This is a genomic window from Hungatella sp. SL.1.14, assembly GCF_024460495.1.
In the GTDB taxonomy this organism is placed as follows: Bacteria; Bacillota; Clostridia; order Lachnospirales; family Lachnospiraceae; genus Hungatella; species Hungatella hathewayi.
The window spans coordinates 115,344-173,014 of sequence record NZ_JANFYJ010000013.1 but is presented as its reverse complement, the minus strand read 5'-3'; the positions used below and the strand labels follow the sequence as shown (position 1 = coordinate 173,014).

The 57,671-nt window shown below is 49.2% G+C and carries 59 protein-coding genes and 2 pseudogenes (2 of these 61 cut by a window edge); 55 read left to right on the top strand and 6 right to left on the bottom strand.

What is annotated here, in order from left to right; all coding sequences use genetic code 11:
* The 22 genes and pseudogenes from NE473_RS15635 to NE473_RS15530 form a co-directional block, all read left to right on the top strand.
* Positions 1 to 799, top strand: the 3' portion of a protein-coding gene (locus NE473_RS15635; RefSeq protein ID WP_021738885.1) for a hypothetical protein. It extends 635 nt beyond the left edge of the window; 799 of the gene's 1,434 nt are visible here — the last part of the coding sequence; the start codon falls outside the window, past its left edge; the stop codon is at positions 797 to 799.
* A gap of 106 nt (positions 800 to 905) precedes the next feature.
* On the top strand, positions 906 to 1,559 hold the full coding sequence (locus NE473_RS15630; RefSeq protein ID WP_021738884.1) for a CHC2 zinc finger domain-containing protein: 654 nt from the start codon (positions 906 to 908) through the stop codon (positions 1,557 to 1,559).
* On the top strand, positions 1,474 to 2,913 hold the full coding sequence (locus tag NE473_RS15625; protein ID WP_227097757.1) for a virulence-associated E family protein: 1,440 nt from the start codon (positions 1,474 to 1,476) through the stop codon (positions 2,911 to 2,913). Before NE473_RS15630 ends, NE473_RS15625 begins: the two co-directional genes overlap by 86 nt.
* A gap of 288 nt (positions 2,914 to 3,201) precedes the next feature.
* The gene (locus NE473_RS15620; RefSeq protein WP_081695227.1) at positions 3,202 to 3,369 is read left to right on the top strand and encodes a transposon-encoded TnpW family protein; all 168 of its coding nucleotides are present in this window, start codon (positions 3,202 to 3,204) and stop codon (positions 3,367 to 3,369) included.
* A gap of 88 nt (positions 3,370 to 3,457) precedes the next feature.
* Positions 3,458 to 3,835 carry a hypothetical protein gene (locus NE473_RS15615; RefSeq protein WP_055169795.1) on the top strand — a complete coding sequence of 126 codons (378 nt, stop codon included), beginning with the start codon at positions 3,458 to 3,460 and terminating at the stop codon, positions 3,833 to 3,835.
* A gap of 54 nt (positions 3,836 to 3,889) precedes the next feature.
* The gene (locus NE473_RS15610) at positions 3,890 to 4,417 is read left to right on the top strand and encodes a DUF3592 domain-containing protein (RefSeq protein WP_021738880.1); all 528 of its coding nucleotides are present in this window, start codon (positions 3,890 to 3,892) and stop codon (positions 4,415 to 4,417) included.
* Between the two features lie 264 nt (positions 4,418 to 4,681).
* A complete protein-coding gene (locus NE473_RS15605; protein ID WP_021738879.1) occupies positions 4,682 to 5,797 on the top strand; it encodes a hypothetical protein in 1,116 nt (371 codons plus the stop codon).
* Between the two features lie 258 nt (positions 5,798 to 6,055).
* Entirely contained in the window at positions 6,056 to 8,764 is a 2,709-nt protein-coding gene (locus NE473_RS15600; RefSeq protein ID WP_256265332.1) for a DEAD/DEAH box helicase family protein, read from the top strand.
* Positions 8,765 to 8,909: 145 nt separating this feature from the next.
* Positions 8,910 to 9,797 (top strand): annotated as a pseudogene (locus NE473_RS15595) (VirD4-like conjugal transfer protein, CD1115 family); the annotation flags it as partial.
* Between the two features lie 99 nt (positions 9,798 to 9,896).
* The gene (locus NE473_RS15590; RefSeq protein ID WP_195463645.1) at positions 9,897 to 10,037 is read left to right on the top strand and encodes a Maff2 family mobile element protein; all 141 of its coding nucleotides are present in this window, start codon (positions 9,897 to 9,899) and stop codon (positions 10,035 to 10,037) included.
* Between the two features lie 163 nt (positions 10,038 to 10,200).
* The gene (locus tag NE473_RS15585; RefSeq protein WP_002569240.1) at positions 10,201 to 10,506 is read left to right on the top strand and encodes a hypothetical protein; all 306 of its coding nucleotides are present in this window, start codon (positions 10,201 to 10,203) and stop codon (positions 10,504 to 10,506) included.
* A gap of 114 nt (positions 10,507 to 10,620) precedes the next feature.
* Positions 10,621 to 11,109 carry a hypothetical protein gene (locus tag NE473_RS15580; protein WP_002569239.1) on the top strand — a complete coding sequence of 163 codons (489 nt, stop codon included), beginning with the start codon at positions 10,621 to 10,623 and terminating at the stop codon, positions 11,107 to 11,109.
* A 627-nt stretch (positions 11,110 to 11,736) separates the two neighbouring features.
* A complete protein-coding gene (locus NE473_RS15575) occupies positions 11,737 to 12,132 on the top strand; it encodes a plasmid mobilization protein (protein ID WP_002594236.1) in 396 nt (131 codons plus the stop codon).
* Positions 12,104 to 13,729 carry a relaxase/mobilization nuclease domain-containing protein gene (locus tag NE473_RS15570; RefSeq protein ID WP_002594235.1) on the top strand — a complete coding sequence of 542 codons (1,626 nt, stop codon included), beginning with the start codon at positions 12,104 to 12,106 and terminating at the stop codon, positions 13,727 to 13,729. Before NE473_RS15575 ends, NE473_RS15570 begins: the two co-directional genes overlap by 29 nt.
* Positions 13,719 to 14,105 (top strand): cysteine-rich VLP domain-containing protein, encoded by a 387-nt coding sequence (locus NE473_RS15565; RefSeq protein ID WP_002594234.1) that lies wholly within the window; start codon positions 13,719 to 13,721, stop codon positions 14,103 to 14,105. Before NE473_RS15570 ends, NE473_RS15565 begins: the two co-directional genes overlap by 11 nt.
* A 130-nt stretch (positions 14,106 to 14,235) precedes the next feature.
* Positions 14,236 to 14,976 (top strand): replication initiator protein A, encoded by a 741-nt coding sequence (locus NE473_RS15560; protein WP_002594233.1) that lies wholly within the window; start codon positions 14,236 to 14,238, stop codon positions 14,974 to 14,976.
* Complete coding sequence (locus NE473_RS15555; protein ID WP_002594232.1) at positions 14,973 to 15,827, top strand: ATP-binding protein; 855 nt, start codon at positions 14,973 to 14,975, stop codon at positions 15,825 to 15,827. Before NE473_RS15560 ends, NE473_RS15555 begins: the two co-directional genes overlap by 4 nt.
* Positions 15,824 to 16,018, top strand: coding sequence for a transposon-encoded TnpW family protein (locus tag NE473_RS15550; RefSeq protein ID WP_002594231.1), 195 nt, complete (start codon positions 15,824 to 15,826; stop codon positions 16,016 to 16,018). Before NE473_RS15555 ends, NE473_RS15550 begins: the two co-directional genes overlap by 4 nt.
* Before the next feature lie 127 nt (positions 16,019 to 16,145).
* Positions 16,146 to 17,771 (top strand): recombinase family protein, encoded by a 1,626-nt coding sequence (locus NE473_RS15545; RefSeq protein ID WP_002594230.1) that lies wholly within the window; start codon positions 16,146 to 16,148, stop codon positions 17,769 to 17,771.
* A 278-nt stretch (positions 17,772 to 18,049) separates the two neighbouring features.
* On the top strand, positions 18,050 to 18,322 hold the full coding sequence (locus tag NE473_RS15540; protein ID WP_256265337.1) for a helix-turn-helix domain-containing protein: 273 nt from the start codon (positions 18,050 to 18,052) through the stop codon (positions 18,320 to 18,322).
* Positions 18,282 to 18,659: a TnpV protein gene (locus NE473_RS15535; RefSeq protein ID WP_256265331.1), complete on the top strand. Its 378-nt coding sequence runs from the start codon at positions 18,282 to 18,284 to the stop codon at positions 18,657 to 18,659. Before NE473_RS15540 ends, NE473_RS15535 begins: the two co-directional genes overlap by 41 nt.
* 54 nt (positions 18,660 to 18,713) lie before the next feature.
* Entirely contained in the window at positions 18,714 to 19,238 is a 525-nt protein-coding gene (locus NE473_RS15530) for a hypothetical protein (protein WP_040647981.1), read from the top strand.
* 97 nt (positions 19,239 to 19,335) lie between these two features.
* Here NE473_RS15530 and NE473_RS15525 read toward each other — a convergent pair whose 3' ends face one another.
* Entirely contained in the window at positions 19,336 to 20,142 is an 807-nt protein-coding gene (locus NE473_RS15525; protein ID WP_006573790.1) for a helix-turn-helix transcriptional regulator, read from the bottom strand.
* Between the two features lie 484 nt (positions 20,143 to 20,626).
* On the opposite strand from NE473_RS15525, the gene NE473_RS15520 reads away from it, so the two are divergent.
* The 33 genes and pseudogenes from NE473_RS15520 to NE473_RS15360 all read left to right on the top strand — a co-directional run bounded on the left by NE473_RS15520 (position 20,627) and on the right by NE473_RS15360 (position 50,726).
* Complete coding sequence (locus NE473_RS15520) at positions 20,627 to 20,815, top strand: hypothetical protein (protein WP_002304353.1); 189 nt, start codon at positions 20,627 to 20,629, stop codon at positions 20,813 to 20,815.
* Positions 20,812 to 21,153, top strand: a complete 342-nt coding sequence (locus NE473_RS15515; protein ID WP_005930726.1) for a replication initiator protein A — start codon at positions 20,812 to 20,814, stop codon at positions 21,151 to 21,153. Before NE473_RS15520 ends, NE473_RS15515 begins: the two co-directional genes overlap by 4 nt.
* Positions 21,146 to 21,442, top strand: coding sequence for a DUF3847 domain-containing protein (locus NE473_RS15510; RefSeq protein ID WP_002594808.1), 297 nt, complete (start codon positions 21,146 to 21,148; stop codon positions 21,440 to 21,442). The genes NE473_RS15515 and NE473_RS15510 overlap by 8 nt, the downstream gene beginning before the upstream one ends.
* Positions 21,443 to 21,745: 303 nt before the next feature.
* Complete coding sequence (locus NE473_RS15505; protein ID WP_007886470.1) at positions 21,746 to 22,195, top strand: hypothetical protein; 450 nt, start codon at positions 21,746 to 21,748, stop codon at positions 22,193 to 22,195.
* Between the two features lie 185 nt (positions 22,196 to 22,380).
* Positions 22,381 to 23,961 carry a MobQ family relaxase gene (mobQ, locus tag NE473_RS15500; protein ID WP_097776735.1) on the top strand — a complete coding sequence of 527 codons (1,581 nt, stop codon included), beginning with the start codon at positions 22,381 to 22,383 and terminating at the stop codon, positions 23,959 to 23,961.
* A 65-nt stretch (positions 23,962 to 24,026) separates the two neighbouring features.
* On the top strand, positions 24,027 to 24,671 hold the full coding sequence (locus NE473_RS15495) for a CHC2 zinc finger domain-containing protein (RefSeq protein WP_002594804.1): 645 nt from the start codon (positions 24,027 to 24,029) through the stop codon (positions 24,669 to 24,671).
* Complete coding sequence (locus tag NE473_RS15490; protein WP_097776737.1) at positions 24,640 to 25,977, top strand: virulence-associated E family protein; 1,338 nt, start codon at positions 24,640 to 24,642, stop codon at positions 25,975 to 25,977. The genes NE473_RS15495 and NE473_RS15490 overlap by 32 nt, the downstream gene beginning before the upstream one ends.
* A gap of 241 nt (positions 25,978 to 26,218) precedes the next feature.
* Positions 26,219 to 26,416, top strand: a complete 198-nt coding sequence (locus NE473_RS15485) for a hypothetical protein (protein WP_004612761.1) — start codon at positions 26,219 to 26,221, stop codon at positions 26,414 to 26,416.
* Entirely contained in the window at positions 26,417 to 28,087 is a 1,671-nt protein-coding gene (locus NE473_RS15480) for a recombinase family protein (RefSeq protein WP_117539800.1), read from the top strand.
* Between the two features lie 90 nt (positions 28,088 to 28,177).
* A pseudogene (locus NE473_RS15475) lies at positions 28,178 to 28,258 on the top strand (Maff2 family mobile element protein); the annotation flags it as partial.
* Between the two features lie 11 nt (positions 28,259 to 28,269).
* Positions 28,270 to 29,136, top strand: coding sequence for a VirB6/TrbL-like conjugal transfer protein, CD1112 family (locus tag NE473_RS15470; protein ID WP_117536713.1), 867 nt, complete (start codon positions 28,270 to 28,272; stop codon positions 29,134 to 29,136).
* Positions 29,137 to 29,149: 13 nt separating this feature from the next.
* The gene (locus tag NE473_RS15465) at positions 29,150 to 29,944 is read left to right on the top strand and encodes a DNA-methyltransferase (RefSeq protein ID WP_117570334.1); all 795 of its coding nucleotides are present in this window, start codon (positions 29,150 to 29,152) and stop codon (positions 29,942 to 29,944) included.
* 2 nt (positions 29,945 to 29,946) lie between these two features.
* Complete coding sequence (locus tag NE473_RS15460) at positions 29,947 to 30,537, top strand: MT-A70 family methyltransferase (RefSeq protein WP_199484337.1); 591 nt, start codon at positions 29,947 to 29,949, stop codon at positions 30,535 to 30,537.
* Positions 30,525 to 30,926, top strand: coding sequence for a PrgI family protein (locus tag NE473_RS15455; protein ID WP_117536716.1), 402 nt, complete (start codon positions 30,525 to 30,527; stop codon positions 30,924 to 30,926). Before NE473_RS15460 ends, NE473_RS15455 begins: the two co-directional genes overlap by 13 nt.
* A complete protein-coding gene (locus NE473_RS15450; protein ID WP_199484335.1) occupies positions 30,868 to 33,240 on the top strand; it encodes a VirB4-like conjugal transfer ATPase, CD1110 family in 2,373 nt (790 codons plus the stop codon). The genes NE473_RS15455 and NE473_RS15450 overlap by 59 nt, the downstream gene beginning before the upstream one ends.
* Complete coding sequence (locus NE473_RS15445; RefSeq protein WP_118478833.1) at positions 33,224 to 34,915, top strand: C40 family peptidase; 1,692 nt, start codon at positions 33,224 to 33,226, stop codon at positions 34,913 to 34,915. Before NE473_RS15450 ends, NE473_RS15445 begins: the two co-directional genes overlap by 17 nt.
* Before the next feature lie 13 nt (positions 34,916 to 34,928).
* Entirely contained in the window at positions 34,929 to 35,195 is a 267-nt protein-coding gene (locus NE473_RS15440; RefSeq protein WP_117536714.1) for a DUF4315 family protein, read from the top strand.
* Between the two features lie 2 nt (positions 35,196 to 35,197).
* Entirely contained in the window at positions 35,198 to 35,953 is a 756-nt protein-coding gene (locus tag NE473_RS15435; protein WP_117570332.1) for a DUF4366 domain-containing protein, read from the top strand.
* Between the two features lie 177 nt (positions 35,954 to 36,130).
* On the top strand, positions 36,131 to 36,484 hold the full coding sequence (locus NE473_RS15430; RefSeq protein WP_117570331.1) for a cysteine-rich VLP domain-containing protein: 354 nt from the start codon (positions 36,131 to 36,133) through the stop codon (positions 36,482 to 36,484).
* Between the two features lie 182 nt (positions 36,485 to 36,666).
* Positions 36,667 to 36,822 carry a hypothetical protein gene (locus tag NE473_RS15425; protein WP_022180498.1) on the top strand — a complete coding sequence of 52 codons (156 nt, stop codon included), beginning with the start codon at positions 36,667 to 36,669 and terminating at the stop codon, positions 36,820 to 36,822.
* Complete coding sequence (locus tag NE473_RS15420; protein ID WP_022180499.1) at positions 36,819 to 37,166, top strand: plasmid mobilization protein; 348 nt, start codon at positions 36,819 to 36,821, stop codon at positions 37,164 to 37,166. Before NE473_RS15425 ends, NE473_RS15420 begins: the two co-directional genes overlap by 4 nt.
* 159 nt (positions 37,167 to 37,325) lie before the next feature.
* A complete protein-coding gene (locus tag NE473_RS15415) occupies positions 37,326 to 38,672 on the top strand; it encodes a relaxase/mobilization nuclease domain-containing protein (RefSeq protein WP_117579872.1) in 1,347 nt (448 codons plus the stop codon).
* Positions 38,673 to 38,962: 290 nt separating this feature from the next.
* On the top strand, positions 38,963 to 39,583 hold the full coding sequence (locus tag NE473_RS15410; protein WP_118478835.1) for a TetR/AcrR family transcriptional regulator: 621 nt from the start codon (positions 38,963 to 38,965) through the stop codon (positions 39,581 to 39,583).
* Positions 39,584 to 39,732: 149 nt separating this feature from the next.
* On the top strand, positions 39,733 to 40,650 hold the full coding sequence (locus NE473_RS15405) for a DUF4299 family protein (RefSeq protein ID WP_117536691.1): 918 nt from the start codon (positions 39,733 to 39,735) through the stop codon (positions 40,648 to 40,650).
* Positions 40,651 to 40,787: 137 nt separating this feature from the next.
* Positions 40,788 to 41,273, top strand: coding sequence for a hypothetical protein (locus NE473_RS15400; RefSeq protein WP_117536690.1), 486 nt, complete (start codon positions 40,788 to 40,790; stop codon positions 41,271 to 41,273).
* A gap of 181 nt (positions 41,274 to 41,454) precedes the next feature.
* Complete coding sequence (locus tag NE473_RS15395) at positions 41,455 to 42,615, top strand: DUF1266 domain-containing protein (RefSeq protein WP_158552719.1); 1,161 nt, start codon at positions 41,455 to 41,457, stop codon at positions 42,613 to 42,615.
* 457 nt (positions 42,616 to 43,072) lie between these two features.
* A complete protein-coding gene (locus NE473_RS15390; RefSeq protein ID WP_117536688.1) occupies positions 43,073 to 43,495 on the top strand; it encodes a sigma factor-like helix-turn-helix DNA-binding protein in 423 nt (140 codons plus the stop codon).
* 450 nt (positions 43,496 to 43,945) lie between these two features.
* Positions 43,946 to 44,122: a hypothetical protein gene (locus NE473_RS15385; RefSeq protein ID WP_022180503.1), complete on the top strand. Its 177-nt coding sequence runs from the start codon at positions 43,946 to 43,948 to the stop codon at positions 44,120 to 44,122.
* Positions 44,123 to 44,206: 84 nt separating this feature from the next.
* The gene (locus NE473_RS15380; protein ID WP_118478839.1) at positions 44,207 to 45,688 is read left to right on the top strand and encodes a recombinase family protein; all 1,482 of its coding nucleotides are present in this window, start codon (positions 44,207 to 44,209) and stop codon (positions 45,686 to 45,688) included.
* 298 nt (positions 45,689 to 45,986) lie between these two features.
* On the top strand, positions 45,987 to 47,618 hold the full coding sequence (locus tag NE473_RS15375) for a DEAD/DEAH box helicase (RefSeq protein WP_256265330.1): 1,632 nt from the start codon (positions 45,987 to 45,989) through the stop codon (positions 47,616 to 47,618).
* Positions 47,581 to 49,275, top strand: coding sequence for a PDDEXK-like endonuclease domain-containing protein (locus NE473_RS15370; RefSeq protein ID WP_256265336.1), 1,695 nt, complete (start codon positions 47,581 to 47,583; stop codon positions 49,273 to 49,275). Before NE473_RS15375 ends, NE473_RS15370 begins: the two co-directional genes overlap by 38 nt.
* Positions 49,276 to 50,123: 848 nt before the next feature.
* Positions 50,124 to 50,366 carry a hypothetical protein gene (locus NE473_RS32855; protein ID WP_196411683.1) on the top strand — a complete coding sequence of 81 codons (243 nt, stop codon included), beginning with the start codon at positions 50,124 to 50,126 and terminating at the stop codon, positions 50,364 to 50,366.
* Positions 50,367 to 50,411: 45 nt separating this feature from the next.
* Positions 50,412 to 50,726: a hypothetical protein gene (locus tag NE473_RS15360; RefSeq protein WP_256265329.1), complete on the top strand. Its 315-nt coding sequence runs from the start codon at positions 50,412 to 50,414 to the stop codon at positions 50,724 to 50,726.
* Here the strand turns inward: NE473_RS15360 and NE473_RS15355 are convergent.
* From NE473_RS15355 to NE473_RS15335, 5 genes are all read right to left on the bottom strand, one after another.
* Positions 50,684 to 51,265 carry a hypothetical protein gene (locus NE473_RS15355; RefSeq protein ID WP_242866233.1) on the bottom strand — a complete coding sequence of 194 codons (582 nt, stop codon included), beginning with the start codon at positions 51,263 to 51,265 and terminating at the stop codon, positions 50,684 to 50,686. The two genes, NE473_RS15360 and NE473_RS15355, sit on opposite strands and share 43 nt — an antisense overlap.
* Positions 51,262 to 53,646, bottom strand: coding sequence for a glycoside hydrolase family 2 TIM barrel-domain containing protein (locus NE473_RS15350; protein WP_055651737.1), 2,385 nt, complete (start codon positions 53,644 to 53,646; stop codon positions 51,262 to 51,264). Before NE473_RS15350 ends, NE473_RS15355 begins: the two co-directional genes overlap by 4 nt.
* 10 nt (positions 53,647 to 53,656) lie before the next feature.
* Positions 53,657 to 54,079, bottom strand: coding sequence for a hypothetical protein (locus tag NE473_RS15345; RefSeq protein ID WP_055651736.1), 423 nt, complete (start codon positions 54,077 to 54,079; stop codon positions 53,657 to 53,659).
* Position 54,080: 1 nt separating this feature from the next.
* The gene (locus tag NE473_RS15340; RefSeq protein ID WP_055651735.1) at positions 54,081 to 57,107 is read right to left on the bottom strand and encodes a glycoside hydrolase family 3 protein; all 3,027 of its coding nucleotides are present in this window, start codon (positions 57,105 to 57,107) and stop codon (positions 54,081 to 54,083) included.
* A gap of 231 nt (positions 57,108 to 57,338) precedes the next feature.
* Positions 57,339 to 57,671 carry the 3' end of an ATP-binding protein gene (locus tag NE473_RS15335; RefSeq protein WP_155560980.1) on the bottom strand. It continues 957 nt past the right edge of the window, so the window shows 333 of its 1,290 coding nt (coding positions 958-1,290); its start codon lies beyond the right edge, outside the window; the stop codon is at positions 57,339 to 57,341.

Genomic DNA, 57,671 nt, shown 5'->3' with positions numbered 1-57,671 from the left:
TTCTGCCTGCCGGACAATGTTCCTGGATATCTGTAAACGTCATGGACTGGAAATTGACGAAGAACCGTCCTATGGAGGAAGGCAGTATCTGGAGAAACAGGACTATATCCGAATGAAGCAGAAAGAAGAGATTGCGGTTCAGCAGGAAATGCTCAATCAGCAGAGGGATAAGGTCAATGCGAATCATCTGGAACTTGCAAGGCAGTCAAACCATGTCAGGGCAAATGAAAAGGTTATCCAGTCACAGAAAGAAAAAATAGAACAGCAGGAAAAAGAATTTAAAGAAAATTTCATTTCCAATTCTGACCGGATTCTAAGTCAGGGCGAGCTGATTGAAGAACAGAGAGAGGAACTGCAACAGCTTACCCTCCGTATTGAAGATGTGGAAACCTTGCTTGACGAAGTATCCAGTGAAGCCTATGACAAGGCTGTGGATAAAGTCGCAGAGGAAACAATGCGGGCTACCAGAAAAGATGACATTCGTCTTGCGGAAGATTCTAAGAGATGGATTCAGAGTCCGGAACGTAAGGCATCACGAAAAGAAAAGGAATATGCGATAAACAGGCTGGACGGTCTGATTAAAAAAATCGAATATGCGATGGAAAAAGCTGTTGTGAGGGTTGTCCGTCAGTTAAAACAGCCAGAGAAGAAAAAAGCCGTTGTAGAAGAAATCAAAAAAGAAGTGAAGCCGTCAATCAGAGAAAAACTTGCATTGAACGTAGCAAAGATTCAAAGAGAAGAGGCAGAGAGAAAACAACTGAATAAAGGAAGATCACATTCCAGTGATCTGGAACTATAAGGGCATTTTGTTGATTCCGTAAGGACAGGACAAAGTGCTTTTTTGTTTTTTGTGAAAACTTGCTTCCCAGATTTGGGAAGCAGATTTAAGAAAGAGAGGAAACGAATTGGGATTATTTGATGAAGTAAAACAGAATGTGACCGTCCGGCAGGCTGCGGAGAGGTATGGGTTAAAGCCCAACAGGAGCGGACTGATCCGCTGCATTTTCCATAATGACAAATCACCCAGCATGAAAGTTGACCGGAGATATTATTGTTTCGGGTGTGGCTGTACAGGAGATGCCATTGATTTTACGGCACAACTGTTTGACATTGGATTGAAAGATGCAGCCATGAAGCTGGCAGATGATTTTGGGATTCCTTATTCCGGCAGGGACAGGGGATCACCGCAGAACAGGAGAAGCGTTTCAGCAAAAAAGCCAGAGCCGACACCAGAAGAACTTTGGCAGAAAAAACATCTGAGATGCCTGAGAGCCTATCTGGATTATCTGAGCCTGCTTCTGGAATGGAAAGAACAGTATGCACCAAAAACACGGACAGAAGAATGGCATGAAAAGTTTATGACTGCTCTCAGGGAGTTGTCAGTTGTTGAGTATTATCTGGATATCCTGCTCTTTGGGGACAGGGCAGATAAGGAAGCACTTGTAAAAGAAAAATGGAAGGAGGTGGAGCGGATTGAGCAATGCGAAAGAGAAGATAAAGGAGATCGCCACAAAAGAACAGAAAGATGCCATGAAAGAAATGTTCCGGATGGTAGATAAAAGCAAAGTCGATGAAGTGAAACAGATGCTGGAATATACACAGAAAGGAACTGCGAAAGCAACGGTTGGAAATTATATGGTTGTGCTGAGAAATGATCCGCTTGTGCGTGAGAGTATGAAATACAACAAGCTGACAGGCAGGATTGATATTGTAAAAAAACTCTGGTGGAATGAGGAAGTCTGCAAGCTGGATGATGATGGCAGGACTTATTTCTACTATTTCTTTGAACGCTATTACAAACTCACAAGTGAAAAATGTATGGATAAGGCACTTCGCATAGAAGCCAACAGCCGGGCATACCACCCGATCTGTGAGTATCTGGAACAACTGGAGTGGGACGGGCAGGAGAGAATCCGTTATGTTCTGCAACGGTATATGGGGGCAGATGCTTCGGATTTTGTCTATGAGGTTGTGAAGCACTTCCTGATGGAAGCATTAAGCAGAATCTACCGCCCCGGTTGTAAAGCAGATGAAATGCTTTGTCTGGTAGGTCAGCAGGGAGCCGGAAAATCCACATTTTTCCGTTTTCTTGCATTGAACGATGACTGGTTTTCTGATGATCTGAAGCAGTTGAATGACAGTAAGATATACGAGCATCTCCGGGGACACTGGATTATGGAAATGTCGGAGATGATTGCTGCAATCAGTGCAAAGAGCAATGAGGAAATCAAGTCATTCCTGACCAGACAGAAAGACACTTACCGGAACCCTTATGATAAATATGAGGAAGACCGGAAGCGTCAGTGTATCTTTGCAGGTTCAACGAACACAAGGCAGTTCATTCCTTTTGACCGTACCGGGGCAAGACGGTTCCTGCCGATTGCTATAGACAGCAGTAAGGCAGAGAAGCATATCCTCGATGATGAAAAAGAAGCCAGATCCTATTTTGACCAGTTGTGGGCAGAAGTAATGGAAATCTACTGGTCAACGGAGAATAAGAGCAGCCTGTTGAAGTTCTCAAAGGAAATGGAGCAGGAGATCAGTGAATACCGAAAACAGTTCACACAGGAAGATACGATGGCAGGAATGATACAAGGCTGGCTGGACGCTTATAAAGGTAGTCATGTATGTTCCGTCCAGATCTGGAAAGAAGCCTTTGACCATTTTGACCGGGAGCCGAAAAAATTCGAGACAAATGAGATCTGTTCCATTATGGATACGCAGATCACTGGCTGGAAGAGAGCCGGAGTCCACAGATTTTCAAAGGAAGGATATGGCAGACAGAGAAGCTGGATCAGGGAAGGAGCAGAAGAAGAGGGTGGCAACGAACCGGATAAAGATGGATTTACAAAGCTGACGAAAGCAGAACAGTTGGAGCTGCCATTTGATCTGCCCGACAGAGAGAAAGGCTGATTTTGATGCCGAAAGGCTACTGATTACCCGGAAATTTACTGCTTGTTGACATTTTTGTTGACACCAAAATCCTTTGTATTTACCGGTGTTTCAGCTACTTTTTAACAGGTGTCAACAAGAACATTCAAAAAACTTTTCAATAGTATTTTGGAAAACAGAAATAACTACCCGAAAAAAGTTTCAAACCCTATGTTGACACTTGCGTTGTCAGCGTGCCGATAAACTCCCGGCAGGGACAGAAGCAAACCTCTCTCTGTCGGGCACAGGAAAGAAAGGAAATAGATGATTATGGAAAAAATGATGAATAAAAAAACAGAGGGAAACACATTTACAAAGAAAATCGGGCAGACAGTATATGTTGTCCGCTATCATTTCAATGAAGATGCAAAGGAAACCATGCAAGAAAAGATTAACCGGATGCTGGTTACAGAAGCAAGCCGAAAGGCAATGCAATAGATGGGGGCAGAGACAATTGGAATTGAGATATGTTTGAAAATGTGATATGATTTGAGCAACAAATTAGAAGTTATAAAGGAGAAACACTATGGGATTATTTGGTAAAAGCAAAAAAGAGCGAGAAAAAGAGTATATGAACAGATTAGATGTTCCATTATGTTTAAAAGAAGACTTTGAATTGATTATTGATGATGTATTTACAATTATGGGGGTTGGAACAGTTGTCACAGGAAACATATCAACAGGAATGTGTAGAGAAGGAGAAAATGCGTGTGTTTATAAAACAAATGGAGGTGTATTAGAGACTATAATTACTAACATCGATATACATACAAAAGAACGAAAATCAAATGGTTGTGGATATAAAACAGAACATGTTGGACTTGGGTTAAGAGGAGTTTCTAAGGAACAATTAGAAAAAGGAGATAGAGTGATTGTAAAGAATGCCAATATGTATGGAATGTAATTACAAATTCAAGTTTGCAGAATCAAGAAAACTGGAATTTGAGGTGATGAAACTATGACAGAAATACAAATTGCATGGTTAGAATTGATGACAGTTGGAGGTCTTGGTGTAATATTGGTTTTACTAGGAGTTACTTTCAATATCATTGTAAAAAGACAGAATCAATTGTGTACAAAGCAGACAGACGGTATTGTTAAACAATATGGGTTTCCGGGAAATGGAAGGGTGTATCCAATCGTGGAGTACTTTGTGAATGGAACTTGTTATAAAACAAAGAAAATATTTTGTGGAATTAAAACAACGCAAATATCTGGAGTACCCGTACCGGTGAAATCAGAAGTCTATGAAGATGAAAAAGGCTGGCTACATGTAAAAACTGGATCCATTGCAAATTTGCGTCAACTTGCAGAGCAGTTGTGGCCTATCAACAGTAAGATGACAGTTTATTATAATCCAAACAATCCTAAAAAGTGCTATGTTGATAGACCAATTTCAAAAAGTTTTACTTCCATGATGTTTATCATAATGGGAATAGTAACGATACTCTTGAGTGTATTGGTATTCTTTTTGATGCAGCTATAAATTACAAAAGATAATTGGTAATCAGACAAAATTCAAGTTTGTAGAATTATAAAGGAATAATATTATTTTAAATGAGCTGTTCGGATTAAATGCGTTGCCCTCTAACGGGTCAAGGATGAACCATGATACAATCAAACTTGAGTATGGTATTAAACATCAAAATATTCGTAATTTCCTTTTAGTTAAGAAACAAATATAGTAAGAGCAAAATATCGCTCTTTTTTCATTCAAAAATAAGTTATACTAGAAACAGAGGTGATATCCATGATTAACAATAAAGAGAAAAAAATGATTCAAAGATATTGTATATATCCAAAGATTGCAGTGGTTGCACTCATCTTTTCATTTGTACAATGTGCATTAATAGTACCATTAGAGATGATAGATGATTTAGTATTCCAAAACAAAGGTTTTCAGCCTACAGGGATGTTTACTGCATTAGGATTTGTCATTATATATGTTATTATATTCTGTTTCTGTGCACTTGCCCCTAAGTTTGGAATGAACGGTAAGAAATGGAAATCTCTTATAGGTAGATTAAATGTGAAACAGTCAGAAACAGATTATTCTAAAGAGGTATCTGCTGCTTTGGCGTCACAAGCTGTTGGTCGATTCCTTAAAGAAAGTGATAATGATACTGCAAAGAATATAGGAAGTGCTATGCAGGTGGCTGGTGCAGTAAGTACAGTCTCTACATCTATAGATATGTTATCTGAAGCAGGAAGTAATGCCGAGAACATGGCACATGCTTATAGAATCCCTATTCCTGATATAAAAAAACAACTCATTGCCTTTGCAGTTATCCCAATACTTATTGTAGTCGGTACTTATATACCTCAATATATAAAAGGAAAGCAGGCAATGGATCAAAGAATTGCAGCTTCTGCAAAACAAGTAGAAATAGTAAAAAAGGCATTAGAACCTGTATGTGTAAGAGTACATGCAGACAATCCAAATGAATCACGTAGTAGATCAAGTTATACTGTTATGGGATATTTAAGAGATTCAGGTGCTACTGATTGTTATGTTCATGTTCAAGTCAATAATAGTGGTACTATCATCAATATCTCATATGTAGAAGGTGTGGATATTAATAAGAGTTTAGAAGAGAATTTAATGCAGACAGAAAAAGATTTTGCGACATTACAAAAGTCTTTTGAGAATTTAAATGTATCCGTATCTAATCCTGAGATATTATCTTATCAGGCTATTCCACAACAATTTAAAGATGAATTTCTAAATGGGACATTTTATAAGAGTTTCCGTTTCTATGATCAGGATGCGCCTATCAGTTTGTCTTGTTCATTTGATACAGAGACAGAAGATCAGTTTGATGAATATACAAGACCTAAAATTCATTTCTTCTTAGGATCAAAATAGACACCTTATGAATAATAAATTTGATGAACAAAATGATACAGTCAAATTTCAGTTGTTAAACTTATTAATATTTTATCACAGGCACACCTGAAATTCTATTTAAATTCATTTGCTTTGAGGATGCAGAATGATTTAAATATCCCAACATAGGCATACTTCTTATTGGACACGGAATCTTTCTTGTAAGAAAATTGGCAGTTGTATATAATAGTTACAGACCACAGAAAAAGTGGAATAAGCAGAGGAAAATGGATGATTATGAATTACGAAGGTATTTTAGAGTTTAAAGGAACATGGAGAAGGTATCAGGCAAGGGTTTTGGAACACGCAGACAGGTACATGGCAGATGGAAAAATACATATTGTAGCGGCACCCGGATCCGGGAAAACGACATTGGGAATTGAACTGATCCGCAGGATGAACGGAAAAGCACTGATTTTGGCACCATCCATTACGATCCGGGAGCAGTGGATCGCAAGGATTGAGGAAGCTTTTTTATGTGAGGGCATACAGGGGGAAGATTATCTTTCACAGAATTTAAAACAGCCAAAGGCGATCACGGTTGCAACCTATCAGGCATTACACAGTGCCATGACAAGATTTCAGGGAATACAGGAAGATGCAGGTGAGGATAGTGGCACAGGCACAGACGAGTGCCCGGCGAAAACAGAGACAAAGGAAGTAGATTACAGCGGTTTTGATCTGGTTGGGACGATGAAAGAGGCTGGGATCGAAGTACTCTGTCTGGATGAATGCCACCACTTGCGAAGTGAATGGTGGAAAGCATTAGAAGAATTCAAAAAACAGGTGAATAACCTTAAAATCATCGCTTTGACAGCAACACCACCATATGATTCCACACCGGCTATGTGGACGCGGTACATGAATATGTGTGGAGAGATCGATGAAGAGATTACGATACCGGAGCTCGTAAAAGAGGGAAGCCTCTGTCCGCATCAGGATTATGTTTACTTCAACTATCCAACAAAAGAAGAAGAGAAGGAAGTCAGACGTTTTGAAGAACGCAGTAAAGCAATGACAGAAAAAATCATGCGGGATACTCAGTTCCTTACGTACGTAAGAAGCCATAAGGGGTTCAGTGGACAGCTCTCAGATGATCTGCTTCTGGATAATCCGGCATATCTGGCATCACTGTTGATTTATTTACAGAGCAAAAATATTGCAATTCCGTCCAGATTACAGAGGCTTTTGGGGGCAAAAAAATTACCGGACATGAATGTGCAATGGATGGAGCGTCTGTTACAGGGATTCTTGTATGATGATGTGGATTCATACCTGTGTGACAAGACATATCGTGAATTGCTAATTGCTGATTTAAAATCCGACGGTCTGATAGAAAAGAAAAAAGTCGTCATGACGAAAAGTGCGGCAGTGGAAAAAATGCTCACAAATTCCCTTGGAAAATGTAACAGCATCCGTGATATTGTGTTCCATGAATATGAGGCATCCGGTCAGGATTTGAGGCTGCTTGTTTTGACAGATTACATCCGGAAAGAATATGAAAAAGCAATTGGAAATACAGAATATGATGTTAACTCACTTGGAGTGCTTCCGTTTTTTGAGATGCTCCGTCGTGACAATGAAAAGAAAAACGAACAAATCCGTTTTGGGGTGCTTTGTGGAACGATTGTGATCATTCCGGCAGAGGCAAGAGAAGCATTAGAGCAGGCGATCGGAATGAGCGGAAAAGTTACATTCAGCAGGATCGGAAATCTTTCTGAAACAGATTATCTTAAAGTGACAGCGGTTGGAAATGCACATTTTCTCACAGGGGCGGTAACAGATATTTTCTCAAAAGGCTATATGCAGGTGCTGATCGGTACAAAAACGCTGTTAGGGGAAGGATGGGATTCTCCTTGTATCAATTCCCTGATCCTTGCAAGCTTTGTAGGCTCATTTATGTTAAGCAACCAGATGAGAGGGCGTGCCATCCGTGTGATGAAAGAACATCCGGAAAAAACAAGTAACATCTGGCATTTAGTCTGTTTAAGACCGTGGAACGAAGTGCTAAAGGCAGATGACAATCAGATCAGTGAAGATTACAGTATGCTGGAGCGAAGGATGGAACATTTTCTCGGTCTGCATTATACAGAAAATACGATTGAAAATGGAATGAAACGGTTGTCAGTTATTAAAACGCCATTTAATAAAACGAATATTGACAGGATTAACAGACAAATGCTGAAAATGTCGGGGCAGCGCGATACGTTAAAAGAACGTTGGAACAGTGCACTTGCAGTCTATGACAAAATGGATATTGTGGATGAGACAGAAGTAAAAGACAAATTTGTCACAAGTGTTGTTTTCTGGGATGCGATTCTTACAATGATCCTGTCAGGAATTCTGTGTCTGATCGGGGCAATTGGGGCAGGTATTGTTGCTGCAGCGTCCCAAAATGGTATCCTGGCCGGAACCTGTTACTTCTTCATTGCTGCCGGACTGGCTGGAATTATGATACGTTTCCCGAAAATTTTCATGTTGGGAAGTCCGCTAAAAAGATTAAAGGCATTTGGAAATGGAATCCGCAAAGCATTAGAGGAGCAACAGCTTCTGGAAGAAACACACTGTAAAGTTGAGACAGAATCAAACGGACCGGATAACCATATTATTTATCTGTCCGGTGGAAGCGGCAGGGATAAAGCGTTGTTCGCACAGTGTGTCAATGAATTTTTTGATGTGATCGACAACCAGCGTTACATACTTGTGAAAAAGAAGGGACACAAAGGACTGAATGGTTTCTATGCCATTCCAAATTGTTTTTCGAAAAAGAAGGAGGATGCGGAACGTTTTGCAAAATGCATGCATCCGTATATCGGAAATTATGACTGTGTGTATACAAGAAATGAAAAAGGAAGGGAACTTCTGTTAGAAGGCAGGGTGAAGGCACTTGCCAATCGGGAGGAGCGGTGCATTTCCCACAAAAAAGTAAAAGGGGCGTTAGAGTAGAAAACATATTGACAACGAAATATAAAAAATTTGTAGAATTCAAAATTTAATATGAAATGTGAGATAGAGCGTATGGAAATAAACTATACGTTCTATTTTTTTGCCTTTTTGAGAAAAATGATTAAAAAACTATTGACATTTTGTTACTGGCAAAACCGCAAAAAGCATTTTGATTTCCTGCGGAGCTCGTCTGGCTCCGTTTGACATCCCCCAGCTCCGGGAAATTATGAGTTATGACGAGCTGGAGCTTGACCGCATCGGAGATCGGAAAACGGCGGTTTTCTTTACTATTTCCGATACCACGCCCACCTATAACTTTATTGTGGCCCTGGCCTTTTCGCAGATGTTTAATCTTCTTTGCGAGAGGGCGGACAACGTACACGGGGGCCGTCTGCCCCATCATGTGCGGGTGCTGTGGGACGAGGCGGCCAACACGGGCCAGGTGCCAAACCTGGAAAAGCTGGTGGCGGTGATCCGCTCCCGCGAGGTGAGCCTGTGCCTGTTCTATCAGCAGTTGGCACAATGCAAGGCCATCTATGATAAGCACGCGGAGACCATTCTCGGAAATATGGACAGCGTGATCTTCCTGGGTGGCCGGGAGGCCAGCACAATCAAGGAAATTTCCGAGAACTGGCTGGGAAAGGCCACAATCTCCATGCAGACCGAGGGCCGCTCCCGCGGCCAGTCGGAAAGCTACAACCAGAATACCCAGCGGCTGGGCCGGGAACTGATGACCCCCAGCGAACTGGCGACCATGCCGGGCGACAAGTGCATTTTGCAGTTGCGGGGCCTGCCCCCGTTTTTCTCGCCCAAATACGATTTGAAGCAGCATCCCAACTATAAGCAAACGGCGGAAGCCGATAAAAAGAAAAACGCCTTTGACCTTGATAAACTCATAAACCGCCGCAGGCGGCCTGGGCTGAACGAGGCTTGTGAGGTGTACAAGGTGGCCGTGTCGGAAACTTCGCTCACAGACGAGGACGAGGACATCCTCAACTATGACGATGTGGACGATCCGGACGCTTTTGTATAAATATCGCTTCGGGACAAAGTGTCCCGAAGTGGCAACCTGCCGCCAGGAATGGCGGCTTTTTTCATGGCCGGGGCATCTCCCCGGAGAAAAGGAGGCTCTATGCAGTTTTTCGCATCTGCTATCGACACTTTACAGACCCTTGTTGTGGCCCTCGGCGCTGGCCTGGGCGTGTGGGGCGTAGTCAATCTGCTGGAGGGTTACGGTTCAGACAATCCGGGCTCCAATGCTCATGTGCGGTAAAGTAATAAAAAGATTTAGGTAGCCGCCTTAACTATTCCTAAATAAGATAATATGCACAGTATTTTCTCGTAAATAGAAAATAAATTATTGCATTTTACCAATTATTATGTTAAAATGACAATGTAACAAAGAGCTATGTATTTTTAAGGAAAGGGAGGAACTTATGAATTTAAGAAAATCTATTTTAGCACTTTCAGTAGTAGCTGGAATTGTAGCTGCTCCAATGACTGTATTTGCCGCTCATACTCATAGTTGGGGTTCTCCCCAGTACTATGGATATGAAGATGAAATGCCTGGTATATATGATGACTGGGATAAATGTGCGACACGTCATGTATATAATTACAAACAATGTTTAATTTGTGGAGAAGTAAGCATTTATGAAGTTGAGACGATTGAAATGTCTCACAAATGGGTGAATGGTGCATGTGTATATTGCAACAAAGGTTACGCGAAAGAGATAAATTAACATAGTATCATTACCGGCAAGTTTATAATCAAAAAATAGAAAGCATTGAGAATATTTCAAAATTTCTTGAAAGTACTCTCAGTGCTTTCTTTGATAATATGAAAGGAGAAATAAATGCAAAAAAAACAACTTTCTGTATTAGTACTAATTATTTTATGCTTTTTATTAGGATGTAACAGAGAAACACCAAAAGATGAATCTCAACAAAATTATGAAGATGAATCTAATATTTCTAAAACAAATGGAGAAGAACTTGTAAATATAAACAGTGAATTGTTAGGTTCGACTCCTTTTGATATCCAAATCGATAAAACAGCATTGCAGACTAGAAAAGAAACAGAAACAGAAGTTACAATAAAGACAAATTTAACAGACTGGGGTTATACTGTTTCTTCTGAAAAAGGGAAAATATCTGATATAAATAAAAATTCATTCATATATATAGCACCTAAAGATGAGAGGGATGATACTATAAAAATACAATTATCGGACTATGAAAATGGCATATCATATGAATATACAATTCCACTTATTTTTGCGGGAAACAATGAACATTCTTTAGATAAATTCAAGGAAAATCTTTCAAGATTACCTAATAGTTAGTAAAGAGTCGATAGACTAAAGTACCACCATCCTCTTTTATTTCAACTGAATATCCATCCCGCCGCACCGCAGCGGCACATGAAGCAGTAAATCCGAAAAAGATTTGCTGCTTTTTTTGCGTCCATTTTTGGCAAATTTCCAAAAGTTCCGTATTAGACAGTGAAACCAAAAAAGGCTGCCATTTTTTTCAGACAGCGGGCAAAACGCAGCTTCCGAAACGCCTTATTGTCGGGAAAGACCGAGCCGCCGGAAAAGTTCTTGCCGGAAAGTCCGTCCATTCTGCTCTTTTGTGGTTTGTAGGGAGTAAGGGAAAAACGCCAGCCCGCAGCCTTTTATAAAAAAAGCTGGTTATAGATTTTCTGAAAAAGTGGCAGTAGCAAGTGAACGGCAGGCCGGCAGTTTCTTAGAGCAAGATTCTACCGAGGTGCCAAAATTCGCTTATCGCTCATTTTGCCCCTGCGGGAATCTTGTTGGGGAGTGCCTTCCCCAAACCCTGCTTATGCGGCTTGCGCCGCTGAAAAACCCCTCAAAATATTTTTCGGATTTTTCAAAAACAGTTCCGCTTCACACCCTGTTTTTCTCCTATTAGTGAGAGGACACCACGCACAGAAAGGAGGTCAACCACCTATGAAACGATACAACACGCCGCACCGCAGCCGGGTAGTCAAAACACGCATGACCGAGGAAGAATACGCCGAGTTTGCCCAGCGGCTTTCTGCTTACCACATGAGCCAAGCCGAGTTTATCCGGCAAGCCATAACCGGGGCAGCCATACGCCCCATCATAACCGTTTCCCCCATCAATGACGAGCTGCTTGCCGCTGTCGGGAAGCTGACCGCCGAATACGGGAGGATCGGCGGCAACTTAAACCAGATAGCCCGGACGCTGAACGAGTGGCACAGTCCCTATCCGCAGCTTGCCGGGGAGGTACGGGCGGCGGTTTCCGACCTTGCTGCCCTAAAGTTTGAAGTCTTGCAGAAAGTGGGTGACGCTGTTGGCAACATTCAAACATATCAGCTCTAAAAACGCCGACTATGGCGCAGCGGAAGCCTATCTCACATTTGAGCATGACGAGTTTACCATGAAAGCCACCCTTGATGAAAACGGGCGGCTGATACCGAGGGAGGATTACCGCATTTCTTCCCTCAACTGCGGGGGCGAGGATTTCGCTGTTGCCTGTATGCGAGCCAATCTCCGCTATGAGAAAAACCAAAAACGGGAAGATGTGAAAAGCCACCACTATATCATCAGCTTTGACCCACGGGACGGGACAGACAACGGCTTGACCGTAGACCGGGCGCAGGAGCTGGGCGAGCAGTTCTGCAAGGAGCATTTCCCCGGACACCAAGCCCTAATCTGCACCCACCCGGACGGGCATAACCACAGCGGGAATATCCATGTGCATATCGTCATCAACTCCCTGCGGATTTACGAAGTCCCGCTTCTGCCCTACATGGACAGACCAGCCGACACGCTGGAGGGCTGCAAGCACCGCTGCACCAACGCCGCTATGGAATATTTCAAGAGCGAAGTCATGGAAATGTGCCACCGGGAGGGGCTTTACCAAATCGACCTCTTGAACGGCAGCAAGGAACGGATAACCGAACGGGAATACTGGGCGGCAAAGAAAGGGCAGCTTGCCCTTGACAAAGAGAACGCCGCCAGAGAAGCCGCCGGACAGCCGACCAAGCCCACCAAGTTTGAAACGGACAAGGCGAAGCTGCGCCGGACGATACGGCAGGCACTTTCCCAAGCTGGCAGCTTTGACGAGTTTTCTTCCCTTTTGCTGCGGGAGGGTGTGACCGTCAAGGAGAGCCGGGGGCGGCTTTCCTACCTCACGCCGGACAGGACAAAGCCTATCACAGCCCGAAAGCTGGGGGACGATTTTGACAAGGCTGCTGTCCTTGCCCTGCTCACGCAGAACGCCCACAGAGCTGCCGAACAGACCAAAGCCATACCCGAATACCCTGCCGCAGTTAAAAAGCCGTTACAAGGGGAAAAAGCTGCAAAAACCACCCCGGCAGACAACACCTTGCAGCGCATGGTTGACCGGGAAGCCAAGCGAGCCGAGGGCAAGGGCGTGGGCTATGACCGCTGGGCGGCAAAGCACAACCTAAAGCAAATGGCAGCTACCGTTACCGCCTATCAGCAGTACGGCTTTTCCTCCCCGGAGGAACTGGACGAAGCCTGTTCTGCCGCCTATGCCGCCATGCAGGAAAGCCTTGCGTGGTTGAAGCAGGTGGAAAAGACGCTGAACGGGAAAAAGGAGCTGCAACGGCAGGTGCTTGCCTATTCCAAGACCCGCCCTGTCCGGGACGGGCTGAAACAGCAGAAAAACGCCAAAGCAAAAGCAGCCTACCGTCAGAAGCATGAAAGTGACTTTATCATAGCAGACGCAGCCGCCCGCTATTTCAGGGAGAACGGCATTTCCAAGCTGCCGAGCTATAAATCCCTGCAAGCAGAGATTGAAAGCCTTATCAAAGAGAAAAACAGCGGCTACAACGATTACCGGGCAAAACGGGAGGAGTACCGCCGCTTGCAGACTGTCAAGGGCAATATCGACCAGATTTTACGCCGGAGCGAGCCGCAGCGCAGAAAGGAGCAGAGCCATGAACGGTAATATCCCCCGCATGGACTACCGCCAGTACCGGGCAGCCCGCCGCCTTGTGCATGAGTGCTGCAACTATGACAGCGGGAACTGCCTGCTGTTGGAGGACGGCGAGCCTTGCGTGTGTGTACAGAGTATCAGCTATTCGCTGCTCTGCCGCTGGTTTACCGCCGCTGTCCTGCCCCTTGATGAAGCACTGGAAGCCGCCCTCTTGCGCCGGGGAAGCCGGAAACGCTGCGCTGTCTGCGGGGCGTTCTTCTTCCCAAAATCCAACCGGGGGAAATACTGCCCGGACTGCGCCGGACGCATGAAGCGGATAAACGCCGCCAAACGGAAGCGGAAACAAAGGGAGAAATGTCACGCTTTAGGGCATTTCAAACCCGCATAAATCAAGGCTTTTTTGGAGGGTGTCAAAGGGTGCGTGATACATTTATCCTTTTCCCTTAAAAACGCCCCCTAAAAGCGTAACAGAACCCACAGACAGACACCACAAGGAGGTGAACCCTATCGCTGATTATATGACCGCAGGAACGGAGCTGCCCGCTTACCTGCCTTACCCCCGTTTCCTGCTGGAAACAGACCTATCCCACACCGCAAGAGAGTTATATGCGCTGCTGTTAGACCGTTCCACCCTTTCGCAGAAGAACGGCTGGCAGGACAGCGAGGGACGGACATACATTGTCTACCCCATAGCAGAGATAGCGGAAATGCTGGATAAAGGCTGCACCACCATAAAGGGCGCACTGAACGAACTGGACGCTGCCGGGCTGCTGGAACGCAGACGGACGGGCTTTTCTGCCGCCAACCGTCTGTATGTGAAAGTGCCGCCTATCCCAGTGGTACAGTTTTCCGACCAACTGACGGACGGAAAACCGCCCCTCATAAGGGCGGGAAACCGACCAACTGACAGCCGGAAAACTGACCTTATGACGGTCGGAAAACCGTCCCCTAACCAAACTAATATAAACAACCTAATAGAGAGCCAAACAAAAGGAGCGAGTGAGGGGCAGCCCCCCGCCGCTTATGGCAGATATAAAAATGTATTTCTTTCTGACACAGAACTTTTGGAGCTGGAACAGGACTTCCCCGGCAAGTGGGAGTATTACCTTGACCGCCTTTCCTGCCACATCGCTTCCACCGGGAAGCAGTACCAGAGCCATGCAGCCACCATTTACAAGTGGGCGCAGGAGGACGCTGCCAAAGAGAAGCCAAAGAAAGGCATACCGGACTATTCATTCAAGGAGGGAGAAAGCCTATGACCGATACAATCCACAACACCATACTGCCTATGACCGACACCACAGCCGAGCCGGAGGATTACACCGGGGAGGACGGGCTTTTATACTGCGGCAAATGCCGGAAACCCAAAGAAGCCTATTTCCCGGAGGGCAAGACCTTTTTCGGGCGTGACCGCCACCCGTCAGAGTGCGACTGCCAGCGGGCAGCCCGTAAGGAACGGGAAGCCGCCGAGAAGCGGCGCAGCCACCTTGAAACGGTGGAACGGCTGAAACGGCAGGGCTTTACAGACAAGACCATGCAGGACTGGACATTTGCCAACGATAACGGCAGCTGCCCGCAGATGAAGAACGCCGCCGGATATGTGGCACGCTGGGAACAGATAAAGGACGGGAACTACGGGCTGCTCTTGTGGGGCAGGGTAGGCACTGGGAAAAGCTATTTTGCCGGGTGTATTGCAAACGCCCTCATGGAGCAGGAAGTCCCGGTGTGCATGACAAACTTTGCAGCAATATTAAACGACCTTGCCGCCAGCTTTGCGGGCAGGAACGAATATATTTCCCGCCTTTGCAGCTTCCCCCTGCTCATCATTGACGATTTTGGAATGGAGCGTGGCACAGAATACGGTCTGGAACAGGTCTACAATGTGATTGACAGCCGCTACCGGAGCAGGAAGCCGCTGATTGTGACGACCAACCTCACGCTGGAGGAATTGCAGCACCCGGAGGACACCGCCCACGCCCGGATTTATGACCGCCTGCTTGAAATGTGTTCCCCTCTCTGCTTTACCGGGGAGAATTTGAGGAAAGCCGCCGCACAGGGAAAAATGGAACAGCTGAAACGGCTGCTTGCCGGAAAGGAGATTTGCCTATGACCGACACCCAGAGAAACAAACGCCCTGCCCGCCGCCCGGACTGCGTGACCGAAACGAGGATAGGCAACACAATCCTTGTGGTGTCTGGCTTTTTCAAGGAGGGGGCGACCGACACCGCCGCTGACAAGATGATGAAAGTGCTGGAAGCAGAAGCCGCCGCCGGATATTTGACCTGTGATAAGCCTGATTGAAAAACCGTCATTTTTACCGACCGTAAAGAAGCAGATTTGACGCTTTTGCCGCTATACAGACAGCCGCCCCATGTGGTACAATCAAGGTACGGAATAGTGGGGCTGGCTGTCGGAAACGGAGGAATTTATGTTAAGACAGACCACCCAGCAACTCATTACCGCCCTTTACCCAAGACTGTCCCATGAGGACGAGCTGCAAGGCGAGAGCAATTCCATTTCCAACCAAAAGAGGATTTTGGAAACCTATGCCAAACAGAATGGATTTTCTAATCTGCGCTGGTACACCGACGACGGTTATTCCGGTGCGAACTTTCAAAGACCCGGATTTCAAGCCATGCTTGCAGACATTGAAGCAGGGAAAGTCGGGACAGTTATCGTCAAGGATATGTCGAGGTTAGGGCGAAACTACTTACAGGTGGGAATGTACACAGAAATGATTTTCCCACAGAAAGGTGTCCGCTTCATCGCTATCAATGACGGAGTGGACAGCGCACAGGGGGAAAATGATTTTGCCCCGCTGCGGAACATTTTTAACGAATGGCTGGTGAGAGATACGAGCAAGAAAATCAAGGCAGTAAAACGCTCTAAGGGCATGAGCGGAAAGCCCATCACAAGCAAGCCCGTCTATGGCTACCTCATGGACGAGGACGAAAACTTTATCATTGACGAGGAAGCCGCCCCGGTGGTACGGCAGATTTACAGCCTTTGCCTTGCCGGGAACGGTCCGACCAAGATAGCCCGTATGCTGACCGAGCAGCAAATCCCCACGCCGGGGACGCTGGAATACCGCAGGACGGGCAGCACCCGCCGCTACCACCCCGGCTATGAGTGCAAGTGGGCGACCAATACCGTGGTTCATCTGCTGGAAAACCGGGAATATACGGGCTGTCTGGTAAACTTTAAGACCGAGAAGCCGTCCTACAAGCTGAAACACAGCATAGAAAATCCCCCGGAAAAGCAGGCGGTTTTTGAGAACCACCATGAGCCTATCATTGACCGGGAAACGTGGGAACGGGTGCAGGAGTTACGCAAGCAGCGCAAACGCCCCAACCGTTATGACGAAGTGGGCTTGTTCTCCGGCATACTCTTTTGTGCCGACTGCGGCAGCGTCATGTACCAGCAGCGATACCAGACGGACAAGCGCAAGCAGGACTGTTATATCTGCGGAAGCTACAAGAAACGCACCGCCGACTGCACAGCGCACTTTATCCGCACTGACCTCTTGACCGCTGGCGTACTCTCCAATCTGCGGAAAGTTACCAGCTATGCGGCAAAGCATGAAGCCCGGTTTATGAAGCTTTTAATCGAGCAGAATGAGGACGGGGACAGACGCAGGAACGCCGCCAAGAAAAAGGAGCTGGAAGCCGCCGAGAAACGCATAGCCGAGTTATCTGCTATCTTCAAGCGGCTGTATGAGGACAGCGTAACCGGGCGCATATCGGACGAGCGTTTCACAGAGCTGTCGGCAGACTATGAAGCCGAGCAGAAAGAACTGAAAGAACGTGCCGCCAGACTGCGGGAAGAACTTTCCAAAGCGCAGGAAGCCACCGCAAACGCTGAAAAGTTTATGAATGTGGTACGCAGGCACACTACCATTGAAGAACTTACCCCTACTCTGCTGCGGGAGTTTGTGGAGAAAATCGTTGTCCATGAAAGCGTTGCCCTTGACGGGAAACGCCGGGGCAAGTTACGCAGACAGGAAATCGAAATCTATTATTCTTTTGTCGGCAAGGTAGAACTGCCCGACACCTAACCGCCCGACCTATCCGACATACCTCATGTGCCGGATAGGAACGGCAAAATTTTTTACACTTCTATTACTTCTTTATCACACATAAGCAAAAAGCCAGGGCATGAAACAGTTCATGGCTAATTAAAGGGAACAAAAAGAAAGGAAAAACCAATCCAGACGGTATCAGCGGCAGGCTAGAAGAATAAATTGTGATTTCACAAGATTGGTGTTATAATAAGAGAAAAGTTCCTGCCGGGGCAGCCGCCCCGGTGGTATGGATAGAAAGGCAGGAAAACAATATGCACATCAGCTATAAACCACTCTGGCACACACTGTTAGAGCGTGACATGAGAAAAGAGGATTTAAGGCTTGCCGCTGGTATGACAACAAATATGATTGCCAACATGAGCAAAGAGGGAAAGCACATCAGCATGGATACATTAGCCCGTATCTGCGAAACTCTGAACTGTGAGATTACCGATGTGATTGAGTTAGTACCAGACGAGCCTGCTTCCACAGGAGGTAAGGAACATGAGCGAATTGAAATCAAGAATAACAGAAAACGGAATTGATTATATCCTTGTTGGAGATTACTACATCCCAGATTTGAAGCTGCCGGAGGAACACCGCCCCATCGGAAAGTACGGACGGATGCACCGGGAATATTTAAGAGAAGTCCACCCAGCCAGATTGAACACATTGACACTGACCGGGGAGTTATGGACATATCTTGCAGACCTGAACGAACAGGCACAGGAACGGTTAGACACCATCATGGAGCAGATGAAGGCTGCCGATGGTGTGACCGAGGAATTGAAGCGTACCCATCAAATGGAATGGGTGCAGCGTTGCAATAACATTCACAACCGGGCAGAAGAAATTATTTTGCAAGAGATGATTTATTCATAACGGTATGGTAGAATGATTATGACAAATCGAAAGTTGACAAGGAGTTTTGATAGCGTGAAAAAAATATTTCTTAAAATTGTGATAGGGGTTGTTCTTGCTTGTATTTTATTTGTTTGTTTTCTTTATACGAACAATGAGATCGGCGTGACTTCATCTAAGCTGGAGGCAGATATTCGTTCGTCGCAGAAGATTAAGGATGATTGGACGGTCGATGGAAGCGTTTCCAGCACGATGGCTGCATATATTTCTTACCCTCAGGATTTGAGTGACCATTCTTTTTCCGTCTATGTCAATCGTCCAGGACTTTCCTTCGGATATTTTTTCCGTGGAGGTGGAACTCTTTCGGGGATTCAAAGAGGAATTGTGGAGTTTACTGTAGAGGGATATAATGAACGAGCATTTATTTCTATGAATCAACAGCAGGTGCAACAACTTGAAATAGATGATGGCAACACAATTCAAGTGGTTGATATTGACCGCAATAAACCTTTTGCGATTGTCTTGCCTATAAATGCGGGTAATATTACTTTTTATGATGTAAATAGAAATACTGTGGAATATTGGAATAATCCTCTTTGACAAATTCTAATTTGTCGTGCTAAAAATTCAACTGAATAATCCCAGCAAAAACCGCTGCTACATGGAAGCCAACAAACCATGCAACAGCGGTTTTTCTTTATCGTTTTTTCCTCTGGCTGATAGGCGTTCCCATTTTCTTTGATTTTTTGAGAATCCGAATCAGCCAGCGAAATTCTTCATCTGACAGATTTTTATAGTTGATACCAAGCTGCTTACAGTAAAGGACAACCAGCTTTTCATCACGGCTGCCCTTGAAATTTTCAACCGCTTCCAGATTTTCTTTCAGTTCATCGGCAACGGTGGTCTGAGGTGCACTCTCGCTGTCCTTTTTATGGGCTTCCCGAATATCCCGGATAATCAGGTTGAGGTCATCCCGTACCATGTGACTGAAATATTCATCATCACTGATATGGGCGGCTTGCAACACTTTCAAATGGGGGTCATCTTCGCCGGGGCGATACCGTTCAATGATTTCATGCCGGACGGTATCGACAAGGGCGTTGAGGTTTTGAATCTGCATGGTGGCAATCCCATCCACATAAATCTCAATGTCCGCAAGAAACTTGATAAAGTCCTTATGGGTGGCAAGTTCGCACAGCAGACGGTTGTTAATCCGACCGCTTTTCAGAAGTGCTACCATCTCATCACTCAAATGCAGCTCCCTTAATGGCGTGTTGATCTCCGCCCGGTTCTCTGTCCGGCAAAAGAGATAATCGAGGGACACCCCATAAAAATCTGCCAGCAGGATAAGGTTGCCATGATTGATTTCCTTATAGTCGTCTTTTTCATAACTGCCAAGAGCCGATTTTGAAATACCCGTTTGCTCAGCCAGTTCTTCCAGTTTTAATCCTTTGTTTAATCGTAAATCTTTTAGCCGTTCCTGTATTGTAGTAGCTCCGTTCATTGAAGCAGTTCCCCCTTTCTAACGACATTTATAACCGTTGAATTGATTATACCATATCAATTCCGCAATCGTGGAAATTTCTGATTTTTACCCCGAATTCCTACTTTGTGGACATACGGCACAGGGCACAAAAATGTTCTATGATACAGGTAGTTCATCGATGGATTATTCCAATCGAATGACCAGCCTGTGTGGGATATGCTTCCCCGGCGATGTAGTGCCATGACTTTTGGCAGGGATATGGAGGAACCCTGACCAAAACGAGCATACCAAAGGGAGCGATACGCCGCTGTGAGATTCAGGGGAGGAACGACACCGGGGAGAACTGGCGAACTGACACCGAAATGATACCGAAACACGACAATCTGATAGGGGGATAGTCTACCCTATCTCTGATACTTCGGGAGATTTTAGGCGGCTCTATGGCTGTAATTTTGCCGAAAATCGCCCCGAAACCATACACGAAAACGGGAGGAAGTGCAATATGCCGAGAATGAGCAAAAAGAGGAAGCATGAGCTTTCTTTTTACCTCAATGACCGGGGGCGTGTCACTTACAACGAATTATGCCGGAAATGCCAGCATGGGTGCAAGCAGAGCTTCCGGGCGGTTGTGATTGACTGCCCCCGTTATTTATCCAAACGAGCAAAGAAAAAGGAGGAACACACCGAATGAATTTTGAATTTATGACGATAGACACACCATTGCCGCCCTGTATGGCTTTTCCAAGAGCGTTGACAGGGTTTCCAGTCAGCAGCACCGCAAAGGTCATGTACTGCCGGATGTTGGACGCTATGCTCTCCAATGGGCAGGAGGACGAGAACGGAATCCTGTTTGTCTGCTTCCCTGTCACAGCCATTGCCGCAGTCCTGTCCCGCAGCTCTATGACGGTCAAGCGTTCTTTGAATGAACTGGAAAACGCCGGACTTATCATGCGGGTACGTCAGGGCGTTGGAGAACCAAACAGGATTTATGTGCTGATACCGGGAAAGGAGGACGCTGCCCTTGCCTGATACCTCAAAGCTGGAAAAACTCAATCGGGAGTTGGAGAAAAGCGAAAAGAAACTGCGGAAAGCCATCAATGATGAAAAGGCATTGCAGCACCAGTTAAAGCAGCTTACCCGAAAGGAACGGACGCACCGGCTCTGTACTCGTGGCGGTATGCTGGAAAGTTTTCTGCAAGAGCCGGAACGCCTGACAGATGATGATGTCATGCTGTTGTTGAAACTCATTTTTCACAGGCAGGACACGCAGGAACTATTGAAAAAACTGCTGGAACGGGAGAAGCCGGAAACCCCTTAGTTTACTAAGGGCGCAATTATACACCACCCAGAGGTTGGTGCATTGCGTTCTCCGAAGGCTCCTCGCCGGAGGGCTGTGATTTTCCGCAGTCATGGTCTGCTCCAAATCATACAGGGGACGCTACACTTCCCCTGCGCTGGCTGCCGCCAGCTACCCTTTTGTGGACTTGCCTGTTGGGGACACCTTGCGGTGCAAGCTGTTCCCAGCCGACAAGTTTCATAAAATACGCTATCTTTTCGATAGGCGATGAAGTATAATGGAGATGACAACAAATCGGGATTTTGGGAGCAGGAGAAATCGAGATTGGAGGATAAATTGGTGAACAAGATTTTCAAATGTCTTATTCGATTTTTGATAGAAGTGATAGTTATGACAGTTTTGATTGTTGGAATCAACATATTTATGAATGGTATGTATCTTTGGGGATTGCCCCGCATAAATGATATTCAGTCTGTAAATATCACGTATCCGAGTGTCACGGATGATGTTAAAGAAATTTCGAGCCGTGAGGATATTGAGTTAGCCTTAAAGCTAACGGGATTTCTGAAATATGATTTATTTGGGGAAGTGAATAGCGAAGAAGAACCTGCTATTACAATTACTTATTTTCTTAAAGATGGAACAAGCAAAACCATCTCCGCTAATAACACTACTGTCTGGTGGAACAATAAAATTCATGTAATCAAGGACAAGGAAATGTTTATCAACCTAACAGAGGGAATTTTCTTTCTGGAAGATTTACAAACAAAGTAAATCAATTCAAGTTTGTCAGCTTCACATCGGGTCAACTTGCCCCGAACTTTTACAATTAAATACCCGCCGCCCACATAGCGGCACACCGAGCAGGAAATCTGAAAAAGGTCTCCTGCTTTTTTTCTGCCAAAATGAGGTGGTAAAACGCCACCCCATCCACCAATTACCGAAAGGAGGGACACGAAATGCCCTGCCCACACAACGAAATCACGATTGTTCAGCGCAGCCAGCGACAGTCTGCGGTTGCCGCCGCTGCTTACCAAAGCGGCGAAAAGCTGTTCTGTGAATACGACCAGCAAGTGAAGCACTACCCGGAAAAGCGTGGTATTGTCCACAATGAAATCCTGCTCCCACCTAATGCCCCACAGGAATATGCAGACCGCAATACTTTGTGGAACGCCGCCGAAGCGGTGGAAAAACAATGGAACTCCCAGCTTGCAAGGCGGTGGGTGCTTACCATCCCCAGAGAGATACCGCCCGACCAGTATGCTGTCCTTGTCCGGGAGTTTTGTGAGCAGCAGTTTGTTTCCAAAGGCATGATTGCTGATTTTGCAATCCATGACCCCCATCCGCCGGGACACAATCCCCACGCCCATGTCATGCTCACTATGAGGGCAATGGACGAACATGGAAAATGGCTTCCCAAGAGCCGCAAGGTTTATGACCTTGACGAAAACGGGGAACGGATAAAACTTCCGTCCGGCAGATGGAAAAGCCACAAGGAGGATACGGTGGATTGGAACGACCAGAAGTATTGCGAAATCTGGCGGCATGAATGGGAGGTCATCCAGAACCGCTATCTGGAAGCCAATGACCGCCCGGAGCGTGTGGACTTGCGTTCCTATGCCAGACAGGGGCTTGATATTATCCCTACTGTCCATGAGGGAGCGGCTGTCCGGCAGATGGAAAAGCGTGGTATCCAGACGAATATCGGAAACCTGAACCGGGAAATCAGAGCCGCCAACCGCCTGATGAAGTCCATCCGGCAGCTTATCCACAACCTCAAAGGCTGGATTGCCGAGCTGGGAGAAAAACGGAAGGAGTTGCTTGCACAAAAAGCGGCGGAGGAAGCGACACTTCTTCCCAATCTGCTGATGAAGTATATGGAGATACGAAAGGAAGAACGGAAGGACTGGACAAGGGCTGGACAGAACCGGGGGACTTCACAGGACTTAAAGGCAGTCAGCGAAGCCCTGTCCTATCTCCGGCAAAAGGGGCTTTCCACTGTGGAGGACTTAGAAGCATTTCTGGAATCTTCCGGGAAATCAGCCGCAGATTACCGCAATCAGATGAAGCCAAAGGAAGCCCGCAGCAAAGTGATTGACGGGATTCTTGCCAGCCGGACAGACTGCAAAGAATGTAAGGCTGTCTATGAGAAATACCAGAAGATATTTTTCAAGAAAACAAAGGAGAAATTCAAACAGGAACACCCGGAGGTTGCCCGGTATGAGAAAGCCACCGCCTACCTTGCCAAACACCCGGACGATAAGGATAGTACCCAAAAGGAGCTGCAAGAGGAGCAGGAAACCCTTCTCAGCGAAATCGCAGAGCTGAAAGTACCGCTGACCGAGGTACAGGAGGATTTGAAGAAGCTGCGGGACATCCGCTACTGGGTACGGAAAGCCACACCCGGCACAGAGGAAAGTAAAGAGCCGCCTAAGAAGCAGCCCATCAAGGAAGTCTTGCAGGATAAGGCAGACGAGAAAAAGGCTCAAAGAACCGCCCCGGCACAGGCGAAACACAGACAACAGGATATGGAACTTTAACAGGCACTTGCCATTTTCAATCAGAGAATGTCAGGTGTTTTTTCTTTTTTCAAGGAGGGATAGATTTGAATGTATTTGAAGCTGTGAAGCAGTCTGTCACAACAAGACAGGCAGCGGAGCATTATGGAATCCGTGTAGGTCGGAACGGGATGGCTTGCTGCCCGTTCCATAATGATAAAACCCCAAGCATGAAGCTGGATCGGCGTTATCACTGCTTCGGCTGCGGTGCGGATGGGGATGTGATTGATTTTGCCGCCGCCCTGTATGGGCTGGGAAAGAAAGAAGCCGCCGTACAGCTGGCACAGGACTTTGGGCTTTCCTATGAGGACTGGAAACCGCCGGGAAAGGCAAAAAAGCCCAAGCCCCGGCAGAAATCCCCGGAGGAACAGTTTCAGGAAGCAAAAAACCGCTGCTTCCGTATTCTTTCCGACTATCTCCACCTGCTTCGAGCATGGAGAAAGGAATATGCCCCGCACACCCCGGAGGAAGCCTTTCATCCCCGGTTTGTGGAAGCCTTACAGAAGCAAGACCAAGTGGAATATCTGCTGGATGTGCTGCTGTTCGGGGAAACGGAGGAAAAAGCAGCTTTGATTACGGACTACGGAAAGGATGTGATACAGCTTGAACAGCGAATGGCAGAGCTTGCAGCCGCAGACGCAGCAAGAACTAAAAAACACCATGAACGCCATGCAGCCGCCCCAGAACATTGAGGAAATCAAGGCGGGGCTGGAAACTACCGAGAAAGGCGGTGTCCGTCAGAGCATACGGAACTGCCTGACCGTATTCCAGCGTGACCCGCTGCTTTCCGGGGCTATCGCATACAACATTCTGACCGACCGCAAGGACATCATAAAGCCCATCGGTTTTCACAGGGAAAGCACCGCCCTGAACGATACGGACATGAAGTATCTGCTTCTTTATCTGGAAGAAACCTATGGGCTTACCAATGAGAAAAAGATTGATAACGCCATCGGGATTGTGGCGAATGAAAACAAGTACCATCCCATCCGGGACTATCTCAATACCCTTGTGTGGGACGGGACAGAACGAATCCGTTTCTGTCTGCGGCACTTTCTGGGGGCTGACGCAGATGATTACACCTATGAAGCGTTGAAGCTGTTCCTGCTGGGTGCAATCTCACGAGCCTTTCAGCCAGGGTGCAAATTTGAAATCATGCTCTGTCTGGTAGGCGGTCAGGGGGCTGGCAAGTCCACCTTCTTCCGTCTGCTGGCAGTCCGGGACGAGTGGTTCTCCGATGATTTGCGGAAGCTGGACGATGACAATGTGTACCGCAAGCTGCAAGGTCACTGGATTATCGAAATGTCGGAAATGATGGCAACCGCCAACGCCAAGAGCATTGAGGAAATCAAGTCATTTTTAAGTCGGCAGAAAGAGGTTTACAAGATACCCTATGAAACCCACCCGGCAGACCGCCCCCGTCAGTGCGTATTTGGCGGCACTTCCAATGCCCTTGACTTCCTGCCCCTTGACCGTTCCGGCAACCGCCGCTTTATCCCCGTCATGGTGTACCCGGAGCAAGCCGAGGTTCACATTTTGGAGGACGAAGCTGCTTCCAGAGCCTATATCGAGCAGATGTGGGCGGAAGCGATGGAGATTTACCGAAGCGGCAGGTTCAAGCTGGCTTTCAGCCCCGCCATGCAGCGGTATCTCAAAGAACACCAACGGGATTTTATGCCAGAGGACACCAAAGCCGGGATGATACAGGCGTATCTTGATAAGTACACCGGGAGTATGGTCTGCTCCAAGCAGCTCTACAAGGAAGCCTTGAACCATGCCTTTGACGAGCCGAAGCAATGGGAAATCCGGGAAATCAACGAGATTATGAACCAGTGCATTGACCGCTGGCGGTACTTCCCGAACCCAAGAATGTTTTCCGAGTATGGCAGACAAAAGGGCTGGGAGCGTGAAAACCCGGCAACGGACTCCGGCAACCCGTCTGAAAAAAAGATGGACGGTTTTGTGGAGGTCACAGAACAGATGGAGCTTCCATTCTGAAAATGACAGCCCGTTGCACCCCCTGTTGCTATCCCGTTGCCGAGCCGGTTGCCGGGGAAAATCCCGAAACTATCGGCTTTTCTCCCCTATGACAACCAAAACAACAGAAAAATAAAAGAAAAGTATAAATAGTAACCATCGCCAGATTGAGATTGTTTGCAAGGTCTTTTGAAGCCCGTTGCCGGACTTCGTTGCCGACACCCTCTGTCTGGCTATTTTCATGTATGGAGGATAACTGCCTATGGCAAAAAACAAAACAGAGATTCATGTTACAACGGTGTTTGACGGGGAGCTGGATGCAACCGATGTGTTCGTCAGCCTGATTTCCCAGAAATACGGCAAGACGAATACGAAAGAATATCTTGCTAAAAAGAAAGATTTGAAGTATAATGAAGATGAGGTTCAAAAGAGCCAGATACCGTCTGGATTGTGTGGGTAAATGGCTATGATGAACGAAATGGAATACAGAACAATCGGTTCGGCACTTGCCGGGGGCTATCGTGCGGCGGTCTATTGCAGGCTGTCAAAGGACGATGACCTGCAAGGCGAAAGTGCCAGTATCGCAAACCAGCGTGATATGCTGGAAAAATACTGCGAAAAGCAGGGATGGGAGGTTGTGGCAGTCTATCAGGACGATGGTTTCACAGGTCTTAATATGGAGCGTCCTGATTTACAGAGAATGTTGAGAGCCATTGAGCGCAGGCAAATCAACCTTGTCATCACGAAAGACCTCAGCCGACTGGGGCGTAACTATCTGCAAACCGGGCATTTGATTGAGGACTTTTTCCCAAGAAACGGTGTCCGCTATATCGCCATGAATGACGGTATCGACACCCTGCGTGATAACAACGATATTGCCCCGTTCAAGAATATCCTGAACGAGATGTACAGCAAGGATATTTCCAAGAAAGTCCATTCCTCTTATCTTCTGAAAGCGCAGAAAGGACAGTTTACCGGGTGTCTTGCCCCGTTTGGGTATCGGAAAGACCCGGAGGACAAAAACCATCTGCTCATTGACGAGGAAACCGCCCCGATTGTGCGGCTGATTTTCGGATATGCCCTAAACGGTCATGGTCCGAACTATATCCGCAGACGGCTGGAGGAAGAAAAAATCCCCTGCCCCACATGGTGGAACCGGGAACGGGGGCTTCGCAATACCCGAACCAAATGGGAAAAGAAAGACCCGGAAAACGGACGGTATATGTGGGACTTCTCCGTTATCAAAGACCTTTTGATGAATCCCGTTTACACCGGGGCGATTGCTTCCCAGAAAAAAGACTACCGTTTCAAAATCGGCACGATTGGGGAAAAGAAGCCGGAGGACTGGATTGTAGTGGAGGGACAGCATGAACCGCTGATTGACCGCATGAGCTTTGACATTGTGCAGAACAAGCTGAAATCCCGCCAGCGTCCGGGGCAGACCAATGAAATCAGCCTGTTTGCCGGACTGATAAAATGCGGCGAGTGTGGGAAGTCGCTGACGATACGCTATACAAACGCAAAACATCCCCAGCAGATTTATTCCTGCAAGACCTACAATGCCTTTGGAAAGAACCACTGCACCCAGCACCGGATTGACTATGACACCCTTTACAGCCATGTACTGCGGAAAATCCGGGAATGTGCCAGAGCTGCCCTGATGGACGGGGAAGCGGTTGCCGACCGCCTGACCAATACCTGTGAAGCCGAGCAGCGGGAACAGCGGGAAGCAATGGAACGCTCCCTTACAAGGGACGAGGAACGGATTGAGGTTCTGGATAAAATGGTCATGCGGCTTTATGAGGATATGATTGCAGGGCGTATCAGTGAGCAGAATTTCAACACCATGCTGGAAAAGACACAGACCGAGCAGACGGAGCTTAAAGCAAAAGTGTCCGAGGGCAGGAAGCGGCTGTCCGATGAAGCCCAGCTTGCCAATGACGCAAAACAATGGGTGGAAGCCATTCAGGAATATGCCAACATCACAGAGCTGGACGCAGCCACCCTTAACCGCTTAATCAAAGAAATCGTCGTGCATGAGCGCATTGACGAAGATAAAACAAGACACATTTCTATCGAAATTCATTTTAATCTCAAACCCATCCCGGAGGTGGAACAGGTCACTGCCTGACCTGTCCCGCCGGGACGGTTCTCTTAAAAACACCATATAGATTTTTTGTACGCCGCCGCCCGCCATCGAGCAGAGTTTTACACCTAATTGGGAATAAAACAGCTCATGGCGGGCGGCGGCATCATCCTGCTGGGCACAACGCTGATCCCCCTGCTCTCTGGCCTGTTTTAAGGTAGCGGCTTATGGATTTTCTCACCGACTGGCTCACGGATTGGCTCAAGGAGCTTTTAATCAGCGGGATCATGGGGAACCTTTCGGGGCTCTTTGATAACGTAAACGCCCAAGTCGGAGAGATTGCGGTACAAGTGGGAACAACCCCGGCGGCATGGCACGCCGGGGTGTTCTCCCTGATCCGCCAGCTTTCCGAAACGGTAATTTTGCCGATTGCCGGAATGGTGCTGACCTTTGTTGCGACCTATGAACTGATCCAGATGCTTTTGGAAAAAAACAATATGCACGAGTTTGATGTGGCGAATATCTACAAATGGATGTTCAAAACGTCCTGTGCCATCCTTATTCTGTCAAACACATTCAATATCGTAATGGCCGTGTTTGACGTGTCCCAGAGCGTGATTGCACAATCGGCGGGGCTGATCCAGGGTTCCACGGACATTACGCCGGATATGCTGACCCAGCTTGAAACGACGCTGGAGGGTATGGATTTAGGGCCGCTGTTGGGCCTGTGGCTCCAGTCCTCCATTATCGGCGTTACCATGTGGGCGCTGAATATCATTATTTTCGTGCTGGTCTATGGCCGCATGATTGAAATATATCTGCTCACCAGCCTGTCCCCCATCCCTGTGGCGACCCTTGCCAACCGGGAATTGGGACACACGGGCCAGAACTATCTGCGCTCGCTGTTCGCCGTGGGATTCCAGGGGATGCTCATTCTGGTGTGCGTGGCAATTTACGCGGTGCTTGTCCAGGGGATCGCCACAGGCGGAGATCCCATCGGGGCGATATGGGGCACCGTTGGCTATACGGTATTGCTTTGCTATATGCTGTTCAAAACGGGCAGTATCTCCCAGCGCATTTTCGGCGCGCATTAGAGGGGAGGCGCGTATGGCAGAACATTCAACCTTGGGACAAAATGTCCCGAAGTCCCCGGCTCCCCCGGAGGGGCTGTTCCTTATGGACGGCATCGAGGGCCTGCGCTCCCTGCCCCAACACTCGGTTGATATGCTCTTGACCGATCCGCCCTATGGCACGACCCGCAACTTTTGGGATGTGCCCCTGCCGCTCCCGGAGCTTTGGGAGGCGGTGCGCTGGGCGGTCAAGCCGGAGGGTGCGGTGCTGTTCTTTGCTCAATGCCCCTATGATAAGGTGTTGGGGGCCTCCAACCTCCCTATGCTCCGCTATGAGTGGGTATGGTACAAGAGCCGGTGTACTGGCTTTCTCAACGCAAGGCGGGCCCCCTTGAAACGGACGGAGAACATTCTGGTATTCTATCAAAAGCTCCCCTATTACGATCCGCAGTTCGAGCAGGGCAAGCCCTATAAGAAAACCGCTGACCGGGGCGGCAACAGCCCCAACTATGGAAAATTTGTCCGTTCCGGCGGCGGCTCCGAGGACGGCCTGCGCTTTCCCGGAAACCTGCTGACATTCCCATCGGTACAGCGCACCGTCCACCCCACGCAAAAGCCCGTGGAGCTGTGCGAGTATTTCATCAAGACCTACACCCGCCCCGGCGAGGTGGTGGCGGACATCTGCGCGGGCTCCGGCACAACTGCCGTGGCCGCCGTCAACACGGGCCGCCGCTTTATCTGCTTTGAAACCGCCCCGGCCTTTTACGCCCCGGCCACGGAGCGCATCCGGCTGGCGCAGGCGGCTGCGGAGGCCGGGGAGAAAGGAGTCTGACTATCGGAAACTATTCTATCATCTACGCCGATCCGCCCTGGCGGTATTCTGCAAAGAACGTACAGGGGGCGGCGGAAAATCACTACCCCACAATGGGGATCGAGGAGCTATGTGCGCTCCCGGTGGCTGATCTGGCGGCCCCGGACAGCGCACTTTTTTTGTGGGCCACGTTCCCGCAGTTGCCGGAGGCCCTGCGGCTCATTAAGGCGTGGGGCTTCACTTATAAAACCGTGGCTTTTGTCTGGCTGAAGAAAAACAAAAAGGCGGACAGTTGGTTTTACGGCCTGGGCTTCTGGACGCGGGGCAACGCGGAAATCTGCCTGCTGGCGACCAGGGGCCATCCCAAACGGCAGGCCACGAATATCCATCAGTTTATCATTTCCCCCGTTGAAGCCCACAGCAAAAAGCCGGACGAGGCCCGCGACAAGATTGTTTCCCTCCTGGGCGACCTGCCCCGCGTGGAGCTCTTTGCGAGACAGACCCCGCCCGGCTGGGACGTGTGGGGAAACGAGGTGGAGAGCACCGTCCCGGACTTCGGGACACTTTGTCCCAAGGTGGGCGGCCCGAAAGGAGGTCTTTCATGCCCTATGTAAATGTACCCAACGACTTATCCAAAATCAAAACGAAAATGGCCTTTAACCTAACCAAACGCCAGCTTGTCTGCTTTGGCGGCGCGGCGGCGGTGGGTATCCCCTCCTATCTGCTGGCCCGCAGCTCTATCGGCAACACCGGGGCCATGTTCCTTATGCTGGCCGTTATGCTCCCGGCGTTTTTGCTGGCGATGTATGAGCGTGACGGGCTCCCCTTTGAAAAGGTGATTAGAAATATCATCCGGGCCCGTTTCCTGCGGCCCGGCGCGAGGCTCTATCAGACGCAGAATTTATACGCCCCGTTTACCCTGCGGGGCTCCGTGGGAAAGGAGGATGCGATTGCAACAAGCAAAAAAGCAAACACCCAGGCGCGGCCCCGCCGCAAAGGGTAAAAAACGGGCGGCCCTGTCCGCCCAGCAGACAATCCCCTATGTGCGGATGCTCCCGGACGGCGTGTGCCAGCTCCCCGGCGGGCTCTATACAAAAACCGTGGAATATGAGGACATCAATTATTCTGTGGCAAGCACCGAGGATCAGACGGCTATCTTTAGCGGCTGGAGCTCATTCCTCAATTACTTTGACAGCTCTCTGCCGTTCCAGCTTTCTTTCATTAACCGCCGTTCCCACTCCCGGAGCCGCTACAAGGTGAACATTCCCCAGGCCGAGGATGACTTTAACAGCGTCCGGGCCGAGTTTACCGGGATGCTGAAAAATCAGATTGCCCGGTCAAACAATGGGATTGAACGCTCAAAATATATTACCTTTGGCATCCCGGCGGAAAGTCTGGACGAGGCGCGGCCCCGGCTGGAGCGCGTGGAGGCGGACGTTATGAGCAACTTTAAGCGGCTGGGCGTGCCCTCCGAGCCTATGGACGGGCGGGCGCGTCTGGCCCTGCTTCACGGCCAGATGCATCCTGGGAGCCGGGAGCCGTTCCGCTTCTCCTGGGGGGATATTGCAAAGACGGGGCTCGGCACAAAGGACTTTATTGCCCCCGACAGCTTTGACTTCCGCCAGCCCCGGCTGTTCCGCATGGGCCAGTATTGGGGCGCGGCCTCCTACTTGCAGATTTTGGCGTCGGAGCTCTCTGACAAGCTCCTGGCGGAAATTTTGGAGCTTGACGCGGAAATGACCGTGACCCTCCATATCCAGACCGTGGATCAGCTAAAGGCGATTAAAACCATCAAGGGGAAAATTTCTGACATTGGAAAAATGAAAGTGGAGGAACAGCGCAAAGCTGTCCGGGCCGGATATGACCCCGACATTCTGCCGCCCGACCTTATCACATTTTCCAAGGACGCGGCGGAGCTTCTGGCCGACCTCCAGTCCCGCAACGAGCGGATGTTCCTCTTGACCTTTACCGTGGTAAATCTGGCCCCCACCCGCCAGCGGCTGGAAAATGATATTTTCACGGTGGGCGGTATCGCGCAGAAATACAACTGCACATTGAAGCGGCTGGACTGGCAACAGGAGCAGGGCTTTGTTTCCTCCCTGGCCCTGGGCGGGAATGAGGTGGAAATCCAGCGGGGCATGACTACCAGCTCCACGGCGATCTTCATTCCCTTTATGACCAGGGAGCTCCGCATGGCCGGGCCGTCCCTCTATTACGGCATGAACGCACTTTCCCACAACGTCATTATGGCGGACAGGAAAAAGCTGAAATCCGCGAATGGGCTCTACCTGGGCTCTACTGGCTCCGGCAAGAGCTTCGCGGCAAAGCGGGAGCTGCTCAACGTCTTTCTTACCATTCCCCAGGATCGGATTATCATTGTAGACCCGATGGGCGAATATGCCCCGCTGGTGCGGCGGCTGGGCGGCCAGGTGATTGAGATTGCCCCGGACAGCCCTAATCACATTAACCCTATGGACATCCAGATGGGCGGCAACGACGAGGACAGCCCCCTTTCCATGAAAGCTGATTTTCTGCTGTCCCTGTGCGAGCTGGTGGTGGGCGGCAAGGAGGGCTTACAACCGATTGAGAAAACCGTCATAGACCGCTGTGTGCGGTTGGTCTACCGGGATCTGGCCCTGGGCGTGGGGGACGGCAGGATGCCCTTGCTCCAGGACTTGTACGAGGAACTTTTGAAACAGCCGGAGCCGGAGGCCCGGCGCGTGGCGACGGCCCTGGAGCTCTACTGTACAGGCTCCCTTAACCTGTTCAACCATCCCACGAATGTCAAAACCGACTGCCGTGTGGTGTGCATCGTGCTCAAGGGCATGGGAGACAATCTCCGAAAAATTGCGATGCACGTCACAAATGAGTTTGTCAATTCCTCGGTCAATACCAACTATCAGAGCGGCATCTCGACTTGGTGCTACTTTGACGAGTTCCATGTTCTGCTCCGAGATCAGCTCACCGCCAGCTATTTTGTTTCCATCTGGCAGATGCTCCGCAAACGGGGCTGTGTGCCCAGCGCGTTGACGCAGAACGTCAAGCACCTGCTGGCCAGCCCGGAAATCCAGAATATTCTGGACAACACGGATTTTATGATCCTGCTGTCCCAGGCGCAGAGTGACCGGGCAATTCTGGCAAAACAGCTCGGCATTTCCGAGCATCAGCTTTCCTATATCACACACAGCAATTCCGGCGAGGGCCTGCTGTTCTATGGGAATGTGACCATCCCCTTTATGGATCGTTTCCCCCGTGGGGAGATTTACGATCTTCTGACCACCCGCCCGGAGGATTTGAAAGATGGCGCGGCGGGATAAGGCTGGCCCTGGGCCCCGTGTGCGCCCGGAGCAGGCCGCGCCCCAGGGGGCTCCGGGCCCGGAGGCCGGGGCTGGCACGAAAGAACAGGCCGGGGGCACTTCGGGACAAAGTGTCCCAAAGTCCAAATTCCGGCAAAAGAGCAGGCAGGAACAGGCCGCCGCGTCCAAGCTCCGTATGGAAAAGCGCGGGGAGAAGCTGGAGGCGGCAAAGGGCAAGCTGGCAAAGCAGAAACCCCAAAAGAAACCCGGCCCCGTCAAACGGGCGGGCGGGGCCCTGGGGGGCTCCGTCCACGGCTTTGTGCATGGGAAGATTTACGAGGTAGAGCAGGAAAATGTAGGCACCGAGGGGGCCCATCACTCCGAGCTTTTGGGCGAGTCCGCGTTCCGCCAGGGCTCCCGCTTCGTGGGGCGGCGCATACGGGAGCACCCGGCGTGGGCCGTCCGGAGGGCCGAGGCCCGGTATGGCAAGGCTGCGGCGGACTATCAATTTTACACCGCCGCCCAGGAACACCCGGAGCTCTCGAAAAATGCCCTGTCCCGCTACTGGCAGAAACGGCGGCTCCGCAAGCAGTACCAAAAGCGGGCAAAGGAGGCCGCCCGCCAGGGGGCCGTGGCCGCTGAAAAGACCGCCGCCGCCACCGAAAAGCTGTCGGCCCAGGCGGTGGGCTTTGTGAAGCGGCATCCCCTGGGCGTGCTCCTGGCCCTGGCCTGTGTCCTGCTCATTCTGTCTATGCAGTCCTGTTCGTCCGCATTGGTTTTGCTCGGCAACGCCGGGGCCGGGGCTGTTGGGGCTACCACCTACCCATCCCCGGACGGGGAAATCCTGGCGGCGGAGGCGGCCTACCTCAATCTGGAGGCGGAGCTCCAAAACTATCTTGATACCTACACCAGCACCCACAACTATGACGAGTACCATTTTGATCTGGATGAAATCGAACACGATCCCTATGTGCTGATCTCCATTCTCTGTGTGCTCCACGAGGGGGAATGGACGGCGGCCCAGGTGCAGGGTACGCTGGGGATGCTCTTTGACCGCCAGTATATTCTCACAGAGCGCGTGGTGGTGGAGACACGGTATGACAGCGACGACGAGCCCTATTCCTGGTATATCTGTTATGTAACGCTGGAGAATTTTGACCTGTCCCATCTGCCTGTGTATTTCATGGGCGAGGAGCAGTTGGCCCGGTACTCCCTCTATATGTCTACCCTGGGAAACCGCCCCGACCTGTTCCCCGGCTCCGCCTATGTGGATCGCTATGTGACAAACCCGCCCGCCGGATATGAGGTGCCGGGGGAATATCTGGACGATGAAACATTCGCCGCTATGCTCTCCGAGGCGGAAAAATACCTGGGCTATCCCTATGTATGGGGCGGGAGCTCCCCGGCCACGTCCTTTGACTGCTCCGGCTTTGTGTCCTGGGTAATCAATCACTCCGGCTGGAATGTGGGCCGCCTGGGGGCCCAGGGGCTCTATAACATCTGTACCCGCACCAGCTCCCCGCGTCCCGGTGATCTGGTCTTTTTCAAGGGCACCTATGACACGCCGGGCGTTTCCCATGTGGGCATCTACGTTGGGGACGGAATGATGATCCATTGTGGCGATCCCATCAGCTATGCAAACTTAAATACCAGCTACTGGCAGTCTCATTTCTACGCCTACGGGCGTTTGCCTTGAATGGAGGTTTTGAATGGCAACAGCAAAAAGTATGAAAATCCAGGCCGAGATTGATAAGGTCAAGGCCAAAATCAGCGAACAGCAGGCCCGGCTGAAAGAATTGGAGCAGAAGAAACTGGAGGCCGAAAACAGCGAGATCGTGGACATCGTGCGGGGCATGAGCATCCCCCTTGCGGAGCTCCCCCTGGTGCTCCAGAAGCTCCGGGACGATGGCACTTTGGGACAAAGTGTCCCGAAGTCCGAGCCCGCGCCTGTTACCGAGGGAAAGGAGGACAACTGAATATGAAACGCTTTCGAGTCTTGACGGCGGCGCTTTGCGCCGCTGTTCTTTTATGCGGCTTTACCCCCGCAACGGCCTACGCCGGGGGCGGCGAGGACTGGGAGGGGCTTGACCCCGTGGAGCCCGCTGTCACGGAGGAGCCGGTGATTGAGCCCGGCGAGGGCTTTTCTGAGGACGGCAATCTTGTGACCCGTGATCTGCTCTATGACAAGCATACCAACAAGCAGTTTATTACCGTCCAGACCAGCGGCGGGGCCACCTTTTACATTGTCATTGACTACGACAAGCCCGTGGACGAGGACGGCGAACAGTACCAGACCTATTTTCTGAATACGGTGGACGAGGCCGACCTGCTGGCCGCTGCCGAGGCCGCTGGCGTAGAGCTGGCCTCCTGCTCCTGCTCGGACAAATGCGCGGCGGGGGCCGTCAATACCGACTGCGCGGTGTGCGCCGTCAACATGACCGAGTGCGCAGGTGTGGAGCAAAAGCCGGAACCAGAACCGGAGCCTGTGGCCGAGCCCGACGCCGAGCCGGAAACAGAAAAAGGCAACGCCGGGATGCTCCTGCTGGTGCTGGCCGTGGCGGTGCTGGGCGGCGGGGCCGCGTTCTATTTCAAGGTGTACCGCCCCAAACAGCAGGCGGCAACAGAGCCGGAGGAGGACTACGGCGAGGAACTGGAGGACTATGACGGCGAGGAGGACGGCCCGCCCTGGGATGAGGACGAGGACGAAAACGAGGATACGGAGGACGGGGAATGAATTTCACAGCAAGCTCTTTTGAACGGATGATGAAACAAAAGCCCCGGCCCCAGGCTCCCGGCCCGGCCAAACCGCCCAGAGGCTCCGCCTGCTCCGTCTGTCCCTACTGGCGGGGCCTGCGCTGTGTCTGCTGTTATCAGAAACTTTCTCCCAGGCCGGGCGGCGGGAGGTGACGCTTTGGCCCGCGAACTGACACGGGAGGAAAAGGCGGCCATCCGCTCCCTGGTGGTGAAATGGTGCGCCAACTATGACCGGGCCTGTGGATGCCTGCCCCTGGACTGTGAGTGCTATATGCTGGGAAAGTGCTGGACAGGTGCCTATTGCCGCTACTTCCGGGAGGCCGTCCTGCCCCTTGATCCAGCTCTGGAGGCCGCCCTTACTACTGTGGGCCCCAGGCCGGATTTCAAGCCCTGCCCCATCTGCGGCGGGGCCGTGGCCCCGGACAGGCGGCAGGCATATTGTTCAGAGGCTTGCGCCTTAAAAGCCCACCGCCGCCAACAGCGGGAATATATGCGCCGGAAACGGGGGTGATCTGTTGACAATTAGCCCCCGGAAAACCCGCTGATTTCAAGGCTTTTTGGGGCCGCTTTTGGGGCGGGCCGTAGTTTTATATGCCCGGCCCTGGAATGGCCGAAATGTTGTCAACATGGAAAAACGGGACTTTGGGACAAAGTGTCCCGAAGTCCCAGGCTGTTATGCTTGAGGAGGTGTCTATGGAAAAACAGAAAGACCAGGAATTTGCACATCTGGAGGTCAAACGTCTTTGCGGCGTGTTCGGCGCGCCCCTGCCCCCTGTGGAGGAAAAGCCCGTGGATAAGGTCAAGGAGCCGCCCCGCCCCTATCGGAGTCGGGAACGGGAGGAGCGGTGACAAAGAAACGCCGCCGCCCTGTCCATCTTCATGTCATGGTGTCTGAGGAGGAGCAGGCGCTGATCCGGGAGCGCATGGCCGAGGCTGGCATCCGCAACATGGGGGCCTATATGCGGAAAATGGCCCTTAACGGCTATGTGCTCCACGTTGACCTCTCGCCCGTCCGGGAGCTGGTGTCGCTCCAGCGGCGGTGCTCAAACAATCTAAACCAGGTGGCGATCCAGGCCAACACCTACGGCGGCATCTACCCGGAGGAGATCGCCGCTCTGCAAAGGGACTATGCGGCCTTATGGGGGCCGCTGTCTGATTTACTGGAAAGGCTCTCCGCCGTGGTGGAGCTTTGACCCTCCGGGGAGCGGTGTTTTACCGCTCCCCGGTTTTCACGACTTTGGGACACTTTGTCCCAAGGTGGCGAAAGCCGCATACAGAGAGGAGGGGTATTCACGGCCACAACCTACATCCGGCCTTACAAGGTAGCGGCTGGAAAAAGCGCAATCCAGACGATGGAGGAGCGGTTTGATTATGGGCTCAATCCCAAAAAGCTGGGGGCCGTGTCCGCTTATCTCTGCGACCCGTCCACAGCTCCCGCCGAGTTCCTGCTGGTAAAAAGCCAGTACCAGGCGGAAACGGCCCGGCCCGTGGAGCGCGGGGCCCTGTTCTTCCAGATCCGGCAGGCGTTCCCGCCCGGCGAGGTGACGGCGGAGGAGGCAAATAAAATCGGCTATGAAACGGCGATGCGCTGGACGAAAGGCAAATACCAGTTTTTTGTCTGCACACATACCGACAAGGGCCACATTCACAATCACATTTATTACAACTCCACGGCCTTTGACCGCTCCCGGAAATTCCATAATTTCATCGGCTCGTCCTTTGCCCTGCGGCGGCTGTCTGACCGGGTGTGCATTGAGCACGAGTTGTCCTATATCCAAAATCCCAAACTGCACAGCAAGGGCCGTTTTCTCCATTACGGTCAATGGATCGGGGAAAAGCCGCCCTCTGCCCAGCAGAGGGTGCGGCTGGCTGTCATCGCGGCCCTGGAGAAAAAGCCCGCCGACTTTGCGGCGTTCCTGCGGCTCATGGAGGAGTCCGGCTTTGCCGTCAAGCATGGGCGGGGCGGCGTGATCTCGTTCCTGGCTCCCGGCCAGGATAAACCGACCCGGCTCCGGGCTTCTACCCTGGGCGCGGGCTTTGACCCGGAGGACATCCGGGCGGTGATTGCCGGGGAGCGGCCCATCCCGGAACTCCCCCAGGACGCTCCGGCCCCGCCCCGGCGCGTTGATCTTGTGATTGACATTCAACAGCGCATGGCCCAGGGCAAGGGCCCGGCCTATGCGCGGTGGGCCAAGGTCTACAATCTAAAGCAGATGGCCGCCGCGCTCCAGTATCTGCGGGAGCAAGAACTGGCCGACTATGCCGCGCTGGAGGCCAGCACCGAGACGGCGGTGGATCGCTTTCACAAGTTGGCCGGGGAGCTGCGGGACACGGAGGCCGCCCTCTCCAAAACGGCCCGGCTTATGGAGGCCACGGTGGACTATGCCAAGACCCGGCCTGTGTTCGATGGTTACAAGGCGGCCCGGTACAGTAAAAAATACCTGGCCCAGCATGAGGCGGAGCTGGCCGCTTATCGGGCGGCAAAGGCGGCCATGAATGAAATCCTGGACGGGGCAAAGCTCCCCAAAATAGACACGCTGAAAAAATCCCGCCGGGAGCTGGCGGAAAAGAAAAAGGCCCTCTATGCCGAGTACCGCCAGGCCCAGGCGGATATGCGGGAGGCCGTGGCGGTCAAGGCGAATATTGACCACCTGCTCGGCGTGACGGACGGGCGGGAAAATAAGGCCCAGGAGCGGTAGCGACAGGCCGCAGACAACAGGCGCATAGCGCCGGGACTTTGGGACACTTTGTCCCGAAGTCCTGCGGGTTTGGGGAGCTCCCCAACAAGCATTTTTGCGGGCCTGCGGCCCGGCAAAAATTTCGGAGTGTGGACACACTCGAATTGCTTGCCAAAACGTGCGGGCCTCGGAAGTACCCGCGTTAAAACATCGGACTTATGTCATTTCACTCTTGTATTGTTCTATTGGATGTGCTAAAATAAAGTTGATTTTTAGAATTTGTTTTTATTTTGCAGGGAAGAGGTGACGGGATGCCAAAGGTAGCTTATTCTGAGGAGGATAGAGAGCGCATCAGAACGGAACTCGTTGCAGTTGGTCTTGAACTGATGGCAAAACAGGGCATACAGCATACTACTGTGGAGCAAATATATAAAAAGGTTGGTATTTCACGAACTTTCTTTTACTCTTTCTTTGCAACGAAAGAAGATTTGATCGTTGAAACGCTGTACTTGCAACAGCCTAAAATTATTGAGCAAGTGCAAAGACTGATGGCCGATCCTGCTTTAAGCTGGCGTGATGCCGTGAAACAATTTCTCTATGCCTGTTGTTACGGAGAGAAAAATGGCATCGCTGTTTTAACGATTGAAGAACAGCAACTCATTTTCAAACGTTTGTCAAAGGAAAGCTATCAAATATTCCGTCAAAAGCAGCTCCGTCTTTTTGGAGAAATTTTAGAAAACTTTGGTATAAAGGCGGACGCGGCAAGGATCAATTTATTTACGAATTTGAGTCTGACAGCGATGGTTGTACGCAAGGCAATTCCTGATACGTTACCTCTGTTTGTTCCCGAAGTTGCCGATGAAACAGTTGACTTTCAAATAAACGCTATTGTGGATGCCCTGGAGAAATTAAAAGCAACACCTACCGCTTGAGTGATTGAAATGAGATAATCCGTCCGAATATCATGTTTCGGCCATATATTCAGACGGATTTCTTTTTAGCCAGGATAAAAACAAATTTGGTTTTTTGCTCTTATTTTTGAGAGATAAAACCTAAAATAAAACGCAAAGGAGAACACGCGATGAAAGTATTTGATCTGTTCGTAAGCAAATATCCACCGGGTAATGATTTGAGAAAACCTACTGCGGAAACGCTGGAGCAATTTCAAGGGAAAGTGCCAGCGGAGCTTCTGAACTTTTGGCAGGAATATGGTTTCGGAAATTATGGCGGAGGTTTGCTAAAAATTATTGATCCAACCGATTATATTGATACGCTCACTCTTTGGCTGGGCGAACAGGAGGGGTGCCTTCCCATTCTAATGACTGGATTTGGAACGCTTTTTATTTACCGCAAGCTGTCTGATACAGCCGATGATATGTGCCTGCTTGATATTCACAACCGCAGATCGGGCAGTTTCTCTACCAGCTTTTCCGATTTTTTTGAGCGTATTATTCCTGCCGAAAATTTTGCGGCGCAGTTTCTGAGAGTGGGTCTATTTCAAGAAGCATTTGCTAAACATGGCGGCCTTTCAGAAAACGAGATTTTCTTCTTTGCTCCGGCTTTGGCTTTTGGGGGAACTGAGTCCATTCAATATGTCGAAAAGGGAAATGCCGTTGTTCATCAGCACTTGTTGTTTGAAATGGGGGCGGATCATTCCGATGATACAGAACCGGATGATATGTGGTCGCAAGCCTATGAAGCAAATCCCCATGTGTTTGAATTGGATAATGGCGGGCTTATGGTTAGCTTCACCTTTTCGGAAACTGTGGATACCATCCTGCCAGTAGCACCAGAAACGCTATATGAGATTGAGGGAGAGACTATTTCTCTATGGGCGCTGACTTTCGTTAGTCTAACAAAAGAGGAAAACCTTGGCTTTTTGGAGTACCACAAGGCTTTGAAACAATTACAACCCTACATTGTGGAAACGAGAGGAGATCACATATTAGTTCGCGGCCTGAGTTTGGCAGAGATGGAGCATATTCTGGCAAAGCAATAAATTTGCTTTACCGCTACTTTGGGACAAAGTGTCCCGAAGTGATATAGCTACTATCAAAATTATTTCATTTATGATGCTGTGGGTATTGCCCCATCCAGTTTCATATAAACACATTCAAACATTTAGGAGGAAAAGTCATGGGATTTTTTAGCAAGTTATTTAAGGGCCCTGAAATTGACATGGAAAAGAGCAACGCAAATGCAAAGAAAATGCGTGCTCTATTTAATCAGGTTGTAGAGAACGGGGACAATTACAGACTGATTTTCGGATATACCGAGGATGTGAGCCGGTTTAACTATGGCTTTGTTCATGGGAGCAAAACAAAGATCGGAAATTTAATTGTCGGCTGGAACGAAGCCAGCCAGACGATTGTGGTTGTTCCCACAGTACCCGATCTTTCCGGCTGTGGCGATCCGACCTACTATCGCCGTTCTGAAATTTTGAAAGCCTATCGGAACAAATACCCTACCGATGCTTTTATCATTTATCCAGACAAAAAAGGATACATTGGCATCAATGCCTATGACTGGCTGGAAGATGAAAAGCTGTATGTTTATGTATCACAGGATGATGAATTGGCCGCTTTTACCGACTTCTTTATGAATCGCTTTGCAACAAAGTGAGGTAAAAGATGCCTATTGGAGAAATCGGAGCGTTCCTGCTGTTTCTTGTGATCGTGTTTATAGTTGGAAATCTATGGTTTCATTTCGTAGAAGCAATTCTGCGGCAGATTAAAAAGCTATTTACACGTCACAAAAAACCTCCGGCATGGCATCCGCTCCCCCCGGACAAGGAGGATTGAAAATGTTCGATATAGACGAGATTAGGAAACAGGCACTCGCTTCTATGAGAGAAACCATGGAAAAGAACGAGGAACGAATTAGCAAAATTGAGGTTCCCAGCTCTGAAAAAGGCGCATCTGTGTCTGCCGCCGAAGTGGAAGAACAGATTGCCGCTAATACTCAACGTCAAGTAGAAATTCTTGGACAGATGTTTGGGCCAGATAGTATGGCTCAAATGGCTGTTAATGAGGAATTGCTGCAAAAGATGGTAAATGATAAAGTTGCTGAGGCAACTTCAGCTACTGCTGGGGACTTGATGGGACAGCTTTTCGGAGAAGATATGGGCATACTTGCGGCTGCTCTGGAAACGCTGGAAATGGAAGATGCGGACGATGAGGAAGAACTCTCATTCGATCTGGAACTGGAAGAAAAGCTCTATACTACCTTGGAAGAAACAATGGCCCGGCTTGAGGCCATGCCTGAGCCAGAAGCGATCCCATATCAAAAAGACGATGTAAAATGGGAACGCTTTGGCATCCTGCTGTCCGGTATTTTATCGACCCTTAACAGTCACGATCTGGATAGTATGGATGTGGAGGAACATATTCCTGTTATGGAGCAGAAAATCGTGTCCCTTGTGCGCCGCTCCTGGGGGATAGATGGCCGGAGTGATCTGCTGGACATGATCCGTTATCTGGCGCAGGAGGGTTATATCCTGCGGTATCAGCTTTATAGTGAGGCATCTTCGCCGGAGGAACTCATGGACGAAACTATGGACGAGGATGACCGTGAGTCTACCTGCCGGGCATGGAGGTTTGCACAACGGTATAAAGGTCAATATGCTCCCGGTTTTATGGCTGGATGGGATATTGGCCGGGCGGCGATGCTGACACGCTGGGGATGCTATTTAGGCTGGATCACAGAAAGCGAGGCTGTTGGTATTCTGTGGGATCTCTCCCAAAAGGTTGTTGAGGAACTGCATAGCTGGCGCGAATTTGCGCAATCTTATCTTTTTGGCGGTCTGATGTGGAAATTGCTATGCGGTGACAGCTCCGCAGGAAGTTACCTGGGTTATCTTGCAGACGCCGCCACAGACCTATTGACTGGAAAAGCAGAGCAGGATAACGGACAATGGCGTGATTGCCCTTGGCCTGCACAGAGAAAAATTGGTTTCACATTATAAATCTTTTTGAAAATTTGTTGCTATTCATCAGCCGCCAACGGAAACGGCATATAAAAAAACCGTTGGCTTGGCGGCTGTGTTGATGCACGCCTAAACTAAAGTTAAGCGGCGGTTTTGAAATTAACCATTTCAAGGCCGCCGCCTTTTTATATCACACGGCGGTAACAAAGGAGGTACGTCGTGTCCCGCACAATCCTTACCCGCCCCTCTAACTTATCAAAAAAAGCCAGGGCCCCGGACAAGGATATTTTAACCGTAGTTGCGAAAATTGTTATAATGTAGGTGAATATCTCAATTTATGCGCTTGCGCGGCTTTATGTCGTGCAGGCGCATTTTGTTATCCGTACTTTGAGACAAAGTGTCCCAAGGTGCGGGACGGCCCTCCCAGGTGCCGCTCCCCGCCGGCCCTCCATTTCGTTTCCCCTCAACCCGAACAAAACGAAATGGAGGACAAGCTATGACAACCATCAATCTGAAAGATTTTTATTATTGGTACATACAGGATCAATTTATCGAGGTTGCTGACGAGGTGGCCGAGGCTCTCACCGCCAGCAGACGCCAGGAGGCCGCCTATGTGGAGCGGGCCCGGTACAACAAGGCATATTATTCCCTGGACTGTGATGACGGGATCGAATATTCCGCCTGCCAGCATGAGCCCAGCCCCCAGGAGCTCCTGGATCGCAAGGAAATGTTTTTCCGGCTCTGGAACGCGCTCAACTCCCTGCCGGAGCTCCAGGGCCGCCGGGTGGATGCCCACCTCATTCTCGGTAAAAGCTATCGGGAGATCGCCCGCGAGGAGGGCGTGGATAAAAGCGCCGTTAGGTGCTCCGTCCTCTGCGGGATCAAACGCATGAAAAAATATTTGCGGGAAAATTTCTAAAAAGCATCTCCATTACCCCCTGTTTTTCTGGTGGTATATGAGAGGTAGGTTGCCTACCTCTCCACAGCAGGACGGCGGCGGCTCCGAGCATAGCGCGGGGAGCCAGGCGGCGGGTGCGCGGTGACTTCTCCACAAGAGAACGAGCGACCAACACCTGCGCCGCAGGTGGGCCGGGCCATCCCACGGCCACGATCCGCCACAGGACAGGCTGGCCGCCTGTCCCTCCGGGCCGCTGTCTCCTGCTGTGTGGGAGTGCTGCGCCGAGTATGGTTGTCTTTGGACAGGTCAAGGAAACGGGCGCGGCCTCCCTCTATCTTATGAAAGCGGGGCCTGCTTTATGAGCAGGGCTCCGGCTGGCTTCGAGACATTTTGTCCCGAAGTCCCGGTCAAAACAAGGGCCAGCACTTTCGCGGTGCTGGCCTTTGTCATTTCTGAAATGGGAGGTATTCTATGCACGCACAGACCAAATACAAAAGCGAAATGAAAACGGCTGTACTTGGTGATCGGACAATTACTATTAAAAATCTTACTCCCATTCTGCCCCCGCAGGAACGGGAAAAGCGCAGGCGCGAGGTGGAACAACAGCTTTTTGACGTGTTCCGCAAATATGCCGGACAGCGGGGGTAGTCAAAGGCATCCTTGTTGAATGGGGGCGGCAGAGGTATAATATAATTGTAGGTTGGCTCCCGTATAAACGGAAGGGAGCTAATTATGGATAATAGAATAGATGCAATTTACGGGCGGCAGTCGATTGACAAAAAGGATAGTATCAGCATTGAAAGTCAATTTGAATTTTGCCGGTATGAACTAAAAGGCGGTGAAGCGAAAGAATACAAAGACAAGGGATATTCCGGGAAGAACATAGAACGCCCCGACTTCCAGCGGCTTCTGAAAGACATCCGGGCCGGACTGATCCGGCGGGTGATTGTTTACAAACTGGATCGGATTAGCCGCTCCATTGTGGACTTCACAAAGCTCATGGAACTGTTCAAGCAGTACAACGTGGAATTTGTCTCCTGCACCGAAAAATTTGATACGTCAACCCCGATGGGCCGGGCGATGCTCAATATCTGCATCGTGTTCGCCCAACTGGAACGGGAAAGCATCCAGATGCGTGTGCAGGACGCTTTTTATTCCCGGTGTGCCAAGGGCTACTATATGAGGGGCCGGGCTCCATACGGTTTTGATACGGAGCCCATCGTCATGGACGGTATCAAAACAAAGCGGCTGGTTGAAAACGCTGAGATGGACTACGCCGAGCTTATGTATGAAATGTATGCCGAGCCGGAGAACTCCTACGGCGACATTACCCGGTATTTTACCGAGAATGAAATCATGGTGTATGGAAAGACATTGAAGCGCGGCTTTGTGGGCCAGCTTTTGAGAAATCCGGTTTACGTCCAGGCCGATATGGATATTTACGAATATTTCAAGGCCCAGGGCGCGAAAATCGAAAGCCCGCCGGAACTGTTCACAGGTGAATTTAGCTGTTACTTGTACCAGGGCCGCGAGGGGGAGGAAAACATTCTGGTGATTGCGCCCCACAAGGGCCGCATCCCCTCGTCCCTCTGGCTGGCCGTCCAGCACAAGCTGTCCCAAAATACCACGTTCCAGAATGGCCGCAAATGCCACAATACATGGCTGGCCGGGAAAATCAAGTGTGGATGCTGTGGGTATGCGCTGGCCAGTCTGAACGCTCCAAACGGTGTCACTTATATGCGGTGCAAGCAACGCATGGAAAACAAAAGCTGTCAAGGGCCCGGCACTCTCACAAAGCACGACTTGGAAAAATCGGTCTATGAGGAAATGGTTAAGAAGATGCGGGAATTTCAAACGCTGAAAGGCAGTAAGGCGGAGGGGTACAATCCCAAACTGACCGCCGCCCGCGCTAAACTTGCCAAAATCGAGGGCGAGATTGAAAAGCTCATTGACACGCTGACCGGGGCAAACCCGCTTTTGTTGCAATACGCAAACAGCCGGATTGAAGAACTGGACGCGGAACGGCAAAAGCAGTTAAAGCTGGTGGCCGACCTCACCGCTAACTCTGTTTCTTCCTCACAGGTCGATAGCATAACGGGATATTTAAGCCATTGGGAAGATGTGAGCTTCGATGACAGGCGGCGCGTTCTTGACACGCTGGTTTCAAAAGTTGAGGCCACTCGCACCGAACTTGCTATTGAATGGAAGATCTAAAACTTTTCACTTTGCATTGTACCCTTGTCAAGAACGCTTACCGGAGCTGAATAAAAGCGTCCGTTTCGATCATGCTTATGCCAGAACGCTTACGGAACGTGATCTGGATCATCAGGCTTATAGCCTGGAACGTCTGGTTGCAGCCGGAAAAGGGATTGGACATCCACATAAGCATCCACTTATGGCTGTTCATAAGACAGAATATAACCAGCGCCTGAAGTTTGATCTGGAGTCAATCATTTGTGCATATACAGATGCATTAATAAAATTCCAGACAGATGTGTCAGATTTTGTATCAATGATGGAGGTTGAAGCTCCGGTCACAGAGGATGAGTACAGAAACATCTGTAATTACGCCTCCAGTGTAATCGCGGCTGAAACGATTCCGGCATTCTTGCGTGAGACAGACAATGTGGATCGGGAATTTGCGGTGCCGGAAGCATATCTGACAAAACAGCAGGTATTTTCAGCGAAGCAGGCAGATTTCCTTTCGAAATGGAACGAAAATTTCCTTCGCATGGATATGAGTTCTTATCGGGAAAAGTATGACCAGGCAAATAAAAAATTCTTTGGTAAGGGAAAAGCATTGGCGTCCCTGACCGCAGAGCTGCAGGCATTTGCGGCTTTTACGATAGAGACGGACCGGATTCCGGTTTATCTGACAGATATTACCTTCTATCAGCAGGAAGCACAGGAAATGGCCGCCGCTGAGGCAGAATTGCCGTATGAATGGAAGCAGATTTTGAAAACCTGCGTTACAGCAGAGGCTTTGCAGGTTTATAAAAAAGGAGTGCAGAAACAGCTGCAGATTGTGTCACAATACTCAGATCAGATTCGGAAGCTGGAAGCTTCTGGAGCCTTGAAGTCCTGTATCCAGAAGGCAAGGGCATTGACTATGGATCTGGATACTGTAGTAAAAACTGAGGCCGGAGCAACGGAACTTCTGGATCTGGAATTCGACCATTCTGATGAGAACTATCTGGAAAGCAGGCTGAGGCTTTGCTCCAGTATTCTTGAAAATGCTGCTTCCATCAAAGATTGGATCGTATACCAGCAGTTTGCTGCGGAGTGCAGACAAATAGGTTTGGAACCCGTTTGTGCTGCTTATGAAGCCGGTCTGCCGCATGATGAGGTTATCATTGTGTATCTGCGCTCCATCTACAGGACGATTATCTTGTCGGTGATTGAAAATGAGCCGGTACTAAATGGGTTTACGGGAATCGGGTTCAATGAAAAGATTGCACAGTTTAAAAAAATGGATCAGGAATTTATGAACCTGACGAAAGATGAGATGTTTTATAAGCTGACACATCAGCTGCCGACATCGAACGACAGCGTGGAAGTCAGCAAAGAACTGAATATATTAAGAAGAGCAATCAGCAGCAACGGAAGAGGATTGTCTATCCGGACGCTGTTTGAACAGATTCCGCATGTGCTGACAAGATTGTGCCCGTGTATGCTTATGAGCCCGATTTCGGCGGCACAGTATCTGAAGGCGGAAAATGATCTGTTCGATATTGTTATTTTTGATGAGGCTTCCCAGCTTCCTACCTGTAAAGCGGTGGGGGTACTGGCCAGAGGAAAAAATGCAGTCATTGTTGGTGATCCGAATCAGATGCCGCCTACCAGTTTTTTTGCCGGTAATACGGTGGACGAAGACAATCTGGATATCGAAGATTTGGACAGTATTTTAGATGATTGCCTGGCGCTGGGGATGCCGTCTGCCTATCTGCACTGGCATTACCGCAGCAGGCATGAGAGCCTGATTGCCTTCAGTAATCAGGAATTCTATGAGAATTCGATGCTTACATTCCCGTCTGTGAATGACAGGGAAAGGCGGGTGAGCCTCGTTAAGGCAGATGGATTTTTTGACAGGGGGAAAGGCCGTGTCAATGAAAGCGATTATTGCGGAGATCCGCAGAAGGTATGAAGATCCGGAACGAAAGAATCAGAGCATCGGTGTGGTCACGTTCAATATCAGTCAGCAAACCTTAATTGAGGATATGCTGCAGGAGGAGTATCAGAAGGATGCGGCTTTCGATAAGTGGGCGAATGTAGGGGAAGAGACGTTGTTTGTCAAAAACCTGGAGAATGTCCAGGGGGATGAGCGTGATGTTATCCTGTTTTCTATCGCATTTGGTCCGGATGCAGAAGGCAGGCTGTCACTTAATTTTGGACCACTGAACAAGGAGGGCGGCTGGAAGCGGCTGAATGTCGCAGTGTCCCGTGCAAGAACCGAGATGATAGTATTTACTACTATGACAGAAGATATGATCGATCTTAAGAGAACAAAGTCGAAGGGCGTTGAAGCTCTTAAGGATTTTTTGAAGTTTGCACAGAAAGGCAGACTTCTGGGAGAATATGTGGAGACCAGGGTACAGAAGGAACAGGGAATCATGGAACATATCTGCCAGGCAATAACGGATGCCGGATACCAGTATCAAATGGCGGTGGGACATTCAAAGTTCAAGGTGGATATCGCTGTAGTCAATCCATACAATCCTGATGAGTATCTTCTTGGTATTATGCTGGATGGAGAATCTTACCTGCAATCAGCGAATACCAGGGACCGTGAAGTGGCTCAGATCAGCGTGCTGAACGGACTGGGCTGGGAGCTGCATCGGATCTGGACGATGGATTGGTGGGATAACCGTGATAAAGAGCTTTCCAGGCTGCTCCGGCTTCTTGCTGAAAGGAAGGAGGCAGCATACCAGATTTATCAGGACCGGCATAAAAATGATTCTGAGGAGATTGCTGCAGCGGCAGAAGAACCGGCAGTGAGGGTGGAACCGACAGAAGAGGTAAAGGAAACAAACCGTAATATTGATGTGTCATATACAGACGAATCGGCAGAGGGAAAGTCTTCAGATGAGATGACTTTGGTTCAGAAACCAGTCTCTGCTGATCCGGGATATTTTGTGACTCAGAATCCGGTTCCTGTTATAGCAGATGCCAAGGTGGCTTCTGGTAAGAACGAACCTTCTGATGTCATTGTAAAAGCAGACCATGAAGAGATGGAATACCGTGTAGAGGAATATATCTCCGCGGATGTTGAAGTTACCGATTTGTCTACAGTTGATTACATAAAGAAGGAGAATCTGCCCTTGATTGCTGATAAGATGCAGCGGATTGTTGATGCTGAGGCTCCGATTATGTATGACCGGCTGGTGAAGAAAACGCTGCGGGCATTTCATATCGCCAGATCCAGCCCACAGACACTGGAAGCAACAGACAAGGCGCTGAAGAAGGTTTCAGCGCGAATAAATAAACAGGCCGGAGTAAAGTTCTATTGGCGCAGGGATCAGGAACCGGATCAATATAGAATTTACAGAAGTGAGGCTAACTCCAGTGATAAAAGATCATCGGATGAAATATGCCAGCAGGAACTTAAGAATGCCGTATGTGCTGCACTTGCAGAAAAAGGGGCTCAGGATAAGGAGAGTCTCATGAAGAATGCAATCCGGACAATGGGGTATGCCAGAAGCAGTCCTGCGTTGACTGCTGCAGCAGAAAAAGGCTTAAAATATGGAAGAAGAACAGGGGAAATCGTTCAGAATGAAGAAAAGCGGTTTTTGCTGGGAAATTAATATTTCGTTCTATGAAAGAAATCTATGCCGGGGAGACTTTAGTCTTCCCGGTAGTTTATTACGGGAAATTACTAATTAGGGGTAATGAAGACGATTTGGAACGGAGTTATTGCCGCTGATACCATTATGATTTTGATATCAATTGTAACTGTTGCATTGCATAACAACAGGTTAGGAAGAATTGATTCTGTTTCGAATTGAAACGAAAAAAGTGTGAGGAAAGACAAAAGGAAAGTTGGAGAAGATAAAAGGAACGAATTAGATAAGAAATTGAAGGTATTATCAGATATAGCGTATGTTCTAAATAAAAATCATGTGGTATGGGCTGTTGATGGCTCTTTGCTGTTATATTTCAAAGGAAAAACGGATTTGTTTCATGATATTGACCTTATGTCTGTGATGATAATATTGAGCTGTTGAAAGAACTGCTTTTGCCGATGGGAGTGCTGGCACCATCTAAACTGAATAAATAGTATAAAACAAGACACTTTCTTGAATTTACAATAAAAGATGTAGATGTAGATATAATGGCAGGTTTGGTAATAGTTAAGGCTGGAAAAGAATATGATTGTTCGTTATTACCAGATCAGATTACAGAGTATATTCAGCTTAATGGGGAAACAATACCGCTTCATTCACTAAGCGTATGGAGAAGATATTATGAGCTAATGGGAAGAACATCAAAGGTGAAGATGATAGATCGCTAAACTTTCCGGCGGGAGAACATTATTTACAGATGTCCCGGACGGAGCGGGATATGATCGCAACGGTTTGAGTTATTGCTGGACTGTCCGGTGCCCTTTGGAGGCTGGGCTGGGGAATTAGGTCTTAGTGATGTGGTATGCCAGATGTATTATGCAAAAAGCGGTCTTGCAAGACTGGTTTATAAGATCCTGACAGATAAGAAGAATAAGAATGAAGCGGCGGGAACACCGGACTTAAATCTGCTGTTCCAGTATAATATTCCTTTCCGTGCAATCTCCAAGATGACAGGGGGGATGGTGAGCATGGGCATGGTAGATGGGATGCTGCTCATGATTAATGGGCATTTCTTTAAGGGGATAAAACAGATACTCTGCGGTTTTTTTTAAACCGCAGAGATAACAGATGTTATGAGAGGCTTCTGGAGGAGATGAGTGAGTAAAATGAAAGCATGGATTACAAATCATCACAAGATGCCGTTTCAATTTCTGATTTTTCATTATGTGAATGTGGAAAGTGATTTGGGATTTTTCGGTTTCTTCAGTTTCTCACTGCGACGACGTGTGCCCGGCTATCCGGCTATGAAATTTTGTATTATGCCCCAAAAGATAGATTTGATTGCAGTATGCGGCTGCCTTTCTGGCATTGATAAACGATACCGGGAGGAAAATATTTTGAGAGAGCCAAAGTGTTTTCCTCTCGGATTTCAGTTCCGCGCCGTTTCTCCTTCTGGGAAAATGATTTTGTAAACGGGAAAATAGATCACCATTTGGACGCCGCCGTTTATCACCGTAATAATAAGATTATACACTGCCGGCGGAAGATACAGCCTGCAGACCGGAATATAAAAGGACATCAGCAGACTGCAGGTGACTGTGATGACAATCCATGCAGCCGCATACCATGCCATCTGGTACCAGATATTTCCGTGGGAGTGAAAGGTGATATTTCGCTGCATGGGAAAGTTCACACACTGGGCAATTAAAAGGGTGATGGCAAATGATGCAAAATACCCCATCCCTCCCGATGCATCTCCGGTTACCGGATAATTAAACACATAGGTATCCACCACCCCAAACTGCAGGTGAATAAGCTGGCATGGTATTCCGCACCAGTCTGTGGACCGGTAAATGATGCCGGGCAGAAACGTCAGAAGGAGATACTGCAAAAGCGTTACCAGCAGCGAAAAAAGATAGAATTTTATAAATTGAACCAACACCTTGGCCAACTTTGGATGGCTTTTTTCGAAAGCAGGCCATTTGTGTCTGTTTACCATCGTTGTATTCATTCTAAATCACTTCTTTCTGTAATTTTCACCCGAGTTTCACCGGTGTGGATACCATCGGTGGCTGACAGATGGATTTCGTCTCCACTGGAGGCTGCAACAATTGCCAGAGCTTCGCCAAAGTACGTATCCGTGGTGTCGGAAAGCCAGCCATCGCTGTTATATGGACAGGCGCTGCCAAGGGCGGCCAGTTGTCCTCCGGTGACGGTGACATGCAGCCGGTGACGCTCCAATGGTTTTGTGATACCGTTCAAATCGGTGTATTTCAGACGGATAAAACAGAGTCCGCCCTTAGCGGCTTCGGGTTGTTCAGGGGTGACTTGTAACACGGTTTCCCTGCCCGCGGTCAAAAGCGAAGAACGGGCAATTTCTTTCCCGGAGCGATCGTAAGAAATTGCCGTGATCTCACCATTTTCATAGGCTGTATGAAAGAGCGTGCGGCATGCGTTTTTCAGTGCTTTTTTTCCGACGGATGTACCGTTGATCAGCAATTCTACGGAATGTGCCCGCGCATACACCTCGACCTCCGCTTTGTGCCCTTCACAGCCTCTGAAAGACCAGCTTTCCAGTGCATTAGTCATCTTCCAGGCCGAGGGTGAATGTTTTTCACCGGTATGATTCACAGGCCGTACGGCAATGACAGGCCCCTTCTCCAGTTCAAATGCTACACGGGTGTAGGCCGCTTCTGCCAGGGGTTTGCCTGTGAGATCGATTCTTCCGGATCCAGCGGACAGCCAGCCGGGACCGTGGGAGAAGTCAGGGGCGTAGTCTTTATATTCCCAGGCTCCGATACCCACCTCCCCCAGATAATCCATGCCGGCCCAGACGAAATCTCCGATGATGCGAGTATTTCGTTTAGCCAGTTCCCAGAATAAATAAGCATCCTTGCAAAAGGTTTCACTGCCCAGAATCAAACGGTTCGGGTATTTTTTTAAATCATGACGGTAACGCAGGATTCCGTAGTTGTATCCGGCGATGTCCATCGCGGCAAATGCGTCTCTCGTCTTCACATCACATCCGTGAAGGGTAGCGCCCAGTTTCATGGTATTATCACCCAGGAGCCCAGCCAGATTGTTGAAGAACTCGCTGCCCACTGCTTTTCGTTTTCCAGCCTTTTTAACTTCCTTTCTGGCTTTTTTGTCATTGTAGACGCCAAAGCCTATGGAGCTTAGAAGGTTAAAGAAGATGTTAATACCGCAGGTTACGGGACGGTCATCCAGGGTATGCAAGTATTCCGTCATGTCCTTCGTCAGTTGTATTCCTTTCTTCTGTGCTGTTTCAGAGACTTCATTTCCTGTAGAATACAGGATCACACTGGGATGGTTGTAATCTTTATCCACCAGATCCTTTAAATCTTCCCGCCACCAGTCCTCAAAATATCGGACGTAATCGTATTCGGTTTTGTGGATATACCAGGCATCTGCATATTCATCCATGACAAGCATACCCTGCCGGTCGCAGGCCTCCAACAGAGCCTTGGAGCAGGGATTATGGGCGGATCGGAGTGCATTATAGCCGTTTTCCATAAGAATACGGACCTTCCGTTCCTCTGCCTCCGGATAGGCACAGGCACCCAGCAGACCGTTGTCATGATGAATGCAGGCGCCGCGCAGAATGACCCGTTCTCCATTGATATAGAGGCCATTGCTGCCGTATGTAACGGTGCGGATTCCAAATGTTACGGTTTCTTCGTCGGTAACAAACGTGACACGGCAGGAGTAGAGTCCGCCTTTCCCCGGTTCCCACAGTCTGGCATCGGGAATTTCCGCTTCCATAACAAGTTCACCTATGGCAGATGCAGAACGGCAGAATACTTCTTTTCTGCCGTCAGAGATGGAAATGTTCACATCGCCTTCGCCCTCCGTCAGCACTCGGATTTCAATGACAGCAGGATGGAGACTTACGGTATGAATTTTAACACCGTTTAAAAGAATCCTTTGCCGGTCAGAGATCCACATTACTGCCGGACGGTAGATGCCGGCGCCGGAATACCACCGGCTGTTTGGCTGATCGCTGTTTCGGGCGATTACCTGAATTTCGTTGGCCTGGCCAAAGTTTAAATAACCTTCGGTATCTACATAGAAATTGGTGTATCCATATGGACGAAAGGCTGCTTTTTTTCCGTTTACCATCACTTCTGCGTTGTGGTAAACGCCTTCAAATTCAAAAATAATCTTTTTGCCTTCGTATTCCTGCGGGATATTGAAGGTTTTGGAATATAAATAGTCATGGCCCTCATACCAGCCGGTATTGATGCCGCCGGGGCTTAAGGAAGAACGGTTTTCCCTGAGCATGGCATCATGAGGGAGGGCAGCCGGAATGGCTGCCTCCCCAGAACCAAGGTGTTTATAAAACCACCCATTATTGAAAGGAACAGATTTCATAGTGGTATGCTCAACTCCCTTCTTTTACCTGCCTGCAAAAACTTGCGGCGATGCAGGCTGTCATTGTCAGCACATAGAAGATGACGGCGGTAAAAAATGAGGCATGGAGAGGGGCAAAGTTGGCATTATGGGCGGCGAGGCCGCCGAGCCATTCCATTCTGCCTGTGATAAAACGTACCAGACAGAATGCGGACAGTAAGGCTGCAAAAAATGAGGCGGTGTTATAGTACGTTTTTCCGGCTTTCGATTGATTGAAAGCCATGACTGCCAGCTGAACTGCTATGACAGCCAGAGTCAGAAGATAGACGGAGCCAGGGGTATTTTCACCGTCCTGTGCCATTACCGCGTAAGAGATCATGGCAATCACAGCCAATATGATGGAGACGGCTGATATATAAAATCCGGCTGCCTGTTTCTTAAAAAAAAGGTTCATCCTATTTTCCCTCCTTATTCCTACGGTTCCGGACGAGAATCCGTAAATTTAACAGGTACAGAATAAAGCTTACCGCCGCCAGCACTGCCAGAGCCATGCTGATGCTGTTTAGCGCTGCTTTCCACCAGGGAGTGACTCTCACGATTGTTGAGTTGGAGGACACCCCGTTCATGGCATTGCTGTTTACATAGGTATATAGAATCCGGTGGCAGGACTCGCGTACTCCTGACAGAAGCGTTAAGTCGTTTGTCAGTGATTCGGCGTTAATGGCGGAGAAATCGCTGATCATGTTATCAAATGCATTGGTTCCGGAGGTGATGGACGCGTAAGGGTACATTAAGTCACTAAACGCAAAATCGGTGATTGTGTAACCCTCAAATCCCCATTCGTTCCTCAAAATATTGACCAGGAGCGGTTCGGAATATGTGACATGCGTAACTCCGACACGGTTGAATGCCGTCATGGTGCCCATGGAACCGCCTTCATCCGGACGGAAGGCTCCTTCAAAGGCGCGAAGCTGGATTTCACGTGCGGCCTGCTCATTCATAAAGGTAGCCACGCCCTGGCGGTTAGTTTCCTGATCATTAAAGGCAAAATGCTTTGGCCCGGCTACGCTGCCGTAACGCTGTCCTTCCGCGCAGATTTCTGTTGCCATCAAGTTTGTGAGCATGGCATCTTCGGAGAAATACTCATAGTTACGGCCTGAATACGGAGTGCGGTGTATATTGCATCCGGGCGCCCAAATCTCGGTGTAGCCAGACCATAGGGAATCTTCTCCGTTCACTCTTCCGCGTTCTTTCGCAAGTTCAGGATTAAAGGAAGCTGCCAGAACCGGTTCTGTACAGAATGTGGTGAAATTGTAATTGCGTATGTAATCAGATTCGGTACCATCGATGTGGTAGACTGCTTCTGCATCTGTATTAAATTTGGCATCATATCCAATGGGGCCATCCTTGTCAAGACTGCCGCCGTAGTTGATTGTTGATACAGGCGTGGTGTGCTCGCATGCGTCTGTGACGAGCTGGGCCATCTCATCTGCTGTCATCTGGTTTAAGATACTTTCCCAGAGCTCATCGTCGTAGGAAGCGCCTCGCATTGTGATTAAGTTATAGCCTGTTTCTGCAGAAGCGGTAACAATCGAAGAGGTATCGGAAGAACCTGCATCGTAGAGCTCGGTGGTCAGCCATGGAATCATCCCGGCGGTCGCCTCCAGTCCATCATAACCATCGGACCATGTTCCGCTCCAGTCATTTCTGGAGAGGTATGTGACAGTCCCCGGCTTCCAGTAATTATAATCGGCATCCTCCAGCTGATTGGTGATTTTAGTTTCACCGTCACCGGTAAAGGCATATTTTTCCATATCACTGTCCGCTTTTGCCCATCGATAGGCGTTTGCTGAATTTCCATCGTAATCCATCCCATTACCGGACGTCATGCCCTTTGCGGCCAGAATATGGTTCAGTGCATCATGGGCGCCGTTGCCGATGGAAAAGTAATAGTCACCGGCTTCCAGGATATAGGTTTTTGCATTCTTGTAATCGTAGCTGGCCAGATATTTCAAGTCGAGGTCAATGGTGAGCGTCTCCGATTCTCCGGGCTCCAGAGTCCGCGTTTTGTCAAAGGCCATCAGCTGAACAGCTGCCTTTTCAATCTGGTTCGCCCTGTCATAATCTGTGTACGGAGACTGGGCATAGATTTGCACTGCATCTTTTCCGGCAGTGCTTCCGGTATTTGTCACAGTAACCGTGACGGCTGCCGAATTGTTTTCCTCATTGACTTCTACGCTGTCCAGAGTCTGGGAAAATGTAGTGTAGGACAGCCCGTAGCCAAATCCATAGGAGACCTCATCGCCGTAATTCCAGGAATCACTGCCGCTTGAAACGCCTGCAGCAGAAGCTGCACTGCCTGTTCCCAGTACACAATCCTCATACCGTGTTTCATAGTATTTATACCCCAGGTAGATACCTTCAGCCTGAACCAGATAGTAGCTTCCGTAATTTCCCAGATTCTCCGCCTCTGCGTTGGCAAAGGTAAAGCTGCCTGCATTTTGCCATGCTGGGGAGGAGGTGGAACTGACTGCATAGGTGTCGGGGAGATGACCGGAGGGGCTCACTCTGCCTGTAAGGATATCGGCTACTCCATAAAGTCCGTGGGTACCTGGTTCGCCGATCCAGAGAATGGAATCGATCTCCGGGTCCTGCTTTAGTGACTCGATCTCTATGGCAGCGGAACCGTTTAATAGGACGATCACTTTATCGAAATTCTGCTTGGCCTCGTCAATTAAAGCCTGTTCCTCTTTGGTGATGGCCAGACTGCCTTCCTCTAAATCGCTGCCTTCCCCTTCCAGACGGCAGAGCATGACGATGGCCGCGTCGCTGTAGGAGGCATAGCTGTCTCTCCAACTCTCAAAAGCTGCCGATGCGTCCGCCTCTAATGCGCCGCGGGACCGGGTGGCCAGCTCGACCTTTTCATTATCCCAGGGACCGCTGGTGGTGACGCTTCCGTCCCTTCCGGTGGAGTCGATCACACAGTTTTCCGGGATACCGGTTTTCTTATACCAGTCGCGGACTGTCTCATTGATGCGGATGCCGGATTCTGAAAATACCTGGTAAATCGGGACGATCTGGTCCGTATTTTTGATGACGCCGCCTCCCTGGGCGCCGGCATAGACAGGGCTGACGCCTCCGATGCCAAATACGGTGACATTGACTCCTCCGGTTCCCAGCGGCAGCGTGTTGTTATCATTTTTTAGAAGTACGGAGCCTTCCTCCTCGATCCGTTTGTTCAAGTCCTCCCTGTAGTCCACCAGTTCCCGGGCAGATGTAAAACCGGATTGAAAGTAGATGCTGCTTTCCGCTTCCCCTGAATCGACACTGACTACTTTCGAGGACTGCGTGCCGAAAATAGAATTAATTCGCGCCTCCATGGTGCCGGCAATCGATGTCCCGCCCAGTACGACTGCAAGAAGACAGCAGCTCGTTGTGGTAAGTCCATGCCATACACGTTGTGATGTTCCTGTAACCCTCATAACCTTCCTCCTTCACATGAAAATTGTCCGTAAATATTGAGATATAACACTGCTTCTGCTCAATACTTTCGGAAAAATAGATAAAATATATACTGTCAAGCCATATATTATCATATAAATTCATAAAAAAGAGATTTGTCTCGCATGTGGCTGAAATTGCCGCGTAAGTGGTCGAAGGCAAAAAAACGTGCGCTGTTTCATCAAACAGCGCACGTTTTTTTGCCTTTATTATTAAATCAATGGAAATATGATGTTTAAGCAGAAGATATTTTCTGCACACCGGACAGACATGGTCCCGCCGTATTTCTCTGTTATAAAGCTCATGCTTTTCAGACCATAGCCGTGGTAGTCCCGGTCTGCTTTCGTGGTAACAGGAAGCCCGTCCTCAAAGGTTAGAGGGTGGTCAAAATAGTTTTCCATATGAATGACGAGGCAGTTGGCCCTGGCGGATACGTTCATGCTGATGATCCTTTTTTCCTCATCTGTTAAACGGCAGACGCTTTCGATGGCGTTATCTATCGCGTTGCCGAAGAGGGAGCAAATGTCTGTGGGGGTGATAAATCC

What these genes read in the sequence shown, in the direction of transcription:
- NE473_RS15565 (WP_002594234.1), top strand. Translation starts at nt 13,719, where the DNA reads ATGAACGGTAATATCCCCCGCATGGACTACCGCCAGTACCGGGCAGCC.
- NE473_RS15490 (WP_097776737.1), top strand. Translation starts at nt 24,640, where the DNA reads ATGAACGCCATGCAGCCGCCCCAGAACATTGAGGAAATCAAGGCGGGG.
- NE473_RS15480 (WP_117539800.1), top strand. Translation starts at nt 26,417, where the DNA reads ATGGCTATGATGAACGAAATGGAATACAGAACAATCGGTTCGGCACTT.
- NE473_RS15410 (WP_118478835.1), top strand. Translation starts at nt 38,963, where the DNA reads ATGCCAAAGGTAGCTTATTCTGAGGAGGATAGAGAGCGCATCAGAACG.
- NE473_RS15590 (WP_195463645.1), top strand. Translation starts at nt 9,897, where the DNA reads ATGCAGTTTTTCGCATCTGCTATCGACACTTTACAGACCCTTGTTGTG.
- NE473_RS15535 (WP_256265331.1), top strand. Translation starts at nt 18,282, where the DNA reads ATGAGCGAATTGAAATCAAGAATAACAGAAAACGGAATTGATTATATC.
- NE473_RS15380 (WP_118478839.1), top strand. Translation starts at nt 44,207, where the DNA reads ATGGATAATAGAATAGATGCAATTTACGGGCGGCAGTCGATTGACAAA.
- NE473_RS15355 (WP_242866233.1), bottom strand. Translation starts at nt 51,265, where the DNA reads ATGAATACAACGATGGTAAACAGACACAAATGGCCTGCTTTCGAAAAA.
- NE473_RS15555 (WP_002594232.1), top strand. Translation starts at nt 14,973, where the DNA reads ATGACCGATACAATCCACAACACCATACTGCCTATGACCGACACCACA.
- NE473_RS15515 (WP_005930726.1), top strand. Translation starts at nt 20,812, where the DNA reads ATGAATTTTGAATTTATGACGATAGACACACCATTGCCGCCCTGTATG.
- NE473_RS15340 (WP_055651735.1), bottom strand. Translation starts at nt 57,107, where the DNA reads ATGAGGGTTACAGGAACATCACAACGTGTATGGCATGGACTTACCACA.
- NE473_RS15370 (WP_256265336.1), top strand. Translation starts at nt 47,581, where the DNA reads ATGAAAGCGATTATTGCGGAGATCCGCAGAAGGTATGAAGATCCGGAA.
- NE473_RS15385 (WP_022180503.1), top strand. Translation starts at nt 43,946, where the DNA reads ATGCACGCACAGACCAAATACAAAAGCGAAATGAAAACGGCTGTACTT.
- NE473_RS15525 (WP_006573790.1), bottom strand. Translation starts at nt 20,142, where the DNA reads ATGAACGGAGCTACTACAATACAGGAACGGCTAAAAGATTTACGATTA.
- NE473_RS15545 (WP_002594230.1), top strand. Translation starts at nt 16,146, where the DNA reads ATGTTAAGACAGACCACCCAGCAACTCATTACCGCCCTTTACCCAAGA.
- NE473_RS15485 (WP_004612761.1), top strand. Translation starts at nt 26,219, where the DNA reads ATGGCAAAAAACAAAACAGAGATTCATGTTACAACGGTGTTTGACGGG.
- NE473_RS15400 (WP_117536690.1), top strand. Translation starts at nt 40,788, where the DNA reads ATGGGATTTTTTAGCAAGTTATTTAAGGGCCCTGAAATTGACATGGAA.
- NE473_RS15600 (WP_256265332.1), top strand. Translation starts at nt 6,056, where the DNA reads ATGAATTACGAAGGTATTTTAGAGTTTAAAGGAACATGGAGAAGGTAT.
- NE473_RS15395 (WP_158552719.1), top strand. Translation starts at nt 41,455, where the DNA reads ATGTTCGATATAGACGAGATTAGGAAACAGGCACTCGCTTCTATGAGA.
- NE473_RS15415 (WP_117579872.1), top strand. Translation starts at nt 37,326, where the DNA reads ATGGAGGAGCGGTTTGATTATGGGCTCAATCCCAAAAAGCTGGGGGCC.
- NE473_RS15585 (WP_002569240.1), top strand. Translation starts at nt 10,201, where the DNA reads ATGAATTTAAGAAAATCTATTTTAGCACTTTCAGTAGTAGCTGGAATT.
- NE473_RS15620 (WP_081695227.1), top strand. Translation starts at nt 3,202, where the DNA reads ATGGAAAAAATGATGAATAAAAAAACAGAGGGAAACACATTTACAAAG.
- NE473_RS15405 (WP_117536691.1), top strand. Translation starts at nt 39,733, where the DNA reads ATGAAAGTATTTGATCTGTTCGTAAGCAAATATCCACCGGGTAATGAT.
- NE473_RS15455 (WP_117536716.1), top strand. Translation starts at nt 30,525, where the DNA reads ATGCCCTATGTAAATGTACCCAACGACTTATCCAAAATCAAAACGAAA.
- NE473_RS15580 (WP_002569239.1), top strand. Translation starts at nt 10,621, where the DNA reads ATGCAAAAAAAACAACTTTCTGTATTAGTACTAATTATTTTATGCTTT.
- NE473_RS15610 (WP_021738880.1), top strand. Translation starts at nt 3,890, where the DNA reads ATGACAGAAATACAAATTGCATGGTTAGAATTGATGACAGTTGGAGGT.
- NE473_RS15350 (WP_055651737.1), bottom strand. Translation starts at nt 53,646, where the DNA reads ATGAAATCTGTTCCTTTCAATAATGGGTGGTTTTATAAACACCTTGGT.
- NE473_RS15520 (WP_002304353.1), top strand. Translation starts at nt 20,627, where the DNA reads ATGCCGAGAATGAGCAAAAAGAGGAAGCATGAGCTTTCTTTTTACCTC.
- NE473_RS32855 (WP_196411683.1), top strand. Translation starts at nt 50,124, where the DNA reads ATGTATTATGCAAAAAGCGGTCTTGCAAGACTGGTTTATAAGATCCTG.
- NE473_RS15390 (WP_117536688.1), top strand. Translation starts at nt 43,073, where the DNA reads ATGACAACCATCAATCTGAAAGATTTTTATTATTGGTACATACAGGAT.
- NE473_RS15445 (WP_118478833.1), top strand. Translation starts at nt 33,224, where the DNA reads ATGGCGCGGCGGGATAAGGCTGGCCCTGGGCCCCGTGTGCGCCCGGAG.
- NE473_RS15560 (WP_002594233.1), top strand. Translation starts at nt 14,236, where the DNA reads ATGACCGCAGGAACGGAGCTGCCCGCTTACCTGCCTTACCCCCGTTTC.
- NE473_RS15550 (WP_002594231.1), top strand. Translation starts at nt 15,824, where the DNA reads ATGACCGACACCCAGAGAAACAAACGCCCTGCCCGCCGCCCGGACTGC.
- NE473_RS15435 (WP_117570332.1), top strand. Translation starts at nt 35,198, where the DNA reads ATGAAACGCTTTCGAGTCTTGACGGCGGCGCTTTGCGCCGCTGTTCTT.
- NE473_RS15465 (WP_117570334.1), top strand. Translation starts at nt 29,150, where the DNA reads ATGGCAGAACATTCAACCTTGGGACAAAATGTCCCGAAGTCCCCGGCT.
- NE473_RS15575 (WP_002594236.1), top strand. Translation starts at nt 11,737, where the DNA reads ATGAAACGATACAACACGCCGCACCGCAGCCGGGTAGTCAAAACACGC.
- NE473_RS15615 (WP_055169795.1), top strand. Translation starts at nt 3,458, where the DNA reads ATGGGATTATTTGGTAAAAGCAAAAAAGAGCGAGAAAAAGAGTATATG.
- NE473_RS15345 (WP_055651736.1), bottom strand. Translation starts at nt 54,079, where the DNA reads ATGAACCTTTTTTTTAAGAAACAGGCAGCCGGATTTTATATATCAGCC.
- NE473_RS15605 (WP_021738879.1), top strand. Translation starts at nt 4,682, where the DNA reads ATGATTAACAATAAAGAGAAAAAAATGATTCAAAGATATTGTATATAT.
- mobQ (WP_097776735.1), top strand. Translation starts at nt 22,381, where the DNA reads ATGCCCTGCCCACACAACGAAATCACGATTGTTCAGCGCAGCCAGCGA.
- NE473_RS15470 (WP_117536713.1), top strand. Translation starts at nt 28,270, where the DNA reads ATGGATTTTCTCACCGACTGGCTCACGGATTGGCTCAAGGAGCTTTTA.
- NE473_RS15540 (WP_256265337.1), top strand. Translation starts at nt 18,050, where the DNA reads ATGCACATCAGCTATAAACCACTCTGGCACACACTGTTAGAGCGTGAC.
- NE473_RS15440 (WP_117536714.1), top strand. Translation starts at nt 34,929, where the DNA reads ATGGCAACAGCAAAAAGTATGAAAATCCAGGCCGAGATTGATAAGGTC.
- NE473_RS15450 (WP_199484335.1), top strand. Translation starts at nt 30,868, where the DNA reads ATGCGATTGCAACAAGCAAAAAAGCAAACACCCAGGCGCGGCCCCGCC.
- NE473_RS15375 (WP_256265330.1), top strand. Translation starts at nt 45,987, where the DNA reads ATGATGGAGGTTGAAGCTCCGGTCACAGAGGATGAGTACAGAAACATC.
- NE473_RS15425 (WP_022180498.1), top strand. Translation starts at nt 36,667, where the DNA reads ATGGAAAAACAGAAAGACCAGGAATTTGCACATCTGGAGGTCAAACGT.